The 55,644-nt window shown below is 70.9% G+C and carries 49 protein-coding genes, 1 tRNA gene and 6 pseudogenes (1 of these 56 running past the window's edge); 29 read left to right on the forward strand and 27 right to left on the reverse strand.

All coding sequences use genetic code 11. From position 1 onward, the window contains the following. From ACZ4TG_RS06045 to ACZ4TG_RS06070, 6 genes are all read right to left on the reverse strand, one after another. The coding region (locus ACZ4TG_RS06045) for an ice-binding family protein (protein WP_468160119.1) at window positions 1-1,053 on the reverse strand (1,053 nt) is incomplete at its 3' end. A gap of 355 nt (window positions 1,054-1,408) precedes the next feature. Next, on the reverse strand, window positions 1,409-1,747 hold the full coding sequence (locus ACZ4TG_RS06050; protein WP_468160120.1) for a MerR family transcriptional regulator: 339 nt from the start codon (window positions 1,745-1,747) through the stop codon (window positions 1,409-1,411). Window positions 1,748-2,186: 439 nt separating this feature from the next. Then, window positions 2,187-2,498, reverse strand: coding sequence for an SCO5918 family protein (locus ACZ4TG_RS06055; RefSeq protein ID WP_468160121.1), 312 nt, complete (start codon window positions 2,496-2,498; stop codon window positions 2,187-2,189). Window positions 2,499-2,551: 53 nt separating this feature from the next. After that, window positions 2,552-2,878 carry a CBS domain-containing protein gene (locus ACZ4TG_RS06060; RefSeq protein ID WP_468160122.1) on the reverse strand — a complete coding sequence of 109 codons (327 nt, stop codon included), beginning with the start codon at window positions 2,876-2,878 and terminating at the stop codon, window positions 2,552-2,554. Window positions 2,879-2,978: 100 nt separating this feature from the next. Next, window positions 2,979-4,490 carry a DEAD/DEAH box helicase gene (locus ACZ4TG_RS06065; protein WP_468160123.1) on the reverse strand — a complete coding sequence of 504 codons (1,512 nt, stop codon included), beginning with the start codon at window positions 4,488-4,490 and terminating at the stop codon, window positions 2,979-2,981. A gap of 356 nt (window positions 4,491-4,846) precedes the next feature. Continuing rightward, a complete protein-coding gene (locus tag ACZ4TG_RS06070; RefSeq protein ID WP_468160124.1) occupies window positions 4,847-5,050 on the reverse strand; it encodes a cold-shock protein in 204 nt (67 codons plus the stop codon). A 453-nt stretch (window positions 5,051-5,503) separates the two neighbouring features. Between ACZ4TG_RS06070 and ACZ4TG_RS06075 the strand changes: the two genes are divergently transcribed. The 5 genes and pseudogenes from ACZ4TG_RS06075 to ACZ4TG_RS06095 all read left to right on the forward strand — a co-directional run bounded on the left by ACZ4TG_RS06075 (window position 5,504) and on the right by ACZ4TG_RS06095 (window position 10,991). Then, the gene (locus ACZ4TG_RS06075; RefSeq protein WP_468160125.1) at window positions 5,504-5,914 is read left to right on the forward strand and encodes a VOC family protein; all 411 of its coding nucleotides are present in this window, start codon (window positions 5,504-5,506) and stop codon (window positions 5,912-5,914) included. 73 nt (window positions 5,915-5,987) lie between these two features. Further along, a pseudogene (locus ACZ4TG_RS06080) lies at window positions 5,988-6,224 on the forward strand (AraC family transcriptional regulator); the annotation flags it as partial. A gap of 68 nt (window positions 6,225-6,292) precedes the next feature. Continuing rightward, complete coding sequence (locus ACZ4TG_RS06085) at window positions 6,293-6,928, forward strand: glyoxalase (protein WP_468160126.1); 636 nt, start codon at window positions 6,293-6,295, stop codon at window positions 6,926-6,928. Between the two features lie 31 nt (window positions 6,929-6,959). Beyond that, the gene (locus ACZ4TG_RS06090; protein ID WP_468160127.1) at window positions 6,960-7,415 is read left to right on the forward strand and encodes an iron chaperone; all 456 of its coding nucleotides are present in this window, start codon (window positions 6,960-6,962) and stop codon (window positions 7,413-7,415) included. A 381-nt stretch (window positions 7,416-7,796) separates the two neighbouring features. Next, entirely contained in the window at window positions 7,797-10,991 is a 3,195-nt protein-coding gene (locus tag ACZ4TG_RS06095; RefSeq protein WP_468160128.1) for an AfsR/SARP family transcriptional regulator, read from the forward strand. A gap of 91 nt (window positions 10,992-11,082) precedes the next feature. On the opposite strand, the gene ACZ4TG_RS06100 is transcribed toward ACZ4TG_RS06095, so the two are convergent. The 7 genes from ACZ4TG_RS06100 to ACZ4TG_RS06130 form a co-directional block, all read right to left on the reverse strand. Further along, a complete protein-coding gene (locus ACZ4TG_RS06100; protein WP_468160129.1) occupies window positions 11,083-11,898 on the reverse strand; it encodes an ABC transporter permease in 816 nt (271 codons plus the stop codon). 47 nt (window positions 11,899-11,945) lie between these two features. Beyond that, window positions 11,946-12,905 carry an ATP-binding cassette domain-containing protein gene (locus ACZ4TG_RS06105; RefSeq protein WP_468160130.1) on the reverse strand — a complete coding sequence of 320 codons (960 nt, stop codon included), beginning with the start codon at window positions 12,903-12,905 and terminating at the stop codon, window positions 11,946-11,948. A gap of 133 nt (window positions 12,906-13,038) precedes the next feature. After that, window positions 13,039-14,247, reverse strand: coding sequence for an NAD(P)/FAD-dependent oxidoreductase (locus ACZ4TG_RS06110; RefSeq protein WP_468160131.1), 1,209 nt, complete (start codon window positions 14,245-14,247; stop codon window positions 13,039-13,041). A 113-nt stretch (window positions 14,248-14,360) separates the two neighbouring features. Beyond that, complete coding sequence (sigJ, locus tag ACZ4TG_RS06115; protein WP_468160132.1) at window positions 14,361-15,305, reverse strand: RNA polymerase sigma factor SigJ; 945 nt, start codon at window positions 15,303-15,305, stop codon at window positions 14,361-14,363. A 348-nt stretch (window positions 15,306-15,653) separates the two neighbouring features. Further along, window positions 15,654-16,553 carry a hypothetical protein gene (locus ACZ4TG_RS06120; protein WP_468160133.1) on the reverse strand — a complete coding sequence of 300 codons (900 nt, stop codon included), beginning with the start codon at window positions 16,551-16,553 and terminating at the stop codon, window positions 15,654-15,656. Further along, window positions 16,553-17,506, reverse strand: coding sequence for a hypothetical protein (locus tag ACZ4TG_RS06125; RefSeq protein WP_468160134.1), 954 nt, complete (start codon window positions 17,504-17,506; stop codon window positions 16,553-16,555). Before ACZ4TG_RS06125 ends, ACZ4TG_RS06120 begins: the two co-directional genes overlap by 1 nt. Further along, window positions 17,503-18,231, reverse strand: a complete 729-nt coding sequence (locus tag ACZ4TG_RS06130) for an ABC transporter ATP-binding protein (protein WP_468160135.1) — start codon at window positions 18,229-18,231, stop codon at window positions 17,503-17,505. The genes ACZ4TG_RS06125 and ACZ4TG_RS06130 overlap by 4 nt, the downstream gene beginning before the upstream one ends. A 397-nt stretch (window positions 18,232-18,628) precedes the next feature. Here ACZ4TG_RS06130 and ACZ4TG_RS06135 point away from each other — a divergent pair, with 397 nt between their 5' ends. Genes ACZ4TG_RS06135 through ACZ4TG_RS06145 form a run of 3 tightly spaced genes read left to right on the forward strand, consistent with a single transcriptional unit; the run spans window position 18,629 to window position 22,678 of the window. Then, complete coding sequence (locus ACZ4TG_RS06135) at window positions 18,629-20,791, forward strand: MMPL family transporter (RefSeq protein ID WP_468160136.1); 2,163 nt, start codon at window positions 18,629-18,631, stop codon at window positions 20,789-20,791. Between the two features lie 16 nt (window positions 20,792-20,807). Next, window positions 20,808-21,989: a sensor histidine kinase gene (locus tag ACZ4TG_RS06140; RefSeq protein WP_468160137.1), complete on the forward strand. Its 1,182-nt coding sequence runs from the start codon at window positions 20,808-20,810 to the stop codon at window positions 21,987-21,989. Further along, window positions 21,986-22,678, forward strand: coding sequence for a response regulator transcription factor (locus ACZ4TG_RS06145; RefSeq protein WP_468160138.1), 693 nt, complete (start codon window positions 21,986-21,988; stop codon window positions 22,676-22,678). The genes ACZ4TG_RS06140 and ACZ4TG_RS06145 overlap by 4 nt, the downstream gene beginning before the upstream one ends. Before the next feature lie 120 nt (window positions 22,679-22,798). Here ACZ4TG_RS06145 and ACZ4TG_RS06150 read toward each other — a convergent pair whose 3' ends face one another. Beyond that, on the reverse strand, window positions 22,799-23,845 hold the full coding sequence (locus ACZ4TG_RS06150) for a sigma-70 family RNA polymerase sigma factor (RefSeq protein ID WP_468160139.1): 1,047 nt from the start codon (window positions 23,843-23,845) through the stop codon (window positions 22,799-22,801). Between the two features lie 490 nt (window positions 23,846-24,335). On the opposite strand from ACZ4TG_RS06150, the gene ACZ4TG_RS06155 reads away from it, so the two are divergent. Continuing rightward, the gene (locus ACZ4TG_RS06155; RefSeq protein WP_468160140.1) at window positions 24,336-25,334 is read left to right on the forward strand and encodes a hypothetical protein; all 999 of its coding nucleotides are present in this window, start codon (window positions 24,336-24,338) and stop codon (window positions 25,332-25,334) included. 58 nt (window positions 25,335-25,392) lie between these two features. On the opposite strand, the pseudogene ACZ4TG_RS06160 reads toward ACZ4TG_RS06155, so the two are convergent. Continuing rightward, a pseudogene (locus ACZ4TG_RS06160) lies at window positions 25,393-25,524 on the reverse strand (dihydrofolate reductase family protein); the annotation flags it as partial. Window positions 25,525-25,697: 173 nt separating this feature from the next. Further along, window positions 25,698-25,877 (reverse strand): annotated as a pseudogene (locus ACZ4TG_RS06165) (mobilization protein); the annotation flags it as partial. Between the two features lie 25 nt (window positions 25,878-25,902). Between ACZ4TG_RS06165 and ACZ4TG_RS06170 the strand changes: the two are divergent. From ACZ4TG_RS06170 to ACZ4TG_RS06185, 4 genes and pseudogenes are all read left to right on the forward strand, one after another. Further along, complete coding sequence (locus tag ACZ4TG_RS06170; RefSeq protein ID WP_468160466.1) at window positions 25,903-26,070, forward strand: hypothetical protein; 168 nt, start codon at window positions 25,903-25,905, stop codon at window positions 26,068-26,070. Window positions 26,071-26,101: 31 nt separating this feature from the next. Next, a pseudogene (locus tag ACZ4TG_RS06175) lies at window positions 26,102-26,494 on the forward strand (NUDIX hydrolase); the annotation flags it as partial. Between the two features lie 80 nt (window positions 26,495-26,574). Beyond that, complete coding sequence (locus tag ACZ4TG_RS06180) at window positions 26,575-27,012, forward strand: NUDIX hydrolase (protein WP_468160141.1); 438 nt, start codon at window positions 26,575-26,577, stop codon at window positions 27,010-27,012. A 242-nt stretch (window positions 27,013-27,254) separates the two neighbouring features. After that, window positions 27,255-27,683: pseudogene (locus tag ACZ4TG_RS06185) on the forward strand (site-specific integrase); the annotation flags it as partial. Window positions 27,684-28,075: 392 nt separating this feature from the next. Here the strand turns inward: ACZ4TG_RS06185 and ACZ4TG_RS06190 are convergent. Beyond that, window positions 28,076-29,728 (reverse strand): FAD-dependent monooxygenase, encoded by a 1,653-nt coding sequence (locus ACZ4TG_RS06190; protein WP_468160142.1) that lies wholly within the window; start codon window positions 29,726-29,728, stop codon window positions 28,076-28,078. A 62-nt stretch (window positions 29,729-29,790) separates the two neighbouring features. Here ACZ4TG_RS06190 and ACZ4TG_RS06195 point away from each other — a divergent pair, with 62 nt between their 5' ends. Next, window positions 29,791-30,579 (forward strand): TetR/AcrR family transcriptional regulator C-terminal domain-containing protein, encoded by a 789-nt coding sequence (locus tag ACZ4TG_RS06195; RefSeq protein ID WP_468160143.1) that lies wholly within the window; start codon window positions 29,791-29,793, stop codon window positions 30,577-30,579. 370 nt (window positions 30,580-30,949) lie between these two features. Here the strand turns inward: ACZ4TG_RS06195 and ACZ4TG_RS06200 are convergent, their stop codons facing one another. Beyond that, window positions 30,950-32,371: an ATP-binding protein gene (locus ACZ4TG_RS06200; RefSeq protein WP_468160144.1), complete on the reverse strand. Its 1,422-nt coding sequence runs from the start codon at window positions 32,369-32,371 to the stop codon at window positions 30,950-30,952. 342 nt (window positions 32,372-32,713) lie between these two features. On the opposite strand from ACZ4TG_RS06200, the gene ACZ4TG_RS06205 reads away from it, so the two are divergent. Both ACZ4TG_RS06205 and ACZ4TG_RS06210 read left to right on the forward strand, forming a co-directional pair. Next, window positions 32,714-33,349 carry a hypothetical protein gene (locus ACZ4TG_RS06205; RefSeq protein ID WP_468160145.1) on the forward strand — a complete coding sequence of 212 codons (636 nt, stop codon included), beginning with the start codon at window positions 32,714-32,716 and terminating at the stop codon, window positions 33,347-33,349. 2 nt (window positions 33,350-33,351) lie between these two features. Then, window positions 33,352-34,035: a TetR/AcrR family transcriptional regulator gene (locus ACZ4TG_RS06210; RefSeq protein ID WP_468160146.1), complete on the forward strand. Its 684-nt coding sequence runs from the start codon at window positions 33,352-33,354 to the stop codon at window positions 34,033-34,035. 166 nt (window positions 34,036-34,201) lie between these two features. Here the strand turns inward: ACZ4TG_RS06210 and ACZ4TG_RS06215 are convergent. After that, a tRNA-Gly gene (locus ACZ4TG_RS06215) sits at window positions 34,202-34,272 on the reverse strand. A 492-nt stretch (window positions 34,273-34,764) separates the two neighbouring features. On the opposite strand from ACZ4TG_RS06215, the gene dcd reads away from it, so the two are divergent. Together dcd and ACZ4TG_RS06225 are read left to right on the forward strand one after the other, a co-directional pair. Next, on the forward strand, window positions 34,765-35,352 hold the full coding sequence (gene dcd / locus ACZ4TG_RS06220; RefSeq protein ID WP_136210083.1) for a dCTP deaminase: 588 nt from the start codon (window positions 34,765-34,767) through the stop codon (window positions 35,350-35,352). Beyond that, a complete protein-coding gene (locus ACZ4TG_RS06225) occupies window positions 35,349-35,846 on the forward strand; it encodes a phosphoribosyltransferase (RefSeq protein ID WP_053675422.1) in 498 nt (165 codons plus the stop codon). The genes dcd and ACZ4TG_RS06225 overlap by 4 nt, the downstream gene beginning before the upstream one ends. Before the next feature lie 90 nt (window positions 35,847-35,936). Here the strand turns inward: ACZ4TG_RS06225 and ACZ4TG_RS06230 are convergent, their stop codons facing one another. After that, a complete protein-coding gene (locus ACZ4TG_RS06230; protein ID WP_468160147.1) occupies window positions 35,937-36,848 on the reverse strand; it encodes a Yip1 family protein in 912 nt (303 codons plus the stop codon). A 309-nt stretch (window positions 36,849-37,157) separates the two neighbouring features. On the opposite strand from ACZ4TG_RS06230, the gene ACZ4TG_RS06235 reads away from it, so the two are divergent. Beyond that, complete coding sequence (locus tag ACZ4TG_RS06235; protein ID WP_468160148.1) at window positions 37,158-38,216, forward strand: hypothetical protein; 1,059 nt, start codon at window positions 37,158-37,160, stop codon at window positions 38,214-38,216. 448 nt (window positions 38,217-38,664) lie between these two features. On the opposite strand, the pseudogene ACZ4TG_RS06240 reads toward ACZ4TG_RS06235, so the two are convergent. Both ACZ4TG_RS06240 and ACZ4TG_RS06245 read right to left on the reverse strand, forming a co-directional pair. Further along, window positions 38,665-40,929, reverse strand: a pseudogene (locus tag ACZ4TG_RS06240) ((Fe-S)-binding protein); the annotation flags it as partial. A 110-nt stretch (window positions 40,930-41,039) separates the two neighbouring features. Further along, entirely contained in the window at window positions 41,040-41,636 is a 597-nt protein-coding gene (locus ACZ4TG_RS06245) for a sugar transferase (RefSeq protein WP_468160149.1), read from the reverse strand. A gap of 229 nt (window positions 41,637-41,865) precedes the next feature. On the opposite strand from ACZ4TG_RS06245, the gene dnaK reads away from it, so the two are divergent. Genes dnaK through ACZ4TG_RS06265 form a run of 4 tightly spaced genes read left to right on the forward strand, consistent with a single transcriptional unit; the run spans window position 41,866 to window position 46,086 of the window. Continuing rightward, on the forward strand, window positions 41,866-43,713 hold the full coding sequence (gene dnaK, locus ACZ4TG_RS06250; protein WP_468160150.1) for a molecular chaperone DnaK: 1,848 nt from the start codon (window positions 41,866-41,868) through the stop codon (window positions 43,711-43,713). Continuing rightward, window positions 43,713-44,396 carry a nucleotide exchange factor GrpE gene (grpE, locus tag ACZ4TG_RS06255; RefSeq protein WP_468160151.1) on the forward strand — a complete coding sequence of 228 codons (684 nt, stop codon included), beginning with the start codon at window positions 43,713-43,715 and terminating at the stop codon, window positions 44,394-44,396. The genes dnaK and grpE overlap by 1 nt, the downstream gene beginning before the upstream one ends. A gap of 42 nt (window positions 44,397-44,438) precedes the next feature. Then, window positions 44,439-45,623: a molecular chaperone DnaJ gene (gene dnaJ / locus ACZ4TG_RS06260; protein WP_468160152.1), complete on the forward strand. Its 1,185-nt coding sequence runs from the start codon at window positions 44,439-44,441 to the stop codon at window positions 45,621-45,623. 1 nt (window position 45,624) lies between these two features. Then, window positions 45,625-46,086 carry a heat shock protein transcriptional repressor HspR gene (locus ACZ4TG_RS06265; RefSeq protein WP_053684360.1) on the forward strand — a complete coding sequence of 154 codons (462 nt, stop codon included), beginning with the start codon at window positions 45,625-45,627 and terminating at the stop codon, window positions 46,084-46,086. Between the two features lie 111 nt (window positions 46,087-46,197). Here ACZ4TG_RS06265 and ACZ4TG_RS06270 read toward each other — a convergent pair whose 3' ends face one another. Continuing rightward, window positions 46,198-47,232: a helix-turn-helix transcriptional regulator gene (locus ACZ4TG_RS06270; protein WP_468160153.1), complete on the reverse strand. Its 1,035-nt coding sequence runs from the start codon at window positions 47,230-47,232 to the stop codon at window positions 46,198-46,200. Window positions 47,233-47,409: 177 nt separating this feature from the next. Between ACZ4TG_RS06270 and ACZ4TG_RS06275 the strand changes: the two genes are divergently transcribed. Further along, complete coding sequence (locus ACZ4TG_RS06275; protein WP_468160154.1) at window positions 47,410-47,619, forward strand: hypothetical protein; 210 nt, start codon at window positions 47,410-47,412, stop codon at window positions 47,617-47,619. Then, a complete protein-coding gene (locus tag ACZ4TG_RS06280) occupies window positions 47,619-47,933 on the forward strand; it encodes a Rieske (2Fe-2S) protein (RefSeq protein WP_267797300.1) in 315 nt (104 codons plus the stop codon). Before ACZ4TG_RS06275 ends, ACZ4TG_RS06280 begins: the two co-directional genes overlap by 1 nt. Before the next feature lie 141 nt (window positions 47,934-48,074). Here the strand turns inward: ACZ4TG_RS06280 and ACZ4TG_RS06285 are convergent, their stop codons facing one another. Further along, on the reverse strand, window positions 48,075-48,494 hold the full coding sequence (locus ACZ4TG_RS06285) for a pyridoxamine 5'-phosphate oxidase family protein (protein WP_468160155.1): 420 nt from the start codon (window positions 48,492-48,494) through the stop codon (window positions 48,075-48,077). A 111-nt stretch (window positions 48,495-48,605) separates the two neighbouring features. Here ACZ4TG_RS06285 and clpB point away from each other — a divergent pair, with 111 nt between their 5' ends. Beyond that, window positions 48,606-51,191 carry an ATP-dependent chaperone ClpB gene (gene clpB, locus ACZ4TG_RS06290; protein WP_468160156.1) on the forward strand — a complete coding sequence of 862 codons (2,586 nt, stop codon included), beginning with the start codon at window positions 48,606-48,608 and terminating at the stop codon, window positions 51,189-51,191. Between the two features lie 45 nt (window positions 51,192-51,236). On the opposite strand, the gene ACZ4TG_RS06295 is transcribed toward clpB, so the two are convergent. Beyond that, window positions 51,237-51,713 (reverse strand): hypothetical protein, encoded by a 477-nt coding sequence (locus ACZ4TG_RS06295; RefSeq protein ID WP_468160157.1) that lies wholly within the window; start codon window positions 51,711-51,713, stop codon window positions 51,237-51,239. Window positions 51,714-51,849: 136 nt separating this feature from the next. Between ACZ4TG_RS06295 and ACZ4TG_RS06300 the strand changes: the two genes are divergently transcribed. Then, the gene (locus ACZ4TG_RS06300) at window positions 51,850-52,395 is read left to right on the forward strand and encodes a type III secretion system chaperone family protein (protein WP_468160158.1); all 546 of its coding nucleotides are present in this window, start codon (window positions 51,850-51,852) and stop codon (window positions 52,393-52,395) included. A gap of 10 nt (window positions 52,396-52,405) precedes the next feature. On the opposite strand, the gene ACZ4TG_RS06305 is transcribed toward ACZ4TG_RS06300, so the two are convergent. Both ACZ4TG_RS06305 and ACZ4TG_RS06310 read right to left on the reverse strand, forming a co-directional pair. Continuing rightward, on the reverse strand, window positions 52,406-53,560 hold the full coding sequence (locus tag ACZ4TG_RS06305) for a hypothetical protein (RefSeq protein WP_468160159.1): 1,155 nt from the start codon (window positions 53,558-53,560) through the stop codon (window positions 52,406-52,408). A gap of 141 nt (window positions 53,561-53,701) precedes the next feature. Then, a complete protein-coding gene (locus ACZ4TG_RS06310) occupies window positions 53,702-54,892 on the reverse strand; it encodes a pyridoxal phosphate-dependent aminotransferase (protein ID WP_468160160.1) in 1,191 nt (396 codons plus the stop codon). Window positions 54,893-55,019: 127 nt separating this feature from the next. On the opposite strand from ACZ4TG_RS06310, the gene ACZ4TG_RS06315 reads away from it, so the two are divergent. Together ACZ4TG_RS06315 and ACZ4TG_RS06320 are read left to right on the forward strand one after the other, a co-directional pair. Next, window positions 55,020-55,238, forward strand: coding sequence for a hypothetical protein (locus ACZ4TG_RS06315; protein WP_468160161.1), 219 nt, complete (start codon window positions 55,020-55,022; stop codon window positions 55,236-55,238). A 342-nt stretch (window positions 55,239-55,580) separates the two neighbouring features. Further along, window positions 55,581-55,644, forward strand: the start of a protein-coding gene (locus ACZ4TG_RS06320; protein ID WP_468160162.1) for a DUF2617 family protein. The gene runs 491 nt beyond the window's last position; only the first 64 of its 555 coding nucleotides appear in the window; it begins with the start codon at window positions 55,581-55,583; its stop codon lies beyond the right edge, outside the window.

Consider the following 55,644-nt stretch of genomic DNA (forward strand, 5'->3'; position numbering starts at 1 on the left):
CGGGCCGGGGGAGCCGATGGGTCCGGGGGAGCCGGTGGGTCCTGCGGGGCCGGGCGACCCGTCGGGGCCGGGCGAGCCGGTCGGGCCGGGGGAGCCGATGGGTCCGGGGGAGCCGGTGGGTCCTGCGGGGCCGGGCGACCCGTCGGGGCCGGGCGAGCCGGTCGGGCCGGGGGAGCCGACGGGTCCGGGGGAGCCGGTGGGGCCGGCCGGGCCGGGCGACCCGTCAGGGCCGGGCGAACCCGTCGGTCCGGGGGAACCGGTGGGCCCGGGCGAACCCGTCGGTCCGGGCGAACCCGTCGGTCCGGGAGGACCGGTCGGCCCGGGCGGGCCGGTGTCGCAGTCCGGCCTCGTAATGGTGTTGTCGTCCAACGTGACCGCGGCCTCGCGCGCCAGGGCGCGGCCTTCGATCACGGCGTTGGTGTTCACCGTGATGGACTGCATGGCCAGGATGGTGCCCTTGAACTGCGTGGTCGTGCCGAGGGTGGCGGAGCTGCCCACCTGCCAGAACACGTTGCAGGCATTTGCTCCGTTGATGAAGGCCACGGAACTCGACGAAGCCGTGGTCAGGGTCGAGGGGATCCGGAAGATGAAGACGGAGTTGGGGTCGCCCTGGCCGTCGAGGGTGACCGTCCCGGTGAGTTGCAGGGACGGCGGGGACGCCGGGGCGGTGTAGACGCCGGGCGTCAGCGTCAGTCCGCCGATCTCGTCCGAAGCGAGAATGGTCCCGGGCCCCCGGCCCGCCGCATCGTCGTAGGCGACGACGAGGTCGGACTTCGCCTGAGCGGCCGCGGCGTTGGGGGCTACGCGTGTCACTCCGTTGACGATGCCGGGCGGAAAGCCGGTCACCGATGTGCCCGGATAGAGCCCCAGGTCCCCGTTGATGACGGTGGGGGTGATCGTGTTGGTGACCGTCGAACCGGCCAGGACCCCGTAACTGGCGGCGGTACCCAGCCCGACGGGCGCTTCCGCGGCGTGGGCGTCGTAGATCGGGACCAGGCTGGCCGCCGCGAAGAGGGCAGCGGGGAGCAGGACGAAGGTTCCCCGTTTGAGCACACCGCGTTGTGGTCTTGTGTCGGGTGGATCCGACTGGATGACATCCGATGCCATGGCAGGACCTTTCTTGTTGCTTGGATTCTCGGGCCCACCCGAAGGGGCCCGGGCTCACCCTGAGCGGGGACCGTGGAGCGCCGCCCACCGGAACTAGTGATGCACCGTCACACAGGAGGAATCACGCATATTTCAGAGCAATAGCCCGAATATCGGAGAAATGGGTCTGTGTGGGTGACGATGCGTCAGGGCGCTGCCGGGGCGGTCGTCCGGCTCCGGACAGCACGAAGCCCCAGGTCGCCGACCCGGGGCTGAGTTACGTGGTGGAGCAGGGGACCGACGCCGGGGCCGCCCTCGGGGCTCAGTGGGAGCTGTCGGGCGGTGCGGCCGCGGCGCGGCGGAACTCGGCGTTGATGCGCTGGGCCTCCTCGAGCTGGTCTTCGAGGATCACGATGCGGCAGGCGGCTTCGACCGGCGTGCCCTGGTCGACGAGCTCCCGGGCGCGGGCCGCGATCCGCAGCTGGTAGCGGGAGTAGCGGCGGTGCCCGCCGGCGGAGCGGAGCGGGGTGATCAGGCGGGCCTCTCCGATGGCGCGGAGGAAGCCGGGAGTGGTACCGAGAAGTTCGGCGGCCCGGCCCATCGTGTAGGCGGGGTAGTCATCGTCGTCCAGTCGGCCACCGAGCGAGCCATCCGCTGTCATCTGCACCTCTTCTTGGGAACGCGTCGAGGGGCCCTGGTGCCGTACGGCACCAGGGCCCCGAAGGAAATTCAACACCATCCGTCGGCCCTAGTGGGGCGCCGACCTTCTGTTTCCGCCGTCTCGCCCTGGAGAAGGGCGGGAGTGCGGGGTTCGAGGATGCGTAACCGGGGACCACCTTCCGTTCCGGGGTCTTGCGGTACCCGGGCCGGCTGTTCCTTGCCCGGGCGATCCTGATGGCGTCCTCTTCCTCCGTTCTTCCTCGTGCGTCGATCACTTGCCAGGCCCTTCGGCCTTGGCTATGAGAGAAACCATAGGCGCGTGAGGATCTGATGTCTACGTTGGCCAGGATAGATTTTCTTGTGTTCCCGGCCCGGAACAGCAGAGGGCCCGACCGGCACGTGCCGGTCGGGCCCTCATGTGCTGCGGTGTGCTCCAGGTGTCAGACGGCCACGGGGGCGCCGAGCATCGCGGAAGCCTGCTGGAACGGGGTGAGGCGGGGCGCGGGCGCCGGGGCCTGGGGCAGGCCGCGGCAGGTGAAGCCGAGGAGGGTCATGGCCCGTACGACCTCGCCGGCGCTGAAGTCCCGGCGGTCCTGGCGGGTGATGACCTGGCCGACCTGCTTGACCGGGTAGTGACGGCGTCCGATGATCACGGACTCACCGACGACCGGCTCGGGCTTGACGCCCTTCATGGACTCCAGCACCCCGCTCTTGGTCAGGTCGAACGGGAATCGGGCGATGACGCAGCGCATGGTGCCTCACAGGGAGAGGAAGGAGGGGGACGGTCTCACCGCGGTGAGGCGGTTCAGCGGGTACGGGCGACGGCGCCCGGGGCGCAGCCGCGACTCCCGTGGGCGCCGAGTACGTCGCGCAGGCGGATCCGGTCCGTGTACGCGGAGCTGTCGCGGACGGCGGTCAGGTGGGCCCGGGTGACCAGGCCGGAGCGCCGGCCGTCCTCGTCGCGGACGAGCAGGTGCCCGGTGCGGGCGCCGGCCATGACGGACAGGGCGACCTCGACGGTCATGTCGTCCCAGGCCTGCGGCGCCGCCGCGTCCATGGCTTCGGCCGCAGGCAGGCGCTTGGGGGCCGGGGCCGGGTGTGCCGGGTGCGGCTGCATCTGGACAAGGGTCAAGAGGTGCCTCCTGCGGATGGGGGTCAGCTTCCTTATGACGGAAATGTCAGTCGGCTTCAGTCGGCTTCGGGGCGCTTCAGGCCGCTTCAGCCCGCCCGCTTCAGGCCGCCGTGTCGACGGCGGGCCGCCTCGCGGGCGCCCGCGAGGCGCCCGAAGCGGGCCGGCGCCGGCCGCGCGAGGCGGAGCCGCGCTTGGCGCGTTCGACCACCGGGGCGGTGATCACGACCGGGATTCCGGAGGGGGCCTGGGCGCCGGTGATCCGGTTCAGCTCGGCCTCGCCGGAGCGGACCTGGGTGGTCTGCGGGGTGATCCCGGCGGCGGCCATGAGCCGCACCATGTCCCGGCGCTGGTTCGGGGTGACCAGGGTGACGACGCTGCCGGACTCGCCCGCGCGCGCCGTGCGGCCGCCGCGGTGCAGGTAGTCCTTGTGGTCGGTCGGCGGGTCGACGTTGACGACCAGGTCGAGGTTGTCGACGTGGATGCCGCGTGCGGCGACGTTCGTGGCGACGAGCACGCTGACGTGCCCGGTCTTGAACTGCGCGAGCGTCCGGGTGCGCTGGGGCTGCGACTTGCCGCCGTGCAGCGCCGCCGCCCGTACCCCGCTGTTCAGCAGGTCCTGGGTCAGGCGGTCCACGGCGTGCTTGGTGTCCAGGAACATGATCACGCGGCCGTCGCGGGCGGCGATCTCCGTGGTGGCGGCCTGCTTGTCGCCGCCGTGCACGTGGAGCACGTGGTGCTCCATCGTCGTGACCGCGCCGGCCGAAGGGTCGACCGAGTGGACGACCGGGTCGGTCAGGTAGCGGCGCACCAGCAGGTCCACGTTGCGGTCGAGGGTGGCGGAGAACAGCATCCGCTGGCCCTCGGGGCGCACCTGGTCGAGCAGGGCGGTGACCTGCGGCATGAAGCCCATGTCGGCCATCTGGTCGGCCTCGTCCAGGACCGTGATGCCGACCTGGTTCAGCCGGCACTCGCCCCGGTCGATGAGGTCCTTGAGGCGTCCGGGGGTCGCGACGACGACCTCGGCCCCGCCGCGCAGGGCGGCGGCCTGCTTGCCGATCGACATCCCGCCGACGACCGTGGCCAGCCGGAGCTTGACGGAGCGGGCGTACGGGGTGAGCGCGTCGGTGACCTGCTGGGCGAGCTCACGCGTCGGTACGAGGATCAGGGCCAGCGGCTGGCGGGGCTCGGCGCGCTGTCCGGCGGTACGGGCCAGCAGCGCCAGCCCGAAGGCCAGGGTCTTGCCGGAGCCGGTGCGCCCGCGGCCGAGCACGTCACGGCCCGCGAGGGAGTTCGGCAGGGTCGCGCCCTGGATCGGGAACGGCACGGTCACGCCCTGGGCGGTCAGCGCGGCGAGCAGCTGCTCGGGCATGTCGAGGTCGGCGAAGGCCTCGACGGCGGGCAGCGCGGGGGTGATGGTCTCGGGCAGGGCGAACTCACCCTGGAGCGCGGCGGGTCGGCGCCCGTAGCCACCCGAACGGCTCGGCCCGCCGGAGCGGCTGGGGGCCGCGCCGCCGTAGCGGCTGCCGCCCTTTCCGGAGCCGGAGCCATAGCCGGAGCCGGAGCTGCCGTTACGGGTACGGGCGAATCGTTCGTTCGTGCGTGTGCGGTTCATGCAGAACCTTCCTCGATGCGGCGCGGATCAAGGAATTCCCGCGGTCGTGCGCAGCGCGGAGAATTGCGAGAACGGGCCGTACGGAAATGCGAAGCGGACCTGGCCGGAGAAATCCGTGCGGGCGCAGGCGCTGGAATGGGTGACGCGGTACGGGTGTGAAACCTGGGGGCGTCGGCCGGGGTGTGGCTCATCAGGCGTGCGTCCGCACCCCTGAAGGAGGATCCGCGTGCGGTGGGACCGGTGAGACTGCGGATTCCTCGAGTCGTCCCGCAGGCGAAACCACTGCGGGAAAATGCGAGTAGCTGGGGCCCGCACCCCGAAGGATGCGGGCCCCAGCTACGAAGTGCGCTTCAGCGTCAGGCGGGAACGATGTTCTCGGCCGTCGGGCCCTTCTGGCCCTGCGCGATGTCGAAGCTGACCTTCTGGCCTTCCTGAAGCTCGCGGAAGCCCTGGGCGGCGATGTTCGAGTAGTGGGCGAACACGTCAGCGCCGCCACCCTCCTGCTCGATGAAGCCGAAACCCTTTTCCGCGTTGAACCACTTCACGGTGCCAAGTGCCATGTCATATCTCCTCTGGGGCAGTACGCCGGGATCCGCACTGTGCGGATTCCGTGTCGCCGTGATGATTGCCCCGTCCGGAAATGACCGGAAATATAAAACCGCTCCCAGCGGCACAGAGGCCTGCTGAGGAACTTAAAGTTTTGGGAACCACAACTGCAACTACATCGACAGTAGCACGTCCCGGCGTCCCGCGTCCGTAAGGAAATTTCCACTCTGTTCGTTTCGGGGGCGTTCTGGAAAAACCCTCACCGCGCGATTCGGCAAACTCTGACACCGCCGGCACAGATATTGATTCACGCGGAGCGCAGCGTTTTTTCGGGGGTGCCCCTCGGGCCGGGCGGGCCCGGGCCGCGGGTGCCCGGGCCCGCCCGGGCGGGGCGGCCGCGTGTCCGGGTGCAAGACCGGTCAGGAATCGAGAAGCGCCGGCCGACGGCCCCAACTAGCGTGACGGCCATGGACATCAGCATTCACACGAGCTCCCTCCCGCACACCGATCCGGACGCCTCCCTGGCCTTCTACCGCGACATCCTCGGCTTCGAGGTCCGCAGCGACGTCGGCCAGGGCCGGATGCGCTGGATCACGGTCGGCCCCGTCGGCCAGCCCGGCACGTCCATCCTCCTGGCCCCGCCGGCCGCCGACCCGGGGATCACCGAGGACGAGCGCCGCACCATCGTCGAGATGATGGCCAAGGGCACCTACGGCTGGATCCTGCTGGCCACCCGTGACCTCGACGCCACCTTCGAGAAGGTGGCGGCAGGCGACGCCGAGGTCGTCCAGGAGCCGACCGAGCAGCCGTACGGCATCCGCGACTGCGCCTTCCGCGACCCCGCCGGCAACCTCATCCGCATCCAGGAGCTCCGCTGACCCGTGCGGACGGACGACGCCCGCCGGGCGCCCGCCCGCCGTGCCCGCAGCCGTCGATGAGAGGAGTTCCCCCATGTGTCGTCCCGCGTGGGCGGCCGCACTCGCCGCCGCGCACCACCTGAACGACCTCGCCCGACTGCGTCGCGTCCGCGACCGGATCGACCGGGAGCACGCGCAGCCCCTGGACCTCGAAGCGCTCGCCCGCAGCGTGAACATGCCGGCCGGGCAGCTCAGCAGCCAGTTCCGGCTCGCTTACGGCGTGTCCCCGTACGCCTACCTGATGGCACGCCGCGTCGCGCGCGCCGCCGCGGAACAGGCGGGCGGACCGGTCAGGAATCGAGAAGCATCCGTCCCCGAGCCGAAACCAGCGTGAGCGACATGACTTCCATCGCATCCGTCACCCTCGAAGTGGCCGACCCCGAGGCCGCCCACCGCTTCTACACCGCCTTCGGTCTGGACGCCCAGGTGCGCCTGCGGGCCTCGCAGGCGCCGACGACCGGCTTCCGCGGCTTCGCCCTGGCGCTCACGGTGGCCCGGCCGGCCATCGTCGACGGCTTCGTCGGCGCCGCCCTGGACGCCGGTGCCACCTCGCTCAAGCCCGCCGGCAAGTCGTTCTGGGGCTACGGCGGCGTCGTACGGGCCCCCGACGGCACGATCTTGAAGGTCGCGACGTCGGCGAAGAAGGACACCGGCCCGGACACCCGGCAGATCGACGAGCTCGTGCTCCTCCTCGGGACCGCGGACGTGTCGGCGAGCAAGCGGTTCTACCTGGACCGCGGCCTCACCGTGGCGAAGGGCTTCGGCAGCAAGTACGTCGAGTTCGCCGCCGCGTCGAGCCCCGTCAAGCTGGCGCTGTACGGGCGCCGCGCCCTCGCCAAGGACCTCGGCGTCCCCGCCGACGGCACCGGATCGCACCGGCTCGCGCTGGGCAGCGGCGCCGGATCCTGCACCGACCCGGACGGCTTCGCCTGGGAGCTCGAATCCCTGACCCCCGCCCCCACCACCACCTCCTGACATCCACGCTCCGCGAGAGGGGAAACCTGCCATGAAGGACACGCAGACGTCCGCCAAGCAGTACGACGGATTCACGGAGGAGGAGCGGAGCGCGATGAAGGAGCGCGCCAACGAGCTCAAGGCGACCGCACGCCGCGGCTCGCGCGCCGCCAAGGCGGACGGGGAGGCCGAGGTGCTCGCGAAGATCGCCGAGATGCCGGAAGCGGACCGCGTCCTCGCCGAGCGCGTCCACGCCATCGTCAGGGCCGCCGCGCCGGCCCTGGCTCCGAAGCTCTGGTACGGGATGCCCGCGTACGCCAGGGACGGCAAGGTCGTCTGCTTCTTCCAGAGCGCGCAGAAGTTCAAGTCCAGATACGCCACGCTCGGCTTCAGCGACCAGGCCAACCTCGACGAAGGCCCCCTGTGGCCGACCAGCTACGCGCTGACCGGGCTGACCGCCGCCGCCGAGGACCGGATCGCCGCACTCGTCGCCGCCGCGGTGAGCTGAGGCCGTCCGGCCGGGTGCGTCCTGGTGGCCCTGCCCGGGCACGTCGGCGCCCTCGCCGTCCCGGCCCTGACCGGCTTCGCCTCGGCGGTGGCCGCGGCACTCCTGAGATCCACCCCCTGGCCGCCGTCTCCCGGCCTGCTCCTCTGCGCCGCCGCCGCGGCCACCGCGACGGCCGTCGCCATGATCGCCGCCCTCCGCCACCGATCGTCCCGGAGAGGTTCTGACAGAGGTTCCGACCCGCCCGGACGTACGCACCGCCCACCGGGGTGCCGCCCGGAGCCGGCGGGCCTTTACCGGGAGCCGCAGGTGGGTGATGCTGACCCGGCGTTGGAGGAATGATCGACACGGTAGGGGCCGGTCGGTCCGGAGGGGGAGGCCGCCGTGCTGCGCGTGGAGCTGCTCGGACCGATTCAGGTGTACGCCGACGACGGGACGCCGGTCGAGGTGGGGGGCGTGCGGCTGCGGATGCTCCTGGCCAGGCTCGCCCTCGACGAGGGCCGGACGGTGTCCGTCGACTCGCTCGTCGAGGGCCTGTGGGGAGAGGAGCGGCCCGGCGACGCGGCCAACGCGCTACAGGCGCTGGTGTCCCGGCTGCGCAGGGCGCTGCGCGGGTCCGCGGCGGTGGAGTCCGCATCCGGCGGCTACCGGCTCTCGGTGCGGGCCGAGCAGGTGGACGTACACCGCTTCGAGGACCTGACCGCCCGGGGCAGGCGGGAACTCGCGGCCGGGCGGGCCGACGAGGCGGCCCCGCTGTTCGCCACGGCCCTCGGGCTGTGGCAGGGCCCGGCACTCGCCGATGTCCTCGACGCCCCGTTCGCCGGCCCCGTCGCGACCCGGCTCGGCGACCTGCGGACCGCGGCTGCCGAGGGCCGCTGGGAGGCCGAGCTGCGGCTCGGACGGTACGGAGAGGTGCTGCCCGACCTCGAAGCGGCCGGCGCGGAGCGGCCGCTCAGCGAGCGGGTCGCCGGGCTGCGGATGCAGGCGCTGTCCGCGGCCGGACGGCAGTCCGACGCCCTCGCGGTGTACGAGGCGATACGGGAGCGGCTCGGCGACGAGCTCGGCGTCGATCCGTCGGCCGAGCTGCGGGAGATCCACCTGGCCCTGCTGCGGGGCGAGCTGGAGACGCCCGCCGAACGGGCCGAGGCCGCCCCGAGCCGTCTCCCGGCCCGGCTCACCAGCTTCGTCGGCCGTGAGGGTGAACTGGCCGGGCTCGCCGGGCAGCTGGCCCGCAGCCGGCTCGTCACCATCGTGGGCCCCGGCGGCGCGGGCAAGACCCGGCTCTCCTTCGAGGCGGCCACCCGGGACCGCGCCCACGCGCGCGGCCGGGTCTGGTTCGTACCGCTCGCCGGTGTGAGCGCGGCCGACCAGCTGGCCGACGCGGTCCTCGGCGCCCTCAGCTCCACCGACGGCAGCCTCTACGACGCCGGCCAGGGGCAGCGGGCCACCCCGGTGGAGCGCATGGCCGGGCTCTTCGGCAGCGGCGACGCCCTGCTCCTGCTCGACAACTGCGAGCACCTCGTCGAGGCCGCCGCCGAGCTCACCGCCGAACTCCTCGACCATCTTCCGGAGTTGCGGATCCTGGCGACCAGCCGCGAGGCCCTCGCCATCACCGGCGAGTCCCTGTGCCACCTCGGCCCCCTCGACGTACCGCTCGGATCACCGGAGCCCGCCGAGGCCGTGCAGTCCCCCGCCGTCCGCCTCTTCGTCGACCGGGCCGTCGGAGTCCGGCCGGACTTCTCGCTCGACGACGTGACCCTCGACGCCGTGGTCGAGGTCTGCCGGCGGCTCGACGGGATGCCGCTCGCCCTCGAACTGGCCGCGGTGAAGCTCCGCTCGATGAGCGTCGAGCAGATCGCCCGTCGCCTCGACGACCGCTTCCGCCTCCTCGCCTCGGGCAGCCGCACGGCCCTGCCCCGCCAGCGCACCCTGCTCGCGCTCGTCGAGTGGAGCTGGGACCTGCTGGACGAACCCGAGCGGATCCTCGCCCGCAGACTGTCGGTGTTCCCGGGCGGCGCGACCGTCTCCGCGCTCGAAGCGGTCTGCGCGGACCGCCGGCTCCCGGCCGCCGACATCCCGTACGTCCTGGACGCCCTGGTCGAGAAGTCGCTGGTCTCCGCCGTCGAGGAAGGGGCGGGCGAACCGCGCTACCGGATGCTGGAAACGGTACGCGCGTACGCGGCGCGGCAGCTCGCCGAAGCCGAGTCCGGGGACGCCGTCACCGAGCGCTACGCCGCGTACTTCATGGCCCTCGCGGAGGAACACGAACCCCGCCTTCGGACCGGGGAACAGCTGCGTGCGATCGAGGTCTTCGACGCCGAACACGACAACCTCGTCCTCGCGCTGCGTTCGGTCGTCGACGCGGGGGACGGGGACCGGGCCGCACGCTTCGCGGGGGCGATGTTCTGGTACTGGGGGATCAGGGGGATGAGCACGCAGCTCGACACCCATCTGGCGGAGGCTTCCGGGCCGGAGGTCTCCGGGGCGGACTCCGTACCGGCACGGGATTCCGTACGGGCAGGGGACTTTGGACGGGCAGGAGGCGGCGGCGAACGCCGTGCCGTCGAGGGCGAGTCGGCGACGGCACGTGAGTTCCACCCGGCCGTACTGCTCCTGCGGATGTCGCGGGTCTCCTTCCCCGCGAGCGCACCGGGACCGGGCGCGGCCGCGGACCTGGACCTCCTCGACTCGCCCGACCCCTGGGTGCGGGCCAGCGCCCACCTGGCACGCGACTTCGCCCTCACCGAACAGGGCGACCTGCTCACCGGCGCCGAGTCCCGGATCGAGGCCCTGCGCGGCTTCGAGGAGGTGGGCGACCGCTGGGGGCTGGTGATGAGCCTGTTCCCGATCGGCCGCGACCACTCCCTGCGCGGCGAGTACCCCCAGGCCATCGCCACCTTCGAACGGACCGTGGCGCTCAGCTCCGAACTCGGCACCGAGGACTACCTCTACCTCAGCAAGGCCAGACTCGCCCGCGAACGCCGGCGCAGCGGCGACCTGGCAGGCGCCTTCCGCGATCTGCACGCCGTACACCGGCAGGCCCGCGAGCGCGGACAGCTGCGCCTGGAGGCCAACATCCTCGTGGGCCTGGCCAATGTGCACCGCAGGGCCGGTGACCTGGCGCAGTCCGACGCGACCCTCGACCACCTGGAGGCGCTGAGCGCCCGGCGCCCCTCCCTCCGGGAACTGGCCCGCGACCTGATCGTCAGCACCCGCATCGAGAACCGGCTCGCCGAGGGGGACGCCGTGCGGGCCCGGGCCCTGCTGCCCGAGGCGGCCGGCGCGCTGTTCGGCCAGGGAGCGGGCGCCGCGCTCGCGTGGGTGGCCGAACTGCTCGGCGGGCTGCGGACCTTGGAGGGCGCTCCCGAAGAGGGCGCCAGGTCGCTCGGCATGAGCCAGGTGATGCGCGGCGCCTTCGACTGGGGCGAGCCCGAGTGGTGCGAGCTGGTCGAGCGCATCGTGGCGACGCTGGGCGAGGAGGGCTTCAAGAGGGCGTACGAGGAGGGGGCCGCGTACCCCAGGCAGGAGGCGCTGCGCTGGCTGGAGGCAGAGACCTTGCGGGCGGCGCCGCGGGGCTGACGGGCGCGCGGCGGGCATGCGGCCGGCCGGGCGGGGTCCGCGCCACCCCCGTGGATGCGGACCCCGCCCGGCCGGGCTCGTCACCGAAGGATCATCCGGCGTTCTTGCGGTAGGCGCGCATGGCCAGCGGGAAGAAGACCACGATCACGCCGGCCATCCAGGCGAAGGTGCCGGCCAGGGAGCCGGCGACCGGGCCGCCGTTCAGCAGGCCGCGGACCGCGTCGGCGACCAGCGACACGGGGTTGACGTCGGACCAGGCCTGGAGCCAGCCGGCCATGTCGTCCCTGGGGACGAAGACGTTGCTGGCGAAGGTGAGCGGCAGGATCAGGATGGTCATCAGGCCCTGTACGGAGGTGGGGTTCTTGATCAGCATGCCGAGGTAGACCGAGATCCAGGAGAAGCTGAGGGCGAAGCCGACGAGCAGGGCGAGCGCGGCGAGCGAGGCGACCGGGCCGGTCTCGACGCGGTAGCCCATGACCAGGGCGAGGACGACCAGGGTGCCCAGGCAGACGACGTAGCGGACGATGTCGGCGAGGACGGCGCCGATCAGGGGGCTGGAGCGGGCGATCGGCATGCTGCGGAACCGGTCGAAGATTCCGGTACTGGCGTCCGCGCAGAGCGAGGCACCGATGCCGACGCTGGCCTGGAAGACGGCCATGACCATGACGCCGGGGGTGACGAGCCGCAGGTAGCGGTCGGTGTCGCCGCCGGACATGGCTTCCCCGAAGAGGTAGATGAACATCAGCAGGCTGATGATCGGCGTGAGGATCACATCGACCAGCTGGATCGGCGACTTCATGAACTTGGTGACGCCGCGGCCGGCGAGGGCGAAACTGTGCCGGGCGGTCTGCGCGAGGCCGATGCGGCCGGGGAGCGCGGCGTGGGCGGTGAGGGGCTGGGTGCTCATGACGGGGTCCTCTCGGGAAGGTCTGCGCGGAACGGGGAGCCGGATGCTCAGGCGGCGACGGGCTGGTCGTCGGTGACGCGCGGCGCGTGCCCGGTCAGGGCGAGGAAGACCTCGTCCAGGCTGGGCAGCCGCAGGCCGAGCTCGTCGGCGCTGATGCCGGCGCCGTCCAGGCGGCGGGCGACCGCGGCGACGATCAGCGGGTCGTCGGCCGGCACGGTGAGCACCCCGGAGTCCTGGGCGGGGGCGTGCCCGGTCAGCTCGGCGAGCATCCCGGCCACCTGCGGCACATCGGCGGCCACGGTGGGCCGGACCTGGAGGATCTGGCCGCCGACGCGGCGCTTGAGCTCACCGGGCCGGCCTTCGGCGACCTTGCGGCCCTTGTCGAAGACGGTGATGGAGTCGGCGAGCTGGTCGGCCTCCTCCAGGTACTGGGTGGTGAGCAGCACCGTGGAGCCGTCGGCGACCAGCTGCCGTACGACGTCCCAGACCTCCTGCCGGGCGTGCGGGTCCAGGCCGGTGGTGGGCTCGTCCAGGAAGAGCACCTGGGGCCGGCCGACCAGCGAGGCGGCCAGGTCCAGACGCCGGCGCATACCGCCGGAGAAGGTGGCGATCGGCTTGCGGGCCGCCTCGGTGAGGGAGAACTTCTCCAGGAGCTCGGCGCCCCGTGCCTTCGCGTCGCGCCGGGACAGGCCGAGCAGCCGCCCGATGAGCACCAGGTTCTCGGCGCCGGACAGGGTCTCGTCCACGGAGGCGTACTGACCGGTCAGCCCGATCAACTGCCGCACCCTGACGGGGTCCTTGACGATGTCGTGGCCGCCGATGGTGGCGTGCCCGCCGTCGGGCCGCATCAGCGTGGCCAGGATGCGCACGGTGGTGGTCTTGCCGGCGCCGTTGGGGCCCAGGACACCGACGACCTTGCCGGCCGGCACCTCCAGGTCGACGCCGTCCAGGGCGGTGAAGTCGCCGTACTTCTTGACCAGTCCCTCGGCCCGGATCGCGTACGCCATGCTCAACAACTCCTCGTCAGGTCCTCGTCGTTCTCGACGACCGTGACGATGCCGGGCCCCGCTGACAGCCCGCGGACAGCACGCTGACAGCGGCCGGCGACCGCTGTCAGCCGCTATCAGACGGACATCGAGGTCAGGCCGCTGCCTGGGCCCGTGCGCGGCTGCGGGTCTCCTGCCGTACGACACGTCGGTGGCGGGACGGCATGCCCAGTGTCGGGTTGGCGACGCCCCAGGCCGCGCCCTTGCAGATCAGTTCCTTGTAGCGGGCGGCCAGGCGGCCCGTCAGGGCCTTGTCGACCGCGCGGTCGTCGGCGGTGACGAACTGGATCAGGCCCTCCTTGCGGCCGAGGGAGATGCACTGCTGGGCGTAACGGATGGAGATGTGGGGGACCTTGGTGCCGGTGAGGCGGGCGGCGATGGCGTCGGCGGCCTGCCAGGCCATGGGGACGCCCGAGGCGCAGGACATGCGCAGCGGCTTGTCGCCCGGGCCGAGCGCCATCGCCGCGTCGCCCACGACGTACACGTCCGGGTGGGAGAGCGAGCGCATCGTGGCGTCGACCGCGATCCGCCCGTCGTCGGCGAGCTCCAGGGCGGTGGCCCGGGCGATCGGGTGGACGGCGAAGCCGGTGGTCCAGACCGTGACCTCGGCGGGGATGGTCCGGCCGTCGGCGGTCGTCACGCCGTGCGTCTCCACGGCGTTGACCGCGGTGTGTTCGTGGACCGTGATGCCGAGCTTGCCCACCACCTTCCGCAGGTGGGAGCGGCCCTTCTGCGAGAGCCAGTCGCCGAGGGCGCCGTGGGCGGCCAGGGCGACGTCGAGGTCCGGGCGGGCCTCGGCGATCTCGGTCGCGGCCTCCAGGCCGGTCAGGCCGCCGCCGACCACGACCACGGGCCGGCCGGCGTCCAGGGCGGCCAGGCGCTCGCGGAGGCGGAGGGCGCCGGGGCGGCTGGAGATCTCGTGGGCGTGTTCGGCGGTGCCGGGGACGCCCCCGTCGTTCCAGCCGCTGCCGAGGGCGTAGACGAGGGTGTCGTACGCCAGCTCCTCCCGCTCGGGGCCGTCGTCGGCGGCGGCGACGACCGTCACCGTCTTGCGGTCCACGTCCACGGCGGTGACCGCTCCGAGCTTCAGCGCCACACCGGTGCCCGCGAACATCTCGCCGAACGGTCGGGGCCTGAGGTCCTGGCCGGCCGCGAGCTGGTGCAGCCGGACGCGCTCGACGAAGTCGGGCTCGGGGTTGACGAGGGTGATGGCGACGTCCTCGTGGTGCAGCCGCTTGGCGAGGCGGCCGGCGGCGGTGGCACCGGTGTAGCCGGCTCCGAGGACGACGATGCGGTGCTGCATGTCCGTGCTCCTGTCTGGGCGGGGGCTGCCGTTGTCCGGCGTGGTTTCGCCCCTTGAACCGGACAGCCCCCCATTCCCTGACAGGATCTGGATATGACCTGCGTCACACCGCCTCAGAGGGTGTGGAGCGGGGCCTCCCCGTGGTCCGCGGCGGCCCACTGCTCGGTCGCGCGGACGAGCTTGTCGGGGTTGACCTGGTGGCGGACCGCGGAGATGCCCTCCGCGGTGACCTCCAGGCACGTGATCCCGACGACCCGGCCGTCCACCAGCGCCACGATGGCGGGCCCGCCGTTCGCGGTCGTGGCGTAGATGTCGGGCGCGCCGCCGACATGGGCCCGCTTGGCCGGGCCGGGCTTGAACAGGCCGCGCAGGAACGTGGCGACCGCGAGCGCGCCCTCGAACGCCTTCGCGCGGGCCGGGACCTTCCCGCCGCCGTCGCCGACCGAGACGGCGTCCTGGGTGAGCAGGCGTACGAGGGGCTCGGTACGGCCGGTGGTCGCCGCTGCCAGGAACTCCTCGACGATCCTCCGGGCGGCGGCCTCGTCGATGTCGGTGCGCGCCTTGCCGTCCGCGATGTGCTTCTTGGCCCGGTGGTAGATCTGCTGGCTGGCGGCCTCGGTGATCTCCAGGATCTCGGCGATCTCCCGGTGCGGGTGGTCGAAGGCCTCGCGCAGCACGTACACCGCCCGCTCGCCCGGCGACAGGCGCTCCAGCAGGACGAGGACGGCGTACGACACCGACTCGCGCTGCTCGGCGGTGTCGGCCGGGCCGAGCATCGGGTCCCCGGCGAGCAGCGGCTCGGGGAGCCACCTCCCGACGTACGTCTCGCGCCGGGCGCGTGCCGAGGTGAGCGCATTGAGGCACCAGTTGGTGAGGACCTTGGTCAGCCAGGCCTCGGGCACCTCGATCCGCCCGGTGTCGGCCGCCTGCCAGCGCAGGAACGTCTCCTGCACGGCGTCCTCCGCCTCGCTCGCCGAGCCGAGCAGCCGGTAGGCAATGGCCTCCAGCCGGGGCCTGGCGGTCTCGAACCGGTCCACGTCGCTCATGATCAGGGCCATGCCCGCGATCCTAGGCGCCCCCGAGGTGGAACGGCAGGTGAGACCGCGCCTCCCTGTCCCGGGTCCGCGCCTCGATGCGGCCGGAGGCACCCTCCCAAGTCCCGCGCGGGAGCGCGGGAGATCATGCCGACGGGCCTCGTGCTCCTCGATGTCCGCCGGCACCTGGAGTGGTCCTGGTGTGGGTCCACATCGCCGTCGAGCCCCCCGTGGCCACCGAGCCATGAAAGGGGCGGGCACCGGCGGCAGGCACGGCGGGACGCCGCCGGAAGGAGCAGGGCGGGGGCCCGCGCCCCTGCGGCGTTGTGTGCCTCTGGCACGGGAGTCGCTGCGCGGCACTTGGCCGCGGTGTCAGTCGACGGGCCGTAGCGCGCGCTCGGAGCGCAGCGCCGCCCAGGCTGCCACACCGGCCAGGGCCGCGGCCCCGGCGAGGGCGAGGCACCCGGTCAGGGGTGCGGGATCGGGCGGGGCCTGATTCCAGAGGTAGAGCTGGTACTGGGCCTCGGAGGGCAGGTTCAGCAGATCGGCGATCCAGCGGTGCGGCAGGAACGGCGCCGCCGGAAGCAGCACGAGCGGCGCGGTCACCAGCAGGGGACCGATGCCGAGCGCGAGGGTCCCGATGACGCTGCGCAGCAGGGCCGCCGCGAGGGCGGCCAGGGAGATGAAGAGGAGTTGGACGAGGAGGGCGGCGGCGATCGCGCCCGCGGCCTGGCCCCAGGTCGCGGACTCGACGGGCAGGGGAGGTGACGTGTGGACGGCCCCGCCGGCGAACCCGGGGGGCACCGCGCGGGGCCGCACCGGCCACAGCCGGGCGCATGCCGAGGTGCTCAGCCACAGCAGCACGCCGGTGACGAGCTGGCTGGCGAGTGACAGGGCGACCGCGGCGCCGGCCTTGCGGGCCCACAGCACCCCGACCCGGTTCTCGAACAGGCGCAGGGCGCTCCAGGTGCCGCCCTCCAGGGTCTGGCCGAGCCCCGTGGCGACGACCACGCCCGTGAGGACCAGACCCAGCAGGGTCGCGAACTGCCACGCCGCCGCTCGCAGCGCCGACGGGAGCGAGGTGAGCGCCGACACCGAGGGGTCGAGCACCCCGTACGAGGCTCCCGCCATCCAGAGCCGGACGACGAGCGCCAGGGCCAGCAGCATCACGGCCGCGGTCGCTCCCCCTACGGGAGCGGTCCACAGGGCTCGTATCTCGCCGGCCCAGGCGGCCCCCTCCCCGCGCGCCGGCCGCCGCCGGGTACCGGCCATCAGGCGCGGTCCCGGGTCCGGCCCAGGCGGTCCAGCCCGAGCCAGAGCAGGCCGATGAGGGCCAGGGTCGGCAGGACGCGGAGCAGGACGGGGGCCGTGGAGGGGTCGGTGGCGATCCAGAAGTGGTCCCAGACCCCGTCCACCGCGCCGAAGCCGACGAGGTCGGCCAGCGCGCCGCCGGGGAGCCAGGCGCCCAGCCCCGGGACGGCGGAGGTGCGTACCACCAGGCCGAGCAGCAGCATCCCGGCGAGGAAGGTGCGCATCGGCTGGCGCAGCAGTGCGCCGAGGGCGACCGCGACGGCTGCGGCCCCGGCCAGCACGGCTGCCCCGGCCAGTACGCCGAGTGCGGTGTCGGCGAGGACGGTGCCGAGGGCGCCGGGCGAAGGCAGCGGATAGGCGTTGCGGCCGTAGAGCAGGCCGAACGCGGCGGTGACGGCGGCCGACACGCACAGCAGCACCAGACTCCACGCCCAGACGGCCAGGGTCTTGGCGGCGAGCAGCCTGCTGAGGCGGGACTCGTAGAGGAGGAGCGGCACGATGCTGCCCCGGCTCCACTCGCCGGCGACGGAGAAGGCCGCCAGCATGACGAACAGCGCGAGCCCCGGAACGGACGTCAGCAGCCGTACGGTCCACAGCAGCGAGCCCACCGGGTGCTGGGCCTGCGCGGCCCGCACTCCTTCGGCGGTGAACCTGTCCTGGATCCGCTCCAACCCGACGGCCTGCAGGGGTACTTCGGCGAGGCACCTGGCCTTCTGCTCCGGGGTGTTCCGGTCGTAATCACACGATTGGGGGAGGAAGTCAAGGTTGGCCTGCACCTGCGTGAGGTTGTACGAGGCCATGTTCTGGCTCACCCAGGCGCAGTAGAGGGAGCCGAAGACGAACAGCGCGGCGAGGGTGAGGGCGAGCGGGTGCCGCAGCAGCCGCCGGGTCTCCGCCCGGACGAGGCGGTTCACTGGCGGCCGCCGTTCCCGACGAGCCCGAAGAACCAGTCCTCGAAGGCGGCCGGGCCGCCTTCCGGGTCGTAGCCGAGCGCGTCGAGAGTTCCGGCCGCGACGACCCGGCCCTGGGCGAGCATGATCACGCGGTGGCAGATCCGCTGGATCTCGTCGAGCTGGTGGCTGGAGACGAGGACGGCGGCCCCGCGCTCGGCCTCCTCGGCCACGATCCGCCGCACCATGCGCAGCCCCTCGGGGTCGAGCCCGTTGGTGGGCTCGTCGAGGATCAGCAGATCGGGCTCCTTGAGCAGCGCCGCGGCGATGGCGAGGCGCTGGCGCATGCCCTGCGAGTACGTCCCGAGCCGCCTGTCGGCGGCGCCGCTGAGCCCGACGCGGTCGAGCGTGCGGGCGATGCGCCCGCCGTCGGGCAGCCCGGCGGTGTCGAGCAGGGTGCGCAGCATGGCGCGGCCGGTGGACCAGCGGTGGAAGGCGGGCGCGTCGAGCGCGGCTCCGAGCCGGTCGAGCTGCCGCGGCCGCATCGGCAGGGCCTCCCCGAACAGCCGCACCTCACCGGAGTCGGGGGTGGACAGCCCGGTGATCACCCGCATCAGGGTGGTCTTGCCGGCGCCGTTGAGCCCGAGGAGACCGACGATCTCGCCGGCCTCCAGGCTGAGATGGACCCCTTCCAGCACGGAGTGCTTCCGGAAGCTCTTGGTCACTCCGTGACAGGAAAGGACGATCATCGTCTGAGATTACTTCCAGTTGCAGACCGTCATCGTCTCCCCCTGGTGGACGGCGCCCAGCGCCCCGGGCTGCGGGAGACTGGTGCACCCCACGGAGAGGGGCAACGGTGTCGACGGACCGCCAGCCGATGGATCTCGCGGCATGCCGCCGGACCAAGCGGCCGAGACGGCTGGACGCCCGCGCGAGGTGCTCACCGCCAGAGGGCTCCTCGAAGAGGGGTGACCGGCGACGCGCAGCGTTACTCCCGGGGGAGTACGGGAGGGTCCGGGACGCCCGGGGGAGTAGGGGTGATCTCCTGCGTCGGTGTGACGGAACGGTGCGTCGAAGACGGGACGCTGGATGCAGCCGGGCGGGCCATCGGGGCCACCGGTCCGAGTCCATGCGGAGGGGCCCGAGATGGGGCAGACAGGGCGATCAGCGCGAACAGGTGGACGCCGCAAGGTGGTTCCGTGGGGCGTACTGGCACTGTGGGTGATCGTGATCGCCGTCGCCGGGTCGTTCGCGGGCAGGCTCGCGGACGTACAGCGTGACCGGACGGCGGACTATCTGCCGTCGGGCGCCGACTCGACGCAGGTGGCCAGGCTCCAGGAGAAGCTGCCCGGCGGCGAGGCGACCGGCGTGCTGCTCGTCTACCACCGCGACGGCGGGCTGACCGCCGCCGACCGGGACACCGCCGAACGGCAGATCGCGGCGGTCACGGTCCCGGCGGGTACCACGGACACCGGGTCCGCCAAGTCCCCCGTCCTGCTTGCCACGTCGAAGGATCCCCGGGACTTCGGCGCGACCCTCCGAGGACCCGGCGTTCCATCCGGAGACGGCACCACGCTCATGTACGCGGTGTCCACGGCCGCGCCCGGCACCGACGACGCCGCGAAGAAGGCCTTCGTCGAGGACGTACGGGCCCACGCGCGCGGCACCGACGGGCTGACCGTGTGGGTCGGCGGTGACAGCGCCGTCGAAGTCGACGCCAAGGAGGTGTTCGGCTCCATCGACGGGACGCTGATGCTGGCGACCGGCCTGGTGGTGGCCCTGCTCCTGATCCTCACCTACCGCAGCCCGGTGCTCTGGCTGGTGCCGCTGGTGGTGGTCGGGGCGGGGGCCGTCTGCGCGCGGGCCGCCGTGTACGGGCTCGCCTCCGGCTTCGGACTCACCGTGACCAGCCAGAGCGCCGGGATCATGACGGTCCTGGTGTTCGGCGCCGGCACCGACTACGCCCTGCTGCTCGTCGCCCGCTACCGTGACGAACTGCGCCGTACCCCGCATCCGTACGATGCGATGCGCACCGCGCTGCGCGGTTGCGGGCCGGCCGTGCTGGCCTCCTGTGGGACCGTCGTGGCGGGGTTGGCCTGTCTGTTCGCCGCCGACCTCAACAACATCCGTGGCCTCGGCCCGGTGGGAGCGGTGGGCGTGCTGTGCGCGCTGATCGCGATGATGACGCTGCTGCCGGCGGTCCTGGTGCTGCTCGGACGGCGGGTGTTCTGGCCACTGATCCCCGCGTACGGCGGCGAACCCAAACAGCGCGGGACGAACGTCTTCGCCGCGATGGGGAGTTCGGCGGGCAAGCGGCCGGTCGCCGTGCTCGTGACAGGAGTCGTGCTGCTGGGCGCGCTGGCGCTCGGTGTGCTCAACCTGCCCGGGGCGCTCAAGAGGGAGGACAGCTTCACCAGCAAGCCCGAGTCGATCGCCGCCATGGGAACGCTGGCCAAGGCCTTCCCGGATCGCAGCAGCCGGCCGATTGAGGTCATGGCGCCCACCGAAGCCGCCGACCGGATCCTCGCCGGAGCCAGGTCCGTCGACGGCGTCGTGAGCGCCGAGCGGGGCCGCAGCGGCGACGGCTGGACCGAGATCGCCGTCACCGCCGAGTCCGCGCCGGAGTCCGAGCGGGAGACCGCCCTCATCGAACGGCTGCGAGCCGGACTCGACGGCGCGCACGTGGGCGGCGCGAGCGCCCGGCAACTCGACCTGGCCGCCACCAGCTCCCACGACCGCCTGATCGTCATCCCCCTGGTCCTCGCCGCGGTGCTGCTCGTCCTCATCCTGTTGCTGCGCAGCCTGGTCGCCCCGCTGCTCCTGGTCGCCGCCGTCGTGCTGGTGTGGGGCGCGGCGCTGGGTATCGGCGGACTGGTCTTCGGCCCGGTGTTCGGCTTCACCGGCGTCGATCCGGGGCTGCCTCTGCTGACCTTCGTCTTCCTGGTCGCCCTCGGCGTCGACTACGGCATCTTCCTGATGCACCGCACCCGCGAGGAGACCCGGGGCGGCGCCGAGCCGAGGCAAGCCGCGCTGACCGCGCTCCGCACCACCGGAGGAGTGATCGCCTCGGCCGGGATCGTCCTGGCGGCGACCTTCGCGGTGCTCGCCTCGCTGCCGCTGGTGATGTTCGTGGAGATGGGCACGGTCGTCGCGATCGGGGTGGTCCTGGACACCTTCCTGGTCCGCACGTACTTGGTGACCAGCGCCAGTGTGCTGCTCGGCCGCAGGGTGTGGTGGCCGGGTCGGCCTTCCGGTGCCCCGGCCCCGGTTTCCGGACCCGCACTGGAACTGGTCGGCGACCGGCGATGAGAGCGACGATGTCCGGGTGGCAGAAGTGACCGATCCCCCGAGCGCGGCCGAGCGCGTACTGCGCGTACTGCACCAGGACCCCCTGGCGGCCGGGCACCCGACGCGGAACGACGCGGTGATCGCGGCCGGTGTCGCCCTGCTCTGCGGGGCGGTGGCGTACGCCGACACCGCGATGCGACCGGACGCGCTCGGGTGGACCCTGCTCGCCTGCTCGGCCCTGTTCCTGGTGTGGCGGCGGCGGCACCCGCTCGGGGTGATGATCGCGACCGTCGCCTGCATCGCCGCGTACCAACTGCTCGACAACGCCCACGCCGCCCCCGTGCCCGCCGCGATACTCGCCTTGTACACCGTGGCCGCCACCGGCACCGTCCGCCGGACGGTGGCGGTCGGCGTGTGCGTCGTGGCCTTCGCGGTGAGCGCCATGTCGTCCAACGGTGCCCACCGCGCCCTGGACGTGTTGCGCACCTCCGGCTGGCTGGTGTCGGCCCTCGTGCTCGGCGTCGCCGTCCGCAACTACCGCAAGTACCTCGCCGAGGAGAGTGCCCGGGCCGGACAGGACGCCGACCGCAAGATCGCGGAGGAGCGTCTGCGCATCGCTCGCGACCTGCACGACCTGCTGGCCCACAGCATCACGCTGATCGGTGTCCGCACCTCGGTCGCCGCCCATGTGCTCGCCGTCGACCCGGACCGGCTCGACCGGGCGGCGATCGCCGAGGCGCTGGACTCCATCGCCGACACCTGCCGTGAGGCGCGCGCGGAGCTCCGCACCACCTTGACCGTGCTCCGCGCCGACGAGCGCGGGCCGCTGCCGGACCTCGCAGGGCTGGCCGATCTGGTCCGTGCGGCCGACGCGGAACTGACCCTGGACACCGACGGGATCCATGTCCCGCCGGCCGTGGGGGCCGCCGCCTATCGGATCGTCCAGGAGTCGCTGACCAACGCGGTCCGCCACGCGGGCCCCGGCGCCACGGTCCGCGTCCGGGTGGCGGTGGCTGACGGGTCTCTTCGGGTCGCCGTCAGTGACGACGGCCGAGGCCCTGGAGCGGACTCCACCGCTCCGGGTTTCGGCATCGTCGGCATGGGCGAGCGGGCCCGCAGCGTCGGCGGCACCTTGCGGACGGGCCCCCGCTCCGGTGGTGGCTTCGAAGTCGCGGCGAGCCTGCCGCTCCCACCCCGTTCCCTGGAGGCCTCGGCATGACCAGACCACCGGCCGCCGGGCACGACCGCGTCATCCGCGTCCTCCTCGCGGACGACCAGACCCTCGTACGGGCGGCCTTCGCGATGCTCATCGAATCGGCTCCCGACATGGAGGTCGTCGGACAGGCGGGCAACGGGCGCGAAGCCTTCGACCTCGCCCACTCCGAGCGGGCCGACGTGGTCGTCATGGACATCAGGATGCCGGTCACCGACGGCATCGAGGCGACCCGGCTCATCGCCTCCGCCGAAGACCTGGCCGGGGTGAAGGTCCTGGTCCTCACGACGTACGACACCGACGAGAACGTCGTCGAAGCGCTGCGGTCCGGGGCTTCCGGCTTCCTCGTGAAGGACACCAGACCGGCCGAACTCCTGGCCGCCATCCGTACGGTGGCCGGTGGCGAGTCGCTCCTTTCGCCGGGCCCGACCGCCCGACTGATCGCCCGGGTCCTGCGCACCCCCGGCTCCGCCCAGGTCCCCGCCGCCCTCGACCCGCTCTCCGCGCGGGAACGGGAAGTTCTCACCCTCGTGGCCCGGGGCCTCAACAACACCGAGATCGCCGACGCGCTGGCCCTGAGTCCCCTCACGGCGAAGACCCATGTGAGCAGGATCATGGGGAAGTTGGGGGTACGCGACCGGGCGCAGCTCGTGATCGTGGCGTACGAGTCGGGGCTCGTCGTTCCCGGAGACTGACCGCGATGGCGGCGCCGGCCACTTGGGAATCACTGACGCCCGTGCGCCGGTATACCGTCTGACCTGCACGTGTCGATCTTCGGGCGGCTCGCTGCGAGGGCTTTCCCGCGCCGGTCTCCTTCAGCCGGTGGGTGTGGCCGGTGACGTGGAGGTGTTCGGGGTGCTGGTGCCGGAACTGGAGTCCGGTCCTATGTGTGCAGGCAGGCCGAAGAGGGGGAACAGACGCTCGGTGTCACGGAAGGCGTTGATACCGGTGATGCGGTCGCCGGAGACCTCGATGACCTGAAGTGCCCAGGGTTCGTAGCCCGTTCCGTCGGCGCTGGGCCGGTACTGGCCGAACGCGGGTGAGTCATTGGCCATGGTGGGGATCAGGCGTGATCCGCTGCACCCGATCGCGGGCCCGGTCAGCCACGCCTGGATGTCGGAGGCTCCCCGCATCCACAGGGCGTACGGGGGCAGGGACAGGGTGGCGTCCACGTGGAGCAGCATGTTCAGCTCCGCCATGTCGAAGGCGGCGAAGGCCGCGGCGTACCGCTCGGCGAGCATCCGCTGGACGGCGTCGGATGGTGGGGCTGCCGTCTCGTCGGCCGCTTCGCGGCGGGCGGCCAGCGTGGCACGCGCACGCTGCAGTGCGCTGTTGACCGAGGCGACGGTGGATCCGTGCAAGTCGGCGACCTCGCGGGCCGAGAAGGCCAGGACGTCCCGCAGGAGCAGAGTCGCCCGTTGCCTGGGTGGCAGGTACTGCAGGGCGGCGACAAAGGCCAAGCGCACCGTCTCGCCTGCTGCCGCTGCCTCTGCGGGATCACCGGTCGCGGATGCCGGACGGGCCGGGCATGGTTCGATCCACAGGGCGGCATCCACCGGAGCGCCCGGTGAAGTGGCGCCGCTGGTCGGGCCGGTGAGATCCATGGGGCGAGCCCGGCGCTTGCCGGCGGCGAGTGCGTCCAGGCACGCGTTGGTGGCGATGCGGTAGACCCATGTCCGCAGTGACGACCGTTCCTCGAACCGGTCGAAATTCCGCCACGCCCGGACCATCGTCTCCTGTACGGCGTCTTCCGCTTCGAAGTGTGAACCCAGCATGCGGTAGCAGTAGCCGGTCAACTCTGCCCGGTGCTCCTCCAGCCGGACCGCCGTCTCGCGCTCGGCGTCGCCCACGACATCCTTCATCCTTGATTCCGCCCCCTGTTGTACGCCGGATCCAAGGCCATCGACCAGGATAGGCTTGGGAATCTATGGCGTGGAAATTGTTCGCATGGTTTCTGACCGCTGTTGACCGCTCCTGAGGGTACGGTTGGGGCACGCCCAAATGGTGGTGGCCACGAGCGGGCTGAGTCGCCCGGAATGCCTACGAGTCGGCGCCGCGGGTCGGCGGCTGCCGCCCCCGGATTGCTTCCGCGACCGGCCAGCCGCATGGGCTCGTCGACCGGGCCAGGGGGTCCCGGCCTTCTTGGTCACCGAGTCCGCGCAGCCAGAAGGCCTGGACGGCCTCGGCCTCCACCGGAAGCTGTGCGGGTCGCCTGTCATCCGTGGTCGGCCGTCATCCGCACTGTCAACTGCCCGTCCTTACCCCTGAGGTAATCGTTTTCTCCGGCGCCCTCGAAGAAGCTTGATCCATCGAAGCGATCAAGCGATCAAGCGATCACGAACGGGGAACGACATGAACATGCGGCGGTACACGCGCACCGGAGTGTTCGCGGCGGCCACTCTCCTCGCAGGCCTCACCATCGGTGCCGCGCCGGCCACCGCCACCGCCGAGGGCGGCGAGTGCGCCGAGGTCCGCGAGAAGGTCGACCGGCTCGAAGGGCGGATCACCCCGAACGCCTGCGCCTTCATGAAGCGGCAGATCGTCTTCGGCGAGGCCCCCAGCCTCCAGACCTACCTGGACATCTTCGACGAGGAGGCCAGCCTCTGGGAGGCCGGCGGCAAGCCCCAGCGCGGCCACGAAGTGATCGGCGCCTCGATCAGCAACTCACTCCGCCTTGTGCCGGACCTCCGCTACCGCGGCACGAACGTGGTCGCCGACGGCGCCGTGATGATGTTCGGCCAGCAGAACACGGTCACCCTCAAGGGCCACAAGGTCAGCTACCCGCAGATCGCCCGCAACGTCCTCGGCGATGACGGCAAGACCATCCAGGCCCGCCGCTACTACGACCGCTACGAGCTGATCCAGGTCTTGCCCGAGTCTCAGCGGCCCCGCCCCCTCTTCGCCGGCATCGCCGACCCGGCCGGCCCCGGCCCGCGCGGAGCGGCCCCCGACCGGTTCCACGCCCAGGAAATCCCCGCCCGCCTCGCCGCCTGGAACAGCGGGGACGCTGCCGCGCTGGCCGCCCGTACCGGCAGCGCCAAGCTGGCCGGGCCCGGCCTGGACCGGTCGCTGACCACCCAGGAGGGCAAGACCGCCTACCTGCAGCGGCTGTTCGAGAACGCCGACGTCGAGTTCAAGGCGGGCCAGGTCGCCTTCGGCCGCACCACCACCTACATCGAGTGGCATGGCACGATGACCGGCCCCAACGGCGAGCCCAAGGGCACCGAGATCCCCTTCGGGATCGTCGAGCGCATTGGCCCGAAGGGCGAGTGGGAGCTTTACTTCGACACCCTGCCGGTGATCGCGGACGAGGACGAGATCCGCGGACTGTTCAAGGCGCTCGCGAGCTAGGTGCGGTCGTGCACCGGCCGCTCCCTGAGCTGGCCTCCGGCCCGCCGGAACAACTGCGGTTCAGTGTGAACGAAGGACGCCGGTGGTGGGTGATGACGAACACCGGGGAGTGCAACGGCGGCTCATCACCCCACGAGCCCTGCCACTCGTAGTCCTGCCAGGGCGCGCGCTGAGGCCCGAACTCGTTGCGTCAAAGAGACTGTTGTGGGACGCCAGGACCCGCCGCAGCGACATCACCACTGGTCTGCGCGGTCACGCACGCGAAGCCATAGGTGTCGCCCTCCCGGTGGAGGATGTTCAAGACATGCCGCTCGACGGGGTCCCGCACCGTGCTGACCTCGCTGCCCAGCACGGTGGTGAGGAATCGCGGGTGGCTTGGCGCAGGGCCCGGTCCTGTCTGCGTTCGGCGCGGACGCGGGAGCCGGCTGCCCGCTCGAACGTCGTTGCCGCTTCCCGCAGCTCGCGACGGGTGTGGGCGGCGGAGGTCTTGGCCAGGGCGTCGAGTGCTTCGCCGCCTGCAGCGAGCTGGGCGGCCACGGCCCCGGCCCCGGCCCCGGCGCTTGGCCTTGTGCTGTTCGGCGCTGGTGGGGCGCTTGGCGGCATCACCAGCAGCGCCCAGCGGGTCCACGCCGCACTCCAGGCCGAGGGCAGGCGCAACCGAGGCGCGGCGGCGGCCAGCCTCCGCGAGGAGATCGAAGCCTTCACGGCCACCCCGACGTCCGTCCTCGTCCGGTGATCCCGCCGGTAGGCTCCGCAGCCCTGACCCCGATCGCCCGGGCGTCGCCGCGGCCATCGTGGTGCACGAGGGACGCGTCCTCTTGGTGCGGCGTCGCGTAAGCGAGGGCCGGCTCTCCTGGCAGTTCCCCGCTGGCAAGGTCGAGCCTGGCGAAAGCCGGGAGGATGCAGCCGTGCGCGAGGCTCAGGAGGAGACGGGTCTGATCGTGAAGTCGGGACGGCTGCTGGGTGAGCGGGTCCACCCGGACACTGGCCGGCTGATGTCCTACACGGCCTGCGAGGTGCTCGGCGGAAGCGCGCACGTCGCGGATACCGACGAGCTGGCCGAAGTCGCCTGGGTAGCCCACGCCGAGATCCCGCAGTACGTCCCGTACGGTCTGTTCGCGCCGGTACAAGAACACCTCGACGAGACCCTGAACCGTTGACGCCGAAGCCTGTTCATCATCCTCGGCCAGGACCCGAAACCCACGTCCTCATCGCCGCCTTCGCAGGGAAGCAGAGCAAAATGATCGAACGAGTCCGCGCAGTGCTCGTCACCACTGACGGCACGATGCTGGTCATCCGCCGCACCAAGCCCGACGTCCCCGAGTACTGGGTGCTCCCCGGCGGCGGTGTCGAGCCGAGCGACGAATCCCGCGAGGCCGCCCTCCACAGGGAGATCCACGAGGAGATCGCCGGGAAGGCCGACATCGTCCGCCTCCTCCACACCATGGAGTCCGACTACGAGCGCCAGCTCTTCTACCTCGCCCGCATCGCGACCTGGTCCTTCGAGGACCGCACCGGCCCCGAGTTCAGCGCCGAGGGCCGCGGCGAGTACGCGCTGGAGGAGATCCCGCTGACTGTGGAAGGTCTCGACGGCATCGACCTCAAGCCCGAAGAGATCGTCCACGTCCTGCGGGGCGCCATCAGTACCGGAAGTCTCGGGGTTGAGGCAACACTCTGAGTGCCCGAGCGGCGAAGGCTGTTCACCGGGGAAGTTCGAGACCGATTCCGCTGTGAATCCGGGCTGGCCGTCGAGTGCACGTAGGCGCTGGTACGTCCTGCTGGCAGTGGCGTCGGAGATCGGCCCCAGCTCGCGGCAGCGGTAGCTCCTGGCGGCTGTCACCCGTGGCATCGCCGTGCAGTACAAGGCGGCCCAGTTCATGGGCGGCCGTGAACCGGTGCCGGTAGATGTCGTCCACGCCCGCCGAGGCGATCGGTATCCGCTGGCGGCTGATGGTGCTGCTGGGAGCCTTCGCATCCATGCGGCCGGAGGAACTGGCCGAACTGCGCAGAGCAGACGTCGACCTCGACACCGGCTCGGTGCGGGTCCTGCGTGCCGCTCCGGAGCTGAACACGGGCCGTCGGGTGATCGGCGACCCCAAGTCCCGTGCGGGGAAGAGGGAGATCATGCTGCCGGGCTTCGTCCTCCTCGACGTCCGCCGGCACCTGGAGTGGTTCGCGGAGGACGGACCCGACGGCCTGGTCTTCGTGGGCGAGAAAGGCGCGCCCCTGCGTGGCACGTCCTTCGGCCGGAAGTGGCGCAAGGCCCGTGATGCGGTCGGCATGCCGACGGAGTTCCGCGTCCATGACCTGCGCCACACCGGGAACACCCTCGCCGCCGACACCAGCGCAGGCTCGCCGACGACATCGACGACACTGTGCGGCTCCAGCGGGTGCCCGGCGGCAGCGGGCGGCCCGGCCCGGCTGGGACCGGGCGTATGTTCGTGCCCGCGCCGCCGGCATCCGGGCGGACTGCTCGGGCGAGGTGGTCCTCACAAGGGGCGCGACAGCAACCTGACGCCCTATGAGGGAAGTTACGGCACGCGAATGACACGCGGGCCCGAACAGGTCTGGATAACAAACCAGCCCCAGGTCGCTGACCTGGGGCTTTGCTGTGGAGCGGATGGTGTTTCTTGCCGACATACGCGCTGTTGGCGCGTACGTCCGGCACCGGTCGTGGCCGCTGTTGACCACCTGAAGGGCACGGTTGGGGCACGAGCGTCATGGGGATTCACTCGCGGTGCTCAGCCATGGGCGAGTATCCGGGTAAGGGCCCGTGCGAGGTCGTCCGTCGGGTGGTCGGTCATGGCGGGCGCGCGCCAGGCGACGAACTGGTCGGGGCGCACCAGGAGTGCGCCGTGCTCGGTGAGGCCGGCGACCTGTGGCCACCGTCCTTCCGGGTCGGTGACATCGCCGACTCCGGTCTGCGGGCCGATCGTGTGCGTGGCGAGATCGACTCCGAGGCGACTGGACACCTCTCGCGCCGTCTGGATCCATCGCTCACCCGCACTGCCGGTGAGCAGGGTGAAGCGGGATCCCACCAGGTCCAGCGTGGACAGCCGCCGGCCGTCTCGTTCCACCCAGACGTGTGGCACGCGGGACCCGGGGGTGCCGTCCAGGTTGAGCTCGGCCTCCTCGTGGGAGGGCAGTTCCGGTTGCGGGTCGATCACCGCGCGGGAGTCGTAGCGGTATCCCAGCTGCACGACCGGTGCGTTCAGAACGCCGGCCGCGGCGCGCGCGGGTGCCATCCGCGGGCTGCGGTCCCAGTGCAATCGGGGGTCGGCGAGGCGCAGCATGGCCTGTTCGAGGGTGAGCGCCGCGACGGGTCGTCGTTCAGCCTGGTAGCTGTCGAGCAGGGCGGGATCGGCTTGGCCGCTGAGTACGGCTGCCAGCTTCCAGGCCAGGTTGTGCGCGTCGGCGATGCCGGTGTTCATGCCGAACGCACCCAGTGGCGGGACAGCGTGCGCGGCGTCGCCGGCCAGGAACACGCGTCCGTCCTGGAAGCCGTCGGCAAGCAGGCCCTGGATCCGCCATGGCAGCGCGCTGAGTACCGTCACTTCGAGGCGGGGGTCGCCGATCGCCGCGCGGATCATCTCGCGGCAGCGTGCGGGAGTGAAATCCTCGGATGTCTGGCCCGCGGTCGGATCGTATTCGGCGTGGAAGATCCAGTTCGCGGCGGCGTCGACGGTCATCAGCATGCCGGGCGCCTGCGGATTGGTGATGTCGCACGTGATGAAGGAATGCCCCTGGGTGTACTTGCCGAGATCGGCCTGGAACAGGATGCTCACCTTCGGGTTGCCGTGTTTGCCCGGCCCGGAAGTGCCGATGCCGAGTGCGGTCCGTACCCCGCTGTGCACGCCGTCGGCGGCCACCAGGTAGCCCGCCCGGACCGTCTGCCGGCCGGTGGGGGTGTGCAGGACCGCGGTGACGCCGTCCTCGTCCTGTTCGAAGGACAGCAGTCGGGTCGCGTAACGGACGTCAGCGCCACGGTCGCGTGCCGCCGCCAGCAGTACGGAGTCCAGCCGGTTCTGCGGGCAGGTGCCGCGCAGCACGCTGGGGCCGAGAAGGCCGGTGGGCGGGGCGGCGTGCCGGGGGCGCGTCGGGACGGCCTGGGCCATGGCGGGCAGGTCGGCTCCGGCGAGCGTGTCGGCGGAGATCTTCCCGAGGCTGCCGGCGGACATGTCGATGGCCACCGCGTTGACCGCCTCCTCGATGCCGACCTCGCGCAGGAACTCCACGGTCCGCTGGCCGACGCCGGTGGCTCGAGGGTGGATGGACGGCCCGTCCTGGCTCTCCACGACCAGTGCCGCGACGCCGTGATGGGCCAGGAACAGCGCGGCGGACAGGCCGACCGTGCCGCCACCGGCGATCAGGACGGGGACTCGGATCTCTGACACGACAACTCCCTCGTTATGGCTACACCGTTCGCAACTGGTTACACCGTAGCCACAGTGATACGGTGTTCGCAAGCAAGAGCCCGAGCAAGGAGGACCGTGCGATGGTCGATCCGGCGGAAGAGCCGACCGCGGCCCTGGTCTGGAGCAAGGCCCGGCGCACCCCGCGCCGCCAAGCCCCGAGCGTGGAACGGATCGTGGCGACGGCCATCGGTATCGCCGACACGGAGGGACTCGCCGGGCTGTCGATGCGTCGGATCGCTGCCGACCTCGGCTCCGGGACGGCCTCGCTCTACCGGTACGTGTCCGGCCGGGACGAGCTGCTCGACTTGATGATCGACGCGGTGCAGGGCGAGGCCGCACCGTCGGAGTTCTCCGGTGACTGGCGGGTCGGCCTGACGAACGTGGCGCGACGACTGCGGGCCCTCCTGCTGCGCCACCCCTGGCTCGCATCCGAATTGCCCGGCCGGCCTGCGCTCGGCCCGAACTCACTGCGTCAGTTCGAGGCCACCCTCAAGGCTGCCACCGCGCTCACCGAGGACGTTACCGTCGCGGCCAATGTCGTCGATGCGGTCTTGGCCTACGCCCTCGGCGCAGTCACGACGGAACTCGCTGAACTCCACGTGCAGCAGCGGACAGGGCTGACCGAGGAGCAGTGGCGGGCGAGCGTCGCCCCCTACATCCGCGAGGTGATCGACAGCGGGGCCTACCCCCAGTTCGCCCGGCGGGTCATCGAGGCGGACGATGCTCACCCGGAGCAGCGATTCGACCTCGGACTCGCCTATGTGCTCGACGGAGTTGCAGCCCGGGTGCACGGCGCCGGCCGTGTCGACACGCTGCCCAGCGCCGACTGACGCGCTCGACGATCGCGGTCGGCCATGACGCACCAGCACCGGCACCAGCACCTCTGCCACCTCTGCGGTTGACGGTCCCGTCGCTCGATTCGGCGCCGCAATCGGCGTCTTGGAGTGCGCCCCATGGTGCGCGGCACCTGAACCGGTCTGGACAACGAAGAAGGCCCAGGTCGCTGACCTGGGCCTTCGTTCGAAGAGCGGATGACGGGAATCGAACCCGCGCTACAAGCTTGGGAATCACCCGGCACTGGGGCCCACGATCGGGCCCTGGCCTGCGTAAACGTCCAATCCGGAGCTCGTTGCCGCGGTCTGTATCGCACCGCTGTTGACCGTTGCCAACCGACATGACTGGCACGTAGTGGCACGTGGCTCAGTTTCCGCGCCACGCGGTGAGTAGTTCCTCCGGGCCGTACGTCGCCTGGAGTCCGGCGCAGTTGACGCCGCTGCGGGAAACGGCGATCAGCGGCACGGGGTCATCGGTCACTGCCGCCCGGTGCTTGTGGAGTGCGGCGAGATCATGGTTGTCGAAGGCCGAGTTCTCCAGCCACTTGACCGACCCGAGGAAGAGCAACTCCTTGGCCACCGGCTGGCGGTCGGCGCCGACCAGGTCGATCTCGACGTCGTTGCTGCGGGTCCAGTATCCGCCGATGGCCGGGGCCGAGGGCAGGCTGCCGTCCGGCAGGAGGCGGGCAAGGGATTCGCGTACGAGCGGCTCGACGGCCCGGCCGCGCCAGCTCGTCCACTGTTCTTTGATCCGGCTCAGGGTCAGGTCGCCGCGCATGCGTTCGATCTCTGCCATGTGGGGATCGAGGAACGCCAGCCAGAAGCGCAGGTACGGATCCGCCACCCGGTAGCGGCGCTCCTTGGAGGGTCGCAGGGAGACGGGCAGTTCGGCCGCGACCACGCGCTTTTCCGTCAGGACGTCCGTGGCCCGGGTGAGGGTCGTGTGGGCGATTCCGCCGGCCGCCCGCGCGATGTTGGTGAACGTGCGCTCGCCGCTGCCGATGGCGCGCAGCACTTCCCGACTCATCGTCTGGGGAGGGAACTCGGCGGCCAGTGACCGTTCGGCGGAGACCAGGAGCGCGGAGATTGGATTGTCGAGCGAGGCCCGGAGGAACTCCCACAGCGATGCCCCCTGCGGCCACTCGGCGCAGATGAGAGGCAGTCCGCCGGTCACCAGTGCCGCATCGAACGAGGCCGCCGGTTCCAGGCCGAGCATGTCGCCGATGTCGGCGGGATTGAGCGGCCCCAGGACCATTTCGCGCCCGCGCTGGTGGAAGGGCCGGTCGTAGCTGTTCAGGGCCTCCATCATCGACAGGTCGGAGCCGACCAGCAGCAGCAGTACCGGCTTGCGGCTGAGCAGGCGGTCCCACGCCCGCTGCAGCATGCCTTCGAAGGCGTCGATCCGGTCCATGAGGTACGGGACTTCGTCGATGACGACCACGCTCGGGCTGTCGTCGGGCAGGATCTCCGCGAGTAGCCGGAATGCGGCGTTCCATTGTGTCGGTGCCTCCTCGGCGAACAGGGACCGCTCCGGCAGGGTGGAGGAGGCGACGGCGTCGAGCAGCTCCGTCAGCTCGACCTCAGCGGGTCCCCCCGCTGCGGTGAAGAAGAGGTACGGGACCTCGGCCCGGCTCAGGAACTCCTCGACCAGGCTCGACTTGCCGACTCGACGGCGCCCGCGCAGCAGGATGCACTCGCCGGGCTTCTGGGATCCGCCCCCCTCGCGGACCTTCTCGAAGGCCGTGCTCAAAACCCGCAGCTCCCGCTCGCGCCCGACGAATCGCCGCATATCAGACACTCCCGTCAGAGATACTATCTCCAGCGATACTATCGCGCATGGCAGTGTTTGGCCGGATCTGCCCGTCCGGTTCCGCGCGCCGGTGGTGCGAGGCTGACTGCCTGAACCGCGCCGAGCTCCGGCCTCGGGGTCGGGCGAGGCCTTCCCTGCGTGGGTCGCCGTTCGCTCCTCTCTGCAGCGGGCGGGTCCGGCGCCGGCTGCAATCTCCCCTGCAAAAACTAGGGATGGATTCTGGTTGCAGGCGTGCGTATACGGCCTATAGTCATGTGTATGTCATATACAACACCGCGCATGCAAGACCTCCCGCTGCGAAGGTTCCCTGGAACCACGGGTGTGGCATTCACGGTCCTGCAGGTCATCGAGGTGCCCCTCTATTTCATCCATGACGGGGCGCCGCCCGACTCCAACGTGCTGACCCGCATCATGCTCAGCCTTGTCGTCCTCGTGCTGTTTCTCGGCTTCGTCACCGGGCTCCGCGAGGTCGTCCGGCTGGTGGACCCGGCCTGCGGCTGGGTCGCGGACCTCGCCTACGGAGGGGCACTGGCCTACATCGCGGTCACTTTCGTCGCGCACTCTCTGCAGGCCGGGGAGGTCATCGCTGTCGAGGAGCCGGTCGATCCGACTGTCACCGCCGAGGGCTCCTATCTGTTGTATGGCTCGATCGGTCGCATCCTCACCGCGGTGTTCCTGGTGGCCGCCGGGTATGCCGTCGTGCGGTCCGGACTGCTGTCCCGGTGGGCCGCCCGGTCGGCCTACGTCATCGCCCTGATCAATCTCGCGTTCGTCCCGTCGCTGTATTTCGGCAACGACACCGGGCAGTTCTTCAGTGCCAACGGCTGGGGAACCACGGCGACAATCGCCAGCCTCTATGCCTACTGGGTCCTCGCTGTCAGCATCGCGCTACTCCGGCACCGGAACGCCCGCCACTATGCTGGGCAACCGGGATCGGCCTCGGAGAATCGGCGGTAGAAGTGTCAGCGGACAAGAGCGCGGCGGCTACCTTCCGACTCCTCTGGGAGACGAAGCAGAGCGCTCGGTCCTCCCTCAGCGTCGGCGGCATCGTCGAGGCCGCCATCGCGCTGGCCGACGCCGAGGGTCTGGGTGCGGTGTCGATGCAGCGGGTTGCCGGCGAACTCGGCTACACCGCGATGGCCCTGTACCGGCACGTCCCCGGGAAGGAACAGCTGGTCGCCCTGATGGCCGACCGAGCACAGGGAACCCCCCCGGCGGAGTCGGGGAAGGATTGGCGCACCGAGATCCTGAACTGGGCGGATGCGGCCTGGGACTTCTACCTCGCCCACCCCTGGATGCTGCGCGTCGCGACCACCGGGGCGCCGTCCGGTCCCAATGAGCTGGCCTGGTTCGAGGCCCTTCTGCGCCCGCTGGCCCAGTCCGGCCTCGCCACCGAGAACCTGGTCGCCACTGCCATGTTCATCTCCAGCGCCGTCCGCGACCTGGCCCGGATCGCCACCGAGATCGTCCCGTCCGGCTCCGAGTACGGGAACCTTCTCGCCCAAGTCATCCAGCCCGAGCGGTTCCCCACGCTCGCGTCCCTGATGACATCGGGCGCTGTGGAAGACGATGGCGACGTCAGGCCCGCCCTCGACTTCGGTCTCACTCTCATCCTCGATGGCCTCAAGACCTACACGTCGTGACGCTGGCCTGTGCGCCCGGCCTGTGACCTCCGACGCTCGGGTGGTGCAAGTGGTGCTCTGAGGCCCTCCGAGCAGGGTATTCGCGAGAGTTGGGGCATGCGGAGGGGGCCGAGGGGCGCTAGACAACGAAGAAGCCCCAGGTCGCTGACCTGGGGCTTCTTTCAAGAGCGGATGACGGGAATCGAACCCGCGCTATAAGCTTGGGAAGCTCATGTTCTACCATTAAACTACATCCGCGCAGCGGTTCCAGTTGCCTGGAGCCGTATCGTTGCACACTCTACCCCATGATCGACCCCCGGCGAATCCGCTGCGGGGTCGTTGCTGTGTGCGGGGTGCAGCAAGGGGGCTGTGGGCGGGAGTTGGGGCGTACCGTAGGGGTTCGGAGCGGCGGCTGGAGTGGGTCCCGATCATCCCCTAATGTGGCGTTTCGTTGCAGTACAGCTCGTTGGGGAAAGGGACTCGATGGAGCGCACCGTCGTCCGTTGTGCCGAAGGGCACGTTTTCAGCACCGCTTCGTTCCCGTTGCAGCAGCTCGGGCCCGGCCGGATCGGGCCGGGGCGCCTGCTGCGGTGTCCGCGGTGCGCGCGGCTGAGGCATGCCGTGCCCGTCGGCGGCGCGAAGCGGTAGTCGAGGGGTTCCGGGATTCCGGGGTCCCGGGGTTCCGGGATCAGGCGCGCGGGGGCCGCTCTCGATTGGGGGTGGCCCGTGCGCACTGCGTATCCTCGGGACGTGCTTCTCTCTGATAAAGACATCCGGGCCGAGATCGACAGCGGACGGGTTCGCATCGACCCGTTCGACGAGTCGATGGTGCAGCCCTCCAGCATCGATGTACGTCTCGACCGGTTCTTCCGGGTCTTCGAGAACCACCGCTACGCGCACATCGACCCCGCCACCGAGCAGCCGGACCTGACCCGCATGGTCGAGCCGGAGGGGGACGAGGCGTTCATCCTCCACCCGGGGGAGTTCGTGCTCGCCTCCACGTACGAGGTCATCTCCCTGCCCGAGGACATCGCCTCGCGGCTGGAGGGGAAGTCCAGCCTCGGCCGCCTCGGTCTGGTCACGCATTCGACCGCCGGGTTCATCGACCCCGGGTTCTCGGGCCACGTGACCCTGGAGCTGTCGAACCTCGCCACGCTGCCGATCAAGCTCTGGCCGGGCATGAAGATCGGACAGCTGTGCCTGTTCCGGCTCAGCTCGCCCGCCGAGTTCCCGTACGGCAGCGAGCGCTACGGGTCCCGCTACCAGGGGCAGCGCGGGCCGACCGCCTCGCGCTCCTTCCAGAACTTCCACCGCACCCAGGTGAGGCACGAGGCATGAGTGACGTACGCGAGAACCTGAACTACGAGGGTTTCGGTCGCGCCGTGCGCGAGCTGGCGCAGACCATCGCCGACGACGGCTACGAGCCCGACATCATCCTGAGCATCGCCCGGGGCGGCGTCTTCGTCGCCGGCGGGCTGGCCTACGCGCTCGACTGCAAGAACATCCACCTCGTGAACGTGGAGTTCTACACCGGCGTCGGGACGACCTTGGAGATGCCGGTCATGCTGGCGCCCGTCCCCGAGGCGATCGACTTCACGAACAAGAAGGTCCTCATCGCCGATGACGTGGCCGACACCGGCAAGACGCTGAAGCTCGTCCACGACTTCTGCCTCGGCCACGTCGCCGAGGTGCGCTCCGCGGTCATCTACGAGAAGTCGCACTCGCTCGTGAAGTGCGAGTACGTGTGGAAGAAGACCGACGAGTGGATCAACTTCCCCTGGTCGGTCGAGCCTCCCGTCGTCAAGCGCGAGGGCCAGGTCCTCGACGCCTGAGCCGGCGTGGGTGAGCCGTGAGTGAGTGAGTGAGTACGGGAAGGGGCCCGGCGCGCGGAGTGCGCGCCGGGCCCCTTTCGTGTGGGCTCGTCAGATCGTGCCGAGCTTGATGATCGACAGCAGTGCGACCAGCTGGATCGCCGAGGCGCCCAGGGCCTTCGGCCACGGCAGGTCGTGCGACTTGCTCACCAGCGAGGTGAACAGCGCGCCGGCCGCCAGCCAGGTCACCCAGCCCAGGACCTGGACGACGATGTTGTCGCCGCCGAGGAAGATCGCGAACAGCAGGCGCGGGGCGTCCGTGATGGACATGACCAGCATCGACAGGCCCACGGTCGGCTGCCACGCCCCGTCGCCGCCCAGCTGGCGGGCCAGGGTGTGGGTGACGGCGCCCAGGATCAGGCCGCAGAGGACGAACGCCACGGCGGCGCTGAGGACGATCGGGACGGCGTTGGCCAGGGTCGCCTTGATGACGTCCTCGCGGGCTTCGTCGAGACCGAAGACCGCGAGGAGGCCGTAGATGAAGGTCACGATCAGCGCCGGACCCCAGACGGCGTAGTCGCGCATCTGGAGGAACGTCGCCCCGGGCCGCAGCACGATGCCGCGCAGGAGGTCCTTCCAGGGCAGCCGCGGTCCGGCCGGGGCCGCCGCGCCCGCCTGGTAGGTCGCGCCCTGGCTGTACGGGTCCTCGCCGATGGAGAAGGCCTGCGTGTAGCCCGGGTTGTTCGCGTACGAGGGCTCGTACGGAGGCTGCTGCTGCGGGTGGTGCGGCGGCTGCTGCTGTCCGTACGGGTCGAAGTACTCGGGCTCGCCCTGCCCCCCGGCCGCCGACTGCTGCGGCCACTGCTGCTGCGGGGGCGGCCCGCCCGCGGGCGGGTAGGGCTGTCGGCCGTACGGCGCCTGCGGCGGTTGCTGCTGACCGTACGGCTGCTGCCGCGGGGGTTGCGGGGGTTGTTGCGGAGAGCGGTTGTTGTCCCGGCCGCGTCCGATCCTGAATCCAGCCACGTGATCGAAAGTACCCGTTCCGCCGGGCGCCGGTGGCCGGGCGGCGGGAACACGCGGCCTTTGCGGCTGAGCTGTGACATCCCCTAGGGGAACCCCGGGGGGCTGCCCCCACCCCTGGGGGCGGGGGCATTTACGTGGCTGCGGGGCAGTCTGCGGAGATTCGTTACGTTCCCGACGGAATGCGGAGATATCGGACCCGTAGCTTCGTGACCGTTGCCGCCGAGCAGTCCGGACGAGCAGGCCGAACGAGCAGTCCGGACGAGCAGTCCGAACGAGCCGTCCCGTACGAGCACGAAATGAGCCCCCCACATGCGCAGCACCCGACGCACCACTCTCCGTACCGCCGCGGTCTTCGCCGGAGCGGCCGCCGTTCTCGCCCTCCCGGTGGGGTCCGCCTTCGCGGACTCGCCGACGGCGCCGGAGCCGGAGGTGCTGCCCGGTATCGAGCAGCCGGCCGTGGACCCGACCCCGGAACCGACCGTGGGCCCGGCGGTGGACCCGACCGTCCCGCCGACGACGCCTCCCACCCCTGCGCCGACCACGCCTCCGACGAAGCCGGTCCGCGGTTACGTCACCACCGTGAAGCTTCAGGACGGGTCGGTCGCGAAGGTCTACAAGATCAGCGACAGCCACTTCGAGGCGGACGTCTTCTCCGGCTCCACGAAGCTGGACACGCTGGTCAGCAAGGACGGCCGGCCGGCGTACGGGCAGAACAACGGCCTCCATGTCGTCCTGCAGCCCAACGGCACCGTGACCTCGTGGATCGAGGGCGCGCAGCAGGACAGGAACCAGGACAAGGACCGGGAGAAGCCGAAGCCGAAGCCGGAGGCCGACAAGGAGACCTCGGTCCGGATCACCATGCCGGACGGGCGCATCGCGAAGCTGGTGGACGGCCCGAAGGGCAAGCGCGTGGAGATCTCCATGCCGAACGGGAACCTGCTGGGCACGATCGACCTGAAGAACCCGAGCGCGCTGAACGACGGCTGGACGTACAAGCTCGTCCAGGACGGCAAGCGCGTGAAGTTCGTCGTGATCGACGGCAAGAGCGGCGGGAACAGCTGGGTCTACGACTTCGGCACCGGGAAGCTGATCGAGAAGTACACGGTCGAGACCGGCAAGAAGACGGAGAAGAGGGCCGAGAAGAAGGTCGAGAAGGCCGAGAAGACGGACAAGGCCGCCGAGAAGACCGTGCGCACCGACAACACCACCACGGTCGAGCGGGTCGTCCCCAAGGGCGGCGTGAAGGCCGGTGCGGAGGGCGTCGCCCCGCAGACCGACACCCCGGTGCTGCTCGCCGCCGGCGGTGGCATGGCGGCGGCCGGCGCCGCGGGGCTCGGCTTCGCCCTCCTGCGCCGCAACCGCGGCTGACCCCGAAACACCGGAACGGCCGGTCCCCTGGGAGGGGGACCGGCCGTTCCTGTGGGTGTACCTACGCCTACTTGGCAGCCTCGGGCTTCGCCTCGTCCGCCCGATCCGCGTCGGCCTTCGGGTCGGCCTTCGGGTCGGCTTCCGCATCGCCCTCGGGCGCCGCCTCCGCCGTGCCGGCCGGCTCGGCTGCCGGCTCGGCCTCGGCCTTCGCCTCGGCGGCGTCCTCGGACTCGTCGGCGGCCTCTGCCGCAACCTCGGGCTCGCCCTTCGCCTCGGCAGGCGCCTCGGCGGCCTCGGCCTCGGCAGCAGCCTCCGCCTTGGCTTCCGCCTCAGCCTCCGCCTTGGCAGCAGCCTCCGCCTTGACCTTCGCTTCCGCCTCGGCGGCCGCCTCAGCCTCAGCCTCCGCCTCGGCCGCAGCCTTCGCTTCGGCCTCCGCGGCAGCCGCAGCCGCAGCTTCCGCCTCCGCCTCCGCGACGGCCGCCGCCAGCTCCTCCGCCGTCGGCTCCGGCGCCTTCACCGACTCCAGCAGCAGCTGCGCCACGTCCACGACCTGCACGGACTCCTTGGCCTGGCCGTCGTTCTTCTTCCCGTTGACCGAGTCGGTCAGCATCACCAGGCAGAACGGGCACGCCGTCGACACGATGTCCGGGTTCAGGGACAGGGCCTCGTCGACACGCTCGTTGTTGATGCGCTTGCCGATCCGCTCCTCCATCCACATCCGCGCGCCACCGGCACCGCAGCAGAAGCCCCGCTCCTTGTGGCGGTGCATCTCCTGCTGCCGCAGCCCCGGCACGGCCGACATGATCTCGCGCGGCGGCGTGTAGACCTTGTTGTGCCGGCCCAGGTAGCACGGGTCGTGGTACGTGATCAGTCCGTCGACCGGCGTCACCGGCGTCAGCCGGCCCTCGTCGATCAGGTGCTGAAGCAGCTGCGTGTGGTGGATGACCTCGTACTCGCCGCCCAGCTGCGGGTACTCGTTCGCGATGGTGTTGAAGCAGTGCGGGCAGGTCGAGACGATCCGCTTCGCCGACTTCGGCTTCTTCGTCGACTCGTCCTCGTCGTCCTCGCCGAAGGCCATGTTCAGCATGGCCACGTTCTCCTGGGCCAGCTGCTGGAACAGCGGCTCGTTGCCCAGGCGGCGCGGGGAGTCGCCGGTGCACTTCTCGTCGCCGCCCATGATCGCGAACTTGACGCCCGCGATGTTCAGCAGCTCCGCGAAGGCCTTCGTGGTCTTCTTGGCCCGGTCCTCCAGGGCGCCGGCGCAGCCGACCCAGTAGAGGTAGTCGAACTCGGAGAGGTCCTCCGCGTCCTTCCCGATGATCGGGACCTCGAAGTCGACCTCCTTCGTCCACTCCACGCGCTGCTTCTTGGCGAGACCCCAGGGGTTGCCCTTCTTCTCCAGGTTCTTGAGCATCGTGCCCGCCTCAGACGGGAACGCGCTCTCGATCATCACCTGGTAGCGCCGCATGTCGACGATGTGGTCGATGTGCTCGATGTCGACCGGGCACTGCTCCACGCACGCACCGCAGGTCGTGCAGGACCACAGCACGTCCGGGTCGATGACGCCGTTCTCCTCGGCCGTGCCGATCAGCGGGCGCTCCGCCTCGGCCAGGGCCGCCGCCGGGACGTCCTTCAGCTGCTCGGCGGTCGCCTTCTCGTTGCCCTCCATGTCCTTGCCGCCACCGGCCAGCAGGTAGGGGGCCTTGGCGTACGCGTGGTCGCGCAGCGACATGATCAGGAGCTTCGGGGACAGCGGCTTGCCGGTGTTCCAGGCGGGGCACTGCGACTGGCAGCGACCGCACTCGGTGCAGGTGGAGAAGTCGAGGATGCCCTTCCAGGAGAACTGCTCGACCTGGGAGACGCCGAAGACGTCGTCCTCGCCGGGCTCCTCGAAGTCGATCTCCTTGCCGCCGCTCGTCATCGGCTGGAGCGCGCCCAGCGCGGTCGCGCCGTCGGCGTTCCGCTTGAACCAGATGTTCGGGAAGCCGAGGAAGCGGTGCCAGGCGACACCCATGTTGGTGTTGAGCGAGACGACGATCATCCAGATCAGCGAGGTGCCGATCTTGATCATCGCGGTGAGGTAGATGGCGTTCTGCAGCGTGCCGACCGAGAGGCCCTTGAAGGCCAGCACCAGCGGGTACGACAGGAAGTACGCCGGCTCGTAGTGGTCGACGTGGTGGATCGCGCCTTCGAGGCCGCGCAGCGTCAGGATCGCGAGGCCGATGGTCAGGATGATGTACTCGACGAAGTATGCCTGCCAGGCCTTCGAGCCCGTGAAGCGCGACTTGCGACCGGCCCGCGAGGGCAGGTTGAGCAGCCGGATGGCGATCAGCACGACGATGCCGACGATCGTCATCACGCCGATGAACTCGGTGTACATCTCGAAGGGCAGGAAGCCGCCGATGACGGGCAGCGTCCAGTCGGCCTCGAAGAGCTGGCCGTAGGCCTGGGCCAGGGTCGGAGGCAGCGTCAGGAAGCCGATGGCGACGAACCAGTGGGCGAAGCCGACGATGCCCCAGCGGTTCATCCGGCTGTGGCCGAGGAACTCCCTGACCAGGGTGAGCGTTCGATCCTTCGGCTTGTCCGTGCGGCTGCCCGCCGGCACGGGTTGGCCGAGTTTCACGAACCGGTAGATCTGCGCCACGGCTCGGGCGAGCAGCGCGACGCCGACCACGGTCAGGACCAGCGACACGATGATCGCGGCGAGTTGCATGGGAGGGCTCCTCGGGCGGGACTTACTAAGCGGTAACTTATTGAGTCAAGGCTTGAGGTTACCCAGTTCCCGCGCCGCAATGTAGGTGAGCGAGCGGTGATCTGTGTCGCTCAGGCAAGCCTCTGTCGGTAGGCCGCCCGAGGGGTCTGCGCGAGGATCGCGAGATCCATCCCCAGCCAATGGCTCTCCACATAGTGCCGGTCCAGCAGGGCCATCTCCTCCCAGGGGAGGTCGGAGCGCGCGCTGACTTGCCACAATCCGGTCATTCCGGGCCGTACGTAGAGCCTGTCGGGCCTGTCGGTACGAGCCTCCGGGCGCGGTCCGACCAGCGACATCTCGCCCCGCAGCACGTTCAGCAGCTGCGGCAGCGCGTCCAGGGCGCACCGCTCCACCGCCGCGCCCACCCGCCCCGCCCCCTCGGTCCGCAGCCGCCAGGTGCGGAAGGCCCGCCCGCCCAGCCCGGTCGCGGGCTCCCGTACGAAGGCCCCCGCGCCCCGGTTCGCGTACAGCGCCCCGGCCGCCAGCAGCAGCGGCACGGCGAAGACCACGGTCAGGAGCAGCGCGCCGGCGAGGTCGAGCAGCCGCTTGGCGGTGAGGTCGGGCAGCCGGGGCAGGGGAAGGGGGAGGCGCGGGGTGCCCGGGTCCGGCCGCGCCGGCCGCCGTGCGGGGCGCCGGATCGGGGGGAGCGTGAGCGGCGGCAGCGGCATGGGGGCACCGTGCCCCATGACCCCGGCCAGGCCTCGGTGCCGCGCGGCGGGGTGCCCCGCAGGTCCCCCGCTCGGCCCTCGCGCCGCAGGTGCGGAGGGGTCCTCGGGCCTGGGGTGAGCGTAAGGGTGGCGTAAGAGTTGAGCCTCATCGACTCAGCTCTGTTGACGCGCTCGGGGACGATGGTGCATGGTTGAGTCTGTTCCACTCAAGTCAGCTGGAGGAATCGAAATGGCACGTGCGGTCGGCATCGACCTGGGCACCACTAACTCCGTCGTCAGCGTTCTCGAAGGCGGCGAGCCCACCGTCATCACCAACGCCGAGGGCGCCAGGACCACGCCGTCCGTCGTCGCCTTCGCCAAGAACGGCGAGGTCCTCGTCGGCGAGGTCGCCAAGCGCCAGGCGGTCACGAACGTGGACCGCACCATCCGCTCCGTCAAGCGCCACATGGGCACTGACTGGAAGATCAACCTGGATGGCAAGGACTTCAACCCGCAGCAGATGAGCGCCTTCATCCTGCAGAAGCTGAAGCGCGACGCCGAGGCGTACCTGGGCGAGAAGGTCACGGACGCGGTCATCACCGTCCCGGCCTACTTCAACGACTCCGAGCGCCAGGCGACGAAGGAGGCCGGCGAGATCGCGGGCCTGAACGTCCTGCGCATCGTCAACGAGCCGACGGCCGCCGCCCTGGCCTACGGCCTCGACAAGGACGACCAGACGATCCTCGTCTTCGACCTCGGTGGCGGCACCTTCGACGTGTCGCTCCTGGAGATCGGCGACGGCGTCGTCGAGGTCAAGGCCACCAACGGTGACAACCACCTCGGTGGTGACGACTGGGACCAGCGCGTCGTCGACTACCTGGTGAAGCAGTTCGCCAACGGCCACGGCGTCGACCTGTCCAAGGACAAGATGGCGCTCCAGCGTCTGCGCGAGGCCGCCGAGAAGGCGAAGATCGAGCTGTCCTCCTCCACGGAGACCTCGATCAACCTCCCCTACATCACGGCTTCGGCCGAGGGCCCGCTGCACCTGGACGAGAAGCTCACGCGCTCGCAGTTCCAGCAGCTGACCGCGGACCTGCTCGACCGCTGCAAGACCCCGTTCCACAACGTCATCAAGGACGCGGGCATCAACCTGTCCGAGATCGACCACGTGGTCCTGGTCGGCGGCTCCACCCGCATGCCGGCCGTCGCCGAGCTCGTCAAGGAGCTCACCGGCGGTCAGGACGCCAACAAGGGCGTCAACCCGGACGAGGTCGTCGCCATCGGCGCGACCCTCCAGGCGGGCGTGCTCAAGGGTGAGGTCAAGGACGTCCTGCTCCTCGACGTGACCCCGCTGTCCCTGGGTATCGAGACCAAGGGCGGCATCATGACCAAGCTCATCGAGCGCAACACCACGATCCCGACCAAGCGGTCGGAGATCTTCACGACGGCCGAGGACAACCAGCCGTCCGTGCAGATCCAGGTCTACCAGGGTGAGCGCGAGATCGCGGCGTACAACAAGAAGCTCGGCATGTTCGAGCTGACCGGCCTGCCGCCGGCCCCGCGTGGCGTCCCGCAGATCGAGGTCTCCTTCGACATCGACGCGAACGGCATCATGCACGTGACCGCGAAGGACCTCGGCACGGGCAAGGAGCAGAAGATGACCGTCACCGGCGGCTCTTCGCTCGGCAAGGACGAGGTCGACCGCATGCGCCAGGAGGCGGAGCAGTACGCGGACGAGGACCTGCGCCGCAAGGAGGCCGCCGAGTCCCGCAACCAGGGCGAGCAGCTCGTCTACCAGACGGAGAAGTTCGTCAAGGACAACGAGGACAAGGTCCCGGCCGACGTCAAGGCCGAGGTCGAGGCCTCCGTCGCCGAGCTGAAGGAAAAGCTCAAGGGCGAGGACACCGCGGACATCCGCACCGCGACCGAGAAGCTCGCGGCCGTCAGCCAGAAGCTCGGCCAGGCGATCTACGCCGACGCCCAGGCCGCCCAGGGTGCGGCCGGCGCCGCCGGTGACGCCGGTCAGGCCAAGCCGGAGGACGACGTCGTGGACGCCGAGATCGTGGACGACGAGAAGCCGAAGGGTGGCGCTGCGTAATGTCGGAGGAGACCCCGGGTTTCGACGAGAAGCCTGAAGTCCCCACCGGCGCCAACGCGGACGACGCCGCCGCCGAGCCGAAGGACGCCGACTCCTCCACGGAGGAGAAGGCGGCCCCGGCCGGGGACGCAGCAGCACAGGCCCTCGGGCAGGAAGCGGCTCTGCTGGCGCAGCTGGACCAGGCCCGTACCGCGCTCGGTGAGCGCACCGCGGACCTCCAGCGGCTCCAGGCGGAGTACCAGAACTACCGCCGCCGGGTGGAGCGGGACCGTATCGCCGTCAAGGAGATCGCGGTCGCGTCCCTGCTGACGGAACTCCTCCCGACCCTGGACGACATCGGCCGGGCGCGGGAGCATGGCGAACTGGTCGGCGGCTTCAAGTCGGTGGCCGAATCGCTGGAGACCGCCGCCGCCAAGATGGGGCTGCAGCAGTTCGGCAAGGAGGGCGAGCCCTTCGACCCGACGATCCACGAGGCCCTGATGCACTCGTACGCGCCGGACGTCACCGAGACGACCTGCGTGGCGATCCTGCAGCCGGGCTACCGGATCGGCGAGCGCACGATCCGCCCCGCGCGGGTCGCGGTGGCCGAGCCCCAGCCGGGTGCGGCTCCCGCCGCCAAGTCCGAGTCCGCGGACGGCGACAAGCCGTCTGACAAGGACACGGATGCCCCCGACGAGGGCTGACGTCGAACAACATGTAGGTGCACGGAAGGAGGGCCACCGAGGATGAGCACGAAGGACTTCGTCGAGAAGGACTACTACAAGGTCCTCGGTGTCCCGAAGGACGCGACCGAGGCCGAGATCAAGAAGGCGTACCGGAAGCTCGCCCGCGAGTTCCACCCGGACGCCAACAAGGGCGACACCGCGGCCGAGGAGCGCTTCAAGGAGATCTCCGAGGCGCAGGACGTCCTCGGCGACCCCAAGAAGCGCAAGGAGTACGACGAGGCCCGCGCCCTGTTCGGCAACGGGGGCTTCCGCCCCGGTCCGGGCGGGGGCGGCGGCTCGTTCAACTTCGACCTCGGAGACCTCTTCGGCGGCACCCAGCAGGGTGGCGCGGCCGGCGGCTTCGGCGGCGGCCTGGGCGATGTCTTCGGCGGACTGTTCAACCGCGGCGGCGCCGGCGCCGGTACGGGAACCCGTGCCCAGCCGCGCCGCGGCCAGGACATCGAGTCCGAGGTCACGCTGTCCTTCACGGAGGCCGTGGACGGCGCGACCGTCCCGCTCCGGATGTCCTCGCAGGCGCCCTGCAAGGCCTGTTCCGGCACCGGCGACAAGAACGGCACCCCCCGGGTGTGCCCGACCTGCGTCGGCACCGGCCAGGTCTCGCGGGGCAGCGGCGGCGGCTTCTCGCTGACCGACCCCTGCGCGGACTGCAAGGGCCGCGGCCTGATCGCCGAGACCCCGTGCGACATCTGCAAGGGCAGCGGCCGGGCCCGCAGCTCCCGGACCATGCAGGTCAGGATCCCGGCGGGCGTCTCCGACGGCCAGCGGATCCGGCTGCGCGGCAAGGGCGCTCCGGGCGAGCGCGGCGGTCCGGGGGGCGACCTGTACGTCGTCGTCCACGTCGGCAGCCACCCGGTGTTCGGCCGGCGGGACGACAACCTCACGGTGACGGTCCCGGTGACGTTCGCCGAGGCCGCCCTGGGCGCCGAGATCAGGGTCCCGACCCTGAACGGCCCTCCGGTCACCCTGAAGCTGCCCGCGGGCACCCCCAACGGCCGTACGATGCGGGCCCGCGGCAAGGGAGCGGTCCGCAAGGACGGCACCCGCGGCGACCTGCTGGTGACGGTGGAGGTCGCGGTGCCGTCCGAGCTGTCCGACAAGGCCCGCGAAGCGCTGGAGATGTACCGCGACGCGACGGAGTCCCAGGACCCGCGCGCCCTCCTGTTCGAGTCCGCGAAGGGAGCATGACATGGACGGCCGCCGCAGACAGTCTCGATTGGGTGGGGCTTACCAGCTCACCGATGAGACCCCGGTCTATGTGATCTCGGTGGCCGCCCAGCTCTCGGGGCTGCATCCGCAGACCCTCCGCCAGTACGACCGCCTCGGCCTGGTCTCACCGGACCGTACGGCCGGCCGCGGACGGCGATATTCGGCCAGGGACATCGAACTGCTCCGCACGGTGCAGGCGCTGTCCCAGGACGAGGGCATCAACCTCGCGGGCATCAAGCGGATCATCGAACTGGAGAACCAGGTCGCGGCCCTCCAGCAGCGCGTGGCCGAACTGTCCACAGCTGTGGACGGTGCGGCGGCCGCCCTCCAGGCCCGCGAGGCCCAGGTGCACGCCTCGTACCGCCGCGACCTGGTCCCGTACCAGCCGCCGCAGCCGGGGAGCGCCCTGGTCGTCTGGCGCCCCAAGCGCCCGATGGACTGAGACGGGCAACGCCACTCGCGCCCGCTCGAAGGCCCTGACCAAAGGCTCTGCCCGGAGGCTCTTGACCGAAGGCCCCGCCCGGATCCCCGGGCGGGGCCTTCGGCGTTCGTCTCAGGCCTCGTCCTCCGGCAGGTGGGGCTCCGTGCTGTGCAGGATCCCCGACTGGGCGATGAGGAAGCCGAGCTGGGCCCGGCTGCCGCTGCCGAGGGCGGTGGCCAGCTTGGCGATGTGCGCGCGGCAGGTCCGTACGTTCATCCCCAGCCGGCGCGCGATCGCCTCGTCCACGTGGCCCTCGACCAGAAGCTGCGCGATGGACCTCTGCACGCCGGAAATCCCGTCGTGCATGTGCGTGTACGTCACCTCTTCGCTGAGGGGCACAGCGCGCCGCCAGAGCTGCTCGAACACCTTGATGAGGTAGTCGACCAGCCCCGGGTGCCGCAGTTCGAGCGCCACCCGCCGGTCGTCGCTCACCGGGATGAAGGCCACGGTGCGGTCGAAGATGATGAGCCGCTCGATGAGCTCCTCCAGCGTGCGGATCTCCACCTTGCCCGCGGAGATGCGGTCCACGTAGGCGAGCGTGCCCTGGCTGTGCCGCGCGGTGTGCTGGTAGAGGGTCCGGATGCTGATGCCCCGGTCGATCAGCGGGGCGTCCCGTTCCAGCGCCTGGGTGAGGGCGAGCGAGGGCCTGGCGCCGCCCGGCTGGACCGTCAGCATCTCCGTGTGGCAGTCCGCGGTGGCCAGGTCGAGGGCCGCGTTGATGCGGTCGAAGCCCTCCAGCACCGTGATGGCGTGGGTGTTGGCCGGGTTCTGCGCACTGATGGTCAGAAACGGCTCGAAAGCATCGGTGAGATCTACAGCGGTGCGACGACGGTCCTGGATCTCGCGTTCAATCGGATGCAGCCGTTGCGCCAGAGCGACGGATGGGGGAACCGGACGCAGTTGGTTCGCGTCATCAGGGTCGGGCTGCAGTAGGGCGAATTCAAGCAGGCAGGGGGCCTGCTGAACCTCGCTCCGAGCGATCCGGCCGGTGCTGAGCGCCGCCGCGTACAGCCGCGTTCCCTCGGCGCACAGGGACGTGACGGAGTGGGGATGTGTCGGGTTTGTCGCACTTTTGGGCAAATCTCCACCCCCCAGGGTCCTGAACATGCAAGAACATGATGCATCGTCCCTGTGGCATTGACGTGCCTGAATGAGCCATCGTCTGTCAGGCGGGGGAGAGGATTCCATCAAGTGAGGACGAAGCCGACCATGTATAAGAGAATGCTTCGCTCGGCGCTTGCCGTTGTTTTCTCCGCTGTTGCGGCCTTTGGAGCAGTCAGTGCCGTGCAGAGTGAGGCGGGGGGCGCTCTGGCCATAGACAGCGGCTGGACCAGCGGCTCGACGGGCGAGTCGGACAGTGGCTGGACCACCCCACCGGTCAGCGACTCCGGCAAGACCGCCGGTACGAAGGTCAAGTCGGACAGCGGCTGGACCAACAAGCCGGCCGCCGCGTCCGACTCCGGTTGGACCGCTCTGCCTGCGATGGCCGCCTGATGACCCCCGACGACCGAGACTTCCGGCGCGAGATGGCTTCGGCGTACCGGTCCGGGTGGCAGTTCATCGATCTCGCCACGGCGATCCCCCACGCCGGCGACTCGTTGATGGTCACCCTGTTCGGCCAGCCCATCGTCGTCGTGCGCGAGGAGGACGAAGACGTCCGCGCCTACCGCTGTCTGCGCCGCCCCCGGGGCGCACCGCAGCCCGTCCGCTGCGAAGTGCGGTACGGCATGGTCTTCGTCAACCTCGATCAGCGCGACCACCAGCTCTTTGAACCCGATATCACCGCCGCCACCCCCCGCAGTGCCTGAAGCGATTCCCCCGTCGTTGCAGATCGCTCAGGCGCTACCCCCACACAACGGCGCCATCGTGGACCTGACCACGATGGCGCCGTTGTGCTGTCTCCGTCCAGTGGTTGAACAAGACAAACAAGTTTCCGCGTCAGGCCTGCTCTAGGCCCGCCCCATCGCCCGGTCCAGGGTGATCTCCAGGACCACCCGGTCCGGGTTCGGCGAAGGCGTCCGCCCGTACCGCTGCGCGTAGCGCGCCACCGCCTCGGCCACCGAGGCCTCGTCCGTACGGATCACCGCGCGCCCCTCCAGGGTGGCCCAGCGCCGTCCCTCCATCTGGCACACCGCGACCCGCGCCGCCCCGCCCGGCGCGTCCAGGACGTTGCGGATCTTCTTGCTGTGCCTGTTGCTGATCACCCGCGCGAGCCCCGCCTCCGGGTCGTACGTCACGCCCACCGGCACCACGTGCGGGCTGCCGTCGGGCCGCGGGGTGGTCAGGGTGCAGACGTGCCGCTCCCGCCAGAAGGCGAGGTACTCGGGCGTCGGGTTGAGTACGTCATGGGCTGTCTTCGAACCAGGCATGGGCCGAAGAGTACGATGCGGCCCCGTTCACCGCCTTGAGTGGAATAGACTCAACTTTGTGCACGCTGAACGTGTCACACCCTGAAACGTGACGGAGAGGAGAAAGCCGCAGTGGACGCCGAGCTGACCAACAAGAGCCGGGACGCGCTGAACGCAGCCACCAGCAGGGCCGTCAAGGACGGCCACCCGGATCTGACCCCCGCGCACCTGCTGCTGGCCCTGCTCGCCGGCGAGGACAACGAGAACATCACCGACCTGCTCGCCGCGACCGAGGCCGACCAGGCCGCCGTACGCGCCGGCGCGGAGCGGCTGCTGGCCGCCCTGCCCAGCGTCACCGGCTCCACCGTCGCGCCGCCGCAGCCCACCCGTGAGCTGCTCGCCGTCCTCGCCGAGGCCGACGCCGAGGCCGGAAAGCTCGGTGACGAGTACCTCTCCACCGAACACCTGCTCATCGCCCTCGCCGCCAAGGGCGGCGCGGCCGGTGAGGTCCTTTCCGACCAGGGCGCGACCGCGAAGAAGCTGCTGGCCGCATTCGAGAACGCACGAGGAGGACGGCGGGTGACCACCCCCGATCCGGAGGGCCAGTACAAGGCCCTGGAGAAGTTCGGCACCGATTTCACGGCGGCGGCCCGCGAGGGCAAGCTCGACCCCGTCATCGGCCGCGACCAGGAGATCCGGCGCGTCGTCCAGGTCCTCTCGCGCCGTACGAAGAACAACCCGGTCCTCATCGGCGAGCCCGGCGTCGGCAAGACCGCCGTCGTCGAGGGCCTGGCCCAGCGCATCGTCAAGGGCGACGTCCCCGAGTCCCTGAAGAACAAGCGGCTCGTCGCCCTCGATCTCGGCGCGATGGTGGCCGGCGCCAAGTACCGCGGCGAGTTCGAAGAGCGGCTCAAGACCGTCCTCGCGGAGATCAAGTCCAGCGACGGCCAGATCATCACCTTCATCGACGAGCTGCACACCGTCGTCGGCGCGGGCGCCGGCGGGGACTCCGCCATGGACGCGGGCAACATGCTCAAGCCCATGCTGGCCCGCGGCGAGCTGCGGATGGTCGGCGCGACCACGCTCGACGAGTACCGCGAGCGGATCGAGAAGGACCCGGCGCTGGAGCGCCGCTTCCAGCAGGTGCTGGTCGCCGAGCCCTCCGTCGAGGACACCATCGCGATCCTGCGCGGCCTCAAGGGCCGCTACGAAGCCCACCACAAGGTGGTCATCAACGACAGCGCACTGGTGGCCGCGGCCACCCTCTCCGACCGGTACATCACCTCCCGCTTCCTCCCCGACAAGGCCATCGACCTCGTCGACGAGGCCGCGTCCCGGCTGCGCATGGAGATCGACTCCTCCCCGCTGGAGATCGACGAGCTCCAGCGCTCCGTGGACCGGCTGCGCATGGAGGAGCTGGCGCTGAAGAACGAGTCCGACCCGGCCTCCCTCGAACGCCTGGAGAAGATCCGCAAGGACCTCGCCGACAAGGAGGAGGACCTGCGGGGCCTCACCGCGCGCTGGGAGAAGGAGAAGCAGTCCCTCAACCGCGTCGGTGAGCTCAAGGAGCGTCTGGACGACCTGCGAGGCCAGGCCGAGCGGGCCCAGCGCGACGGGGACTTCGACGCCGCCTCGCAGCTGCTCTACGGGGAGATCCCGGCCCTGGAGCGCGAGCTGGCGGAGGCCACCGAGGCCGAGGCCGAGGTCTCCAAGGACACGATGGTCAAGGACGAGGTCGGCCCCGACGACATCGCGGACGTGGTCGGCGCCTGGACCGGCATCCCGGCAGGCCGGCTGCTGGAGGGCGAGACCCAGAAGCTCCTGCGCATGGAGGAGGAGCTGGGCCGCCGTCTGATCGGCCAGTCCGAGGCCGTAAGGGCCGTCTCCGACGCCGTACGCCGCACCCGCGCCGGAATCGCCGACCCGGACCGCCCGACCGGCTCGTTCCTCTTCCTCGGCCCGACGGGCGTGGGCAAGACCGAGCTGGCCAAGGCCCTCGCGGACTTCCTCTTCGACGACGAGCGGGCCATGGTCCGCATCGACATGTCGGAGTACGGCGAGAAGCACAGCGTGGCCCGCCTGGTCGGCGCCCCGCCCGGCTACGTCGGCTACGAGGAGGGCGGCCAGCTCACCGAGGCCGTCCGCCGCCGCCCGTACAGCGTCGTCCTGCTGGACGAAGTCGAGAAGGCCCACCCCGAGGTCTTCGACATCCTGCTCCAGGTCCTCGACGACGGCCGCCTCACGGACGGCCAGGGCCGCACCGTGGACTTCCGCAACACCATCCTGGTCCTCACCTCGAACCTGGGCAGCCAGTTCCTGGTGGACCCGGCGACCTCGGACGAGGACAAGAAGGCCCGGGTGCTGGACGTGGTCCGCGCCTCCTTCAAGCCCGAGTTCCTCAACCGCCTCGACGACCTGGTCGTCTTCTCCGCGCTGACCAGGGACGAGCTGGCGCACATCGCCGACCTCCAGATCGGCCGCCTCGCCAAGCGGCTGGCCGACCGCCGCCTGACCCTGGACGTCACCCCCGAAGCCCTGGCCTGGCTCGCGGACAAGGGCAACGACCCGGCGTACGGCGCCCGCCCGCTGCGCCGCCTGATCCAGACGGCCATCGGGGACCGCCTGGCCAAGGAGATCCTGTCCGGCGAGGTCAGGGACGGCGACACCGTACGGGTCGACGTGGCCGGCGACGACCTGCTGGTCGGCAAGGCCCTGTAGGGACAGCCCCGCCGGCGGGCCGCCACGGCGCCCGCCGCCCGCTGCTCAGCCCGTCGCCTCGAAGCGGACCCGGGTGGTGTACCCCACCTCCGGGGTGATCCGCATCCAGAGCCAGGCCGACCGGCCCGGCTCCGGATCGGGGTGGACGAGCGTCATGCACGCCTCGGACTCCGGGTCGTAGCCCTCGGGCCGCGGCCCGGGGCAGGCGACCGGATCCCCCTGGTGCGGGAAGGACGCCACCCAGTCCTCGACGGCGACGTGGTGCATGCGGAACGAGCCGCGCACCTTGACGTGGCCGTCCTCGCCCTCGATCTGCCGGCAGCTCCCGTCCTCCGCGCTGGGCGGCAGGGCGAAACGGGCGAATTCCGCCGCCTCCGCGCAGTCGATGCCCGTGCCGGCCCGGCCGGTCCACTCGCTCAGATCCTCCTCGCCGGGCTGCACGGCCAGGGCCGTGGCCAGCGTCGCCACCGGGATCAGCACGCTCACCGCCACCGCGAGGAGTACCTTCGTGGCCGGCTTCATACCGCCCGGTATCGGCATCGTCTTCCTTACCTGAGTCCTACTCGTGTCCGCCTGGAGCGGATCGTACGTGCGGGGCTGGACACGGGGTAGGAGCGATGGGGGAGGATGACGGTATCCGCACGAAGGGAAGTACACGGTGAGCATCGACCCGGCCTCGATTCCGAACTTCGGAGGGCAGCAGCCCGATCCGCAGGCCACAGGACCGGCGGGCCCCGTCGTCCCCGACCAGGATCTGGTCAAGCAGCTGCTGGAGCAGATGGAGCTCAAGTACGTCGTCGACGACGAGGGAGACCTCGCGGCGCCGTGGGAGGAGTTCCGCACGTACTTCATGTTCCGCGGCGAGGACGAGCAGCAGGTCTTCTCGGTGCGGACCTTCTACGACCGTCCGCACGACATCGAGGACAAGCCGCAGCTCCTCGAAACGATCGACGACTGGAACCGCCGCACCCTGTGGCCCAAGGTCTACAGCCACACCCACGACGACGGCTCGGTCCGCCTGATCGGCGAGGCGCAGATGCTGATCGGCACCGGCGTCAACCTGGAGCACTTCGTGTCCTCCACGGTCAGCTGGGTCCGTGCCTCGATCGAGTTCGACAAGTGGCTCATCGAGCAGCTCGGCCTCGAGAAGGACGTCGACTCCGCCGAGGGCGAGGACGACAAGGGCGACGAGAGCAACAGCTAGTCGGCCGCCCTCACAAGGGCACGCGCGCCACGAGGAGCAGGTACACCCCGTAGCCGTAGGAGAGCCCGGCCAGCACCGCGGTCACCACGACCGCGGTGCGCGGCCGGGCTCTCGCCATGACGGCGGCCATCGGCAGCAGCAGCGGGAACGCCGGCAGCAGGAAGCGCGGCTTCGACTCGAAGAACCCGGCTCCGCCGAAGGTGATCAGCATCAGCACCCCCGTGTACGCGAGCAGCGGCAGCGGGGTCCGGTCCAGCACCAGCGCCGCCGCCAGCAGCGCGGCCACGGCCAGCACCACGACCGTGACGGTGGTGGCCAGCGGCACGTTCCCGCCGGTCAGCACCTTCTCGGTGGAGCGCACCGCACCCTCGCCGAAGTCGAAGCGCGAGCCCCAGCGCCGCTGGACGGTGAAGTACCCGCCGAGCGGATCGCCCTTGCGCACGCCCACGGCGAGGACGTACGAGGCCCAGCCCGCGGGGGCCAGCAGCCCGGCCGCCCACACCGCGGGCGCGCGGGAGCCCCGTACGGCCACCGCGTGCAGGGCCGCCAGGGACACGGCGGCCGCGACGGCGATCCCGGTGGGCCGGGTCAGCCCGGCGAGCACCGCGAGGCCGGCCGCCCAGAGCCAGCGCTCGCGCAGCAGGGCGTACAGGGTCCAGGCGGCGAACGCGGCGAGCAGCGCCTCGGTGTACGCGAGGCCGAGCACCACCGAGTGCGGCAGGGCCGCCCACAGTGCGACCAGCAGCACCCCTGCGCGGGCCCCCAGCAGCCGCTCCCCGACCCGGTAGACCCCGAGGGCGGCCACGGCCGCCGCCGTCCACGCCACCGTCAGCCCGGCGAGGGCGGTGCCCCCGGCCAGCTTCAGCAGGACGGGGTACAGCGGGAAGAAGGCGTAGTCGCTCTGCACCGATCCGGTGGCGGCCCACATCTGGGTCCGCCCGTACCCGTGGGCGGCGATCCCGAGGTACCAGACGGAGTCCCAGGACGCCCCGAGCACCCGGACCGGATCCCGCCCGGCCCACCAGGCGCCCGCGGCGATCACCAGCGCCCCGGCGCCGCGTACGGCGGCGAACACCCCGAGCGCGACCACGGCCGCCGGGGCCGCCGCCGTCCGGGCGCCGGGCGGCCGCGCGGACAGCGTCGCAACCGTCGTCACCGTCGACATGTCTCCTGGATCTCCCGTGGACCGGCGTCGCCACGATGGAGGAACACTACGAGGACGAGACCCCCGGCGGCCGTTCGGCCACGCTCTTCACCCCGCCGTTCGACCGGGCGGCAGGCACCGGCGGCCTCCCACCGGCGCCCGTCAGGGCGCCAGCCGCTTGAGGCGGTCCACCGCGTCCTCCAGCACGCCGGTCCGCTTGCAGAAGGCCCAGCGGACCTGGGTGGCGCCGGCGGACTTGTCGTCGTAGAAGACCTGGTTGGGGATGGCCACGACGCCGCAGCGGGTGGGGAGGGCGCGGCAGAAGGCGAGGCCGTCCTTCTCCCCCAGCGGGGTGATGTCGGTGGTGATGAAGTACGTGCCCTGCGGGCGGAAGACCTCGAAGCCCGCCGCCGTCAGCCCGTCGGCGAGGAGGTCGCGCTTGGCGGCGAGGTCCGCGCGGAAGCCGTCGTAGTACGTGTCCGGCAGGGCCAGGGCCTCGGCGATCGCGTACTGGAACGGCCCCGAGGAGACGTACGTCAGGAACTGCTTCGCGGAGCGGACCGCCGTGGTCAGGGCGGGCGGGGCGGTGATCCAGCCGACCTTCCAGCCGGTGAAGGAGAAGGTCTTGCCGGCCGAGGAGATGGTCACCGTGCGCTCGCGCATGCCCGGGAGCGAGGCCAGCGGGGTGTGCGAGCCCTCGAACACCAGGTGCTCGTAGACCTCGTCGGTGACGACCAGCAGGTCCCGTTCGACCGCGAGCTCGGCGACGGCCGCCAGTTCCTGCGGGGTCAGCACCGTGCCCGTCGGGTTGTGCGGGGTGTTCAGGAGCAGCAGCCGGGTGCGCGGGGTGACGGCGGCGCGCAGGGCGTCCACGTCGAGGCGGAAGTCCGGCGCGCGCAGGGTCAGCGGGACGCGGACGGCGCCCGCCATGGCGATGCAGGCGGCGTAGGAGTCGTAGAAGGGCTCCAGGGCGATGACCTCGTCACCCGGTTCGAGGAGGGCCAGCAGGGCGGCCGCGATGGCCTCCGTGGCGCCCGCCGTCACCAGGACCTCGGTGTCCGGGTCGTAGGCGAGCCCGTAGAAGCGCTGCTGGTGGTGCGCGATCGCGGCGCGGAGCTCCGGGACGCCCGGGCCCGGCGGGTACTGGTTGCCCTTGCCGTCCCGGATCGCGCGGACGGCCGCCTCCGCGATCTCGGCGGGGCCGTCGGTGTCCGGGAAGCCCTGGCCCAGGTTGATCGAGCCGGTCCGGGCCGCCAGCGCGGACATCTCCGCGAAGATCGTCGTGCCGAAGGCCGCCAGGCGGCGGTTGAGGAAGGGGCGGCTGCCGGCCGCGGGTGCGCTCATGGTCGCCATCCTGCGGGGAAGCTCTGGAGTTGCTCAAGTGTGCTTTGGCGCTGGTGGCCGGTGGGCATCCCCCTGGCACACGGGACGCGGGGATCCCGGACCCCGGGCGACCGGGGTGTCAGAGAGGGGCCAGGAGATGGCGCTGTTCGTAGTGATCATCGGTCTTGTCGTGGTGGCGATCATCGTCGTGGCGGTGAAGTCGGGGGGCGGCTCGGGCGGGAGCGGCGACGGCAGCGGAGGCAGCTGGTGGGCCGGAGGCGGCTCCTCCGGCGGCTCGTCCTGCGGTTCCTCGTCCTCGTGCGGGTCCTCGTCCTCCTGTGGGGGCGGCGGGGGCTGCGGCGGCGGGTCCAGCTGAGGGACGGGGGCGCGCCGCAGGACGGTGCGCCCGACCCTGCGTAAAGGAGGCGCCCAGCGGGGACAACTTCCCTCGGGCGTCTCCTTGTTCGGCTGTGCGTTACGGCGTACGGGCGGCATGTTGTTGAACACGTGAACTGTGTAGCCCCCGGGGGGATGTAAACCCCGTCAAGTTGGGTAAAAACGCTGTGAGTGCCGTGCCTTTCATGATTCCCTCGGTTGAGTAGACCAGTCCTCGGACCTCCCTGGACTCCCTGTGGACCCGTGCCGCTGTCCCCCCACCCGTTGACCACCGCTGGCGGGCCCCGGCCACCTCTCCCTCGCGCGTTTGCGGAGCCGACTCATGCTCACGACCCTCCAGACCACCTATACCGACACGCGTGCCGCCGATCTCGCCTGGGCCCTGG

It is taken from the genome of Streptomyces sp. NPDC028314, assembly GCF_055565795.1.

Excerpts from the sequence above, each read along its gene's own strand:
- ACZ4TG_RS06050 (WP_468160120.1), bottom strand. The coding sequence starts at position 1,747 with ATGACAGCGGATGGCTCGCTCGGTGGCCGACTGGACGACGATGACTAC.
- ACZ4TG_RS06055 (WP_468160121.1), bottom strand. The coding sequence starts at position 2,498 with ATGCGCTGCGTCATCGCCCGATTCCCGTTCGACCTGACCAAGAGCGGG.
- ACZ4TG_RS06065 (WP_468160123.1), bottom strand. The coding sequence starts at position 4,490 with ATGAACCGCACACGCACGAACGAACGATTCGCCCGTACCCGTAACGGC.
- ACZ4TG_RS06070 (WP_468160124.1), bottom strand. The coding sequence starts at position 5,050 with ATGGCACTTGGCACCGTGAAGTGGTTCAACGCGGAAAAGGGTTTCGGC.
- ACZ4TG_RS06075 (WP_468160125.1), top strand. The coding sequence starts at position 5,504 with ATGGACATCAGCATTCACACGAGCTCCCTCCCGCACACCGATCCGGAC.
- ACZ4TG_RS06085 (WP_468160126.1), top strand. The coding sequence starts at position 6,293 with ATGACTTCCATCGCATCCGTCACCCTCGAAGTGGCCGACCCCGAGGCC.
- ACZ4TG_RS06090 (WP_468160127.1), top strand. The coding sequence starts at position 6,960 with ATGAAGGACACGCAGACGTCCGCCAAGCAGTACGACGGATTCACGGAG.
- ACZ4TG_RS06100 (WP_468160129.1), bottom strand. The coding sequence starts at position 11,898 with ATGAGCACCCAGCCCCTCACCGCCCACGCCGCGCTCCCCGGCCGCATC.
- ACZ4TG_RS06105 (WP_468160130.1), bottom strand. The coding sequence starts at position 12,905 with ATGGCGTACGCGATCCGGGCCGAGGGACTGGTCAAGAAGTACGGCGAC.
- ACZ4TG_RS06110 (WP_468160131.1), bottom strand. The coding sequence starts at position 14,247 with ATGCAGCACCGCATCGTCGTCCTCGGAGCCGGCTACACCGGTGCCACC.
- sigJ (WP_468160132.1), bottom strand. The coding sequence starts at position 15,305 with ATGGCCCTGATCATGAGCGACGTGGACCGGTTCGAGACCGCCAGGCCC.
- ACZ4TG_RS06120 (WP_468160133.1), bottom strand. The coding sequence starts at position 16,553 with ATGGCCGGTACCCGGCGGCGGCCGGCGCGCGGGGAGGGGGCCGCCTGG.
- ACZ4TG_RS06130 (WP_468160135.1), bottom strand. The coding sequence starts at position 18,231 with ATGATCGTCCTTTCCTGTCACGGAGTGACCAAGAGCTTCCGGAAGCAC.
- ACZ4TG_RS06135 (WP_468160136.1), top strand. The coding sequence starts at position 18,629 with ATGGGGCAGACAGGGCGATCAGCGCGAACAGGTGGACGCCGCAAGGTG.
- ACZ4TG_RS06145 (WP_468160138.1), top strand. The coding sequence starts at position 21,986 with ATGACCAGACCACCGGCCGCCGGGCACGACCGCGTCATCCGCGTCCTC.
- ACZ4TG_RS06150 (WP_468160139.1), bottom strand. The coding sequence starts at position 23,845 with ATGAAGGATGTCGTGGGCGACGCCGAGCGCGAGACGGCGGTCCGGCTG.
- ACZ4TG_RS06155 (WP_468160140.1), top strand. The coding sequence starts at position 24,336 with ATGAACATGCGGCGGTACACGCGCACCGGAGTGTTCGCGGCGGCCACT.
- ACZ4TG_RS06180 (WP_468160141.1), top strand. The coding sequence starts at position 26,575 with ATGATCGAACGAGTCCGCGCAGTGCTCGTCACCACTGACGGCACGATG.
- ACZ4TG_RS06200 (WP_468160144.1), bottom strand. The coding sequence starts at position 32,371 with ATGCGGCGATTCGTCGGGCGCGAGCGGGAGCTGCGGGTTTTGAGCACG.
- ACZ4TG_RS06225 (WP_053675422.1), top strand. The coding sequence starts at position 35,349 with ATGAGTGACGTACGCGAGAACCTGAACTACGAGGGTTTCGGTCGCGCC.
- ACZ4TG_RS06235 (WP_468160148.1), top strand. The coding sequence starts at position 37,158 with ATGCGCAGCACCCGACGCACCACTCTCCGTACCGCCGCGGTCTTCGCC.
- ACZ4TG_RS06245 (WP_468160149.1), bottom strand. The coding sequence starts at position 41,636 with ATGCCGCTGCCGCCGCTCACGCTCCCCCCGATCCGGCGCCCCGCACGG.
- dnaK (WP_468160150.1), top strand. The coding sequence starts at position 41,866 with ATGGCACGTGCGGTCGGCATCGACCTGGGCACCACTAACTCCGTCGTC.
- grpE (WP_468160151.1), top strand. The coding sequence starts at position 43,713 with ATGTCGGAGGAGACCCCGGGTTTCGACGAGAAGCCTGAAGTCCCCACC.
- dnaJ (WP_468160152.1), top strand. The coding sequence starts at position 44,439 with ATGAGCACGAAGGACTTCGTCGAGAAGGACTACTACAAGGTCCTCGGT.
- ACZ4TG_RS06265 (WP_053684360.1), top strand. The coding sequence starts at position 45,625 with ATGGACGGCCGCCGCAGACAGTCTCGATTGGGTGGGGCTTACCAGCTC.
- ACZ4TG_RS06270 (WP_468160153.1), bottom strand. The coding sequence starts at position 47,232 with ATGTTCAGGACCCTGGGGGGTGGAGATTTGCCCAAAAGTGCGACAAAC.
- ACZ4TG_RS06280 (WP_267797300.1), top strand. The coding sequence starts at position 47,619 with ATGACCCCCGACGACCGAGACTTCCGGCGCGAGATGGCTTCGGCGTAC.
- ACZ4TG_RS06285 (WP_468160155.1), bottom strand. The coding sequence starts at position 48,494 with ATGCCTGGTTCGAAGACAGCCCATGACGTACTCAACCCGACGCCCGAG.
- ACZ4TG_RS06295 (WP_468160157.1), bottom strand. The coding sequence starts at position 51,713 with ATGAAGCCGGCCACGAAGGTACTCCTCGCGGTGGCGGTGAGCGTGCTG.
- ACZ4TG_RS06305 (WP_468160159.1), bottom strand. The coding sequence starts at position 53,560 with ATGTCGACGGTGACGACGGTTGCGACGCTGTCCGCGCGGCCGCCCGGC.
- ACZ4TG_RS06310 (WP_468160160.1), bottom strand. The coding sequence starts at position 54,892 with ATGGCGACCATGAGCGCACCCGCGGCCGGCAGCCGCCCCTTCCTCAAC.
- ACZ4TG_RS06315 (WP_468160161.1), top strand. The coding sequence starts at position 55,020 with ATGGCGCTGTTCGTAGTGATCATCGGTCTTGTCGTGGTGGCGATCATC.